Source organism: Dokdonella sp. (assembly GCF_041395345.1).
Lineage (GTDB): Bacteria > Pseudomonadota > Gammaproteobacteria > Xanthomonadales > Rhodanobacteraceae > Dokdonella.
On sequence record NZ_JAWLAR010000010.1, the window covers coordinates 112364 to 170034 of the forward strand.

Annotated in this window: 43 protein-coding genes and 5 pseudogenes (2 of these 48 running past the window's edge); 22 read left to right on the plus strand and 26 right to left on the minus strand. The window is 61.2% G+C overall.

The annotated features are described in order from the left end of the window. The 3 genes and pseudogenes from trxC to R3F00_RS10730 all read right to left on the minus strand — a co-directional run. Positions 1-301, minus strand: a pseudogene (gene trxC, locus R3F00_RS10720) (thioredoxin TrxC); it reaches 139 nt to the left of the window's first position. Positions 302-373: 72 nt separating this feature from the next. Next, the gene (locus R3F00_RS10725; protein WP_371281779.1) at positions 374-1036 is read right to left on the minus strand and encodes a glutathione S-transferase; all 663 of its coding nucleotides are present in this window, start codon (positions 1034-1036) and stop codon (positions 374-376) included. Beyond that, positions 1036-2424 (minus strand): annotated as a pseudogene (locus tag R3F00_RS10730) (FAD-binding oxidoreductase). The gene R3F00_RS10725 and the pseudogene R3F00_RS10730 overlap by 1 nt, the downstream one beginning before the upstream one ends. A gap of 169 nt (positions 2425-2593) precedes the next feature. Here R3F00_RS10730 and serA point away from each other — a divergent pair. Then, on the plus strand, positions 2594-3829 hold the full coding sequence (gene serA, locus R3F00_RS10735) for a phosphoglycerate dehydrogenase (protein ID WP_371281836.1): 1236 nt from the start codon (positions 2594-2596) through the stop codon (positions 3827-3829). Here the strand turns inward: serA and R3F00_RS10740 are convergent. The 3 genes from R3F00_RS10740 to R3F00_RS10750 form a co-directional block, all read right to left on the minus strand. Beyond that, the gene (locus tag R3F00_RS10740; RefSeq protein WP_371281780.1) at positions 3823-4443 is read right to left on the minus strand and encodes a trimeric intracellular cation channel family protein; all 621 of its coding nucleotides are present in this window, start codon (positions 4441-4443) and stop codon (positions 3823-3825) included. The genes serA and R3F00_RS10740 overlap by 7 nt on opposite strands. Before the next feature lie 63 nt (positions 4444-4506). Further along, complete coding sequence (locus R3F00_RS10745) at positions 4507-6003, minus strand: DUF4139 domain-containing protein (RefSeq protein ID WP_371281781.1); 1497 nt, start codon at positions 6001-6003, stop codon at positions 4507-4509. 74 nt (positions 6004-6077) lie between these two features. Further along, positions 6078-6767 (minus strand): nitroreductase family protein, encoded by a 690-nt coding sequence (locus R3F00_RS10750; protein WP_371281782.1) that lies wholly within the window; start codon positions 6765-6767, stop codon positions 6078-6080. A gap of 101 nt (positions 6768-6868) precedes the next feature. Between R3F00_RS10750 and R3F00_RS10755 the strand changes: the two genes are divergently transcribed. The 4 genes from R3F00_RS10755 to R3F00_RS10770 all read left to right on the plus strand — a co-directional run bounded on the left by R3F00_RS10755 (position 6869) and on the right by R3F00_RS10770 (position 10713). Beyond that, the gene (locus R3F00_RS10755) at positions 6869-7438 is read left to right on the plus strand and encodes a gamma-glutamylcyclotransferase (RefSeq protein ID WP_371281783.1); all 570 of its coding nucleotides are present in this window, start codon (positions 6869-6871) and stop codon (positions 7436-7438) included. Between the two features lie 140 nt (positions 7439-7578). After that, positions 7579-8865, plus strand: coding sequence for a DUF2254 domain-containing protein (locus R3F00_RS10760; protein WP_371281784.1), 1287 nt, complete (start codon positions 7579-7581; stop codon positions 8863-8865). A gap of 43 nt (positions 8866-8908) precedes the next feature. After that, positions 8909-9790 (plus strand): alpha/beta fold hydrolase, encoded by an 882-nt coding sequence (locus R3F00_RS10765; RefSeq protein ID WP_371281785.1) that lies wholly within the window; start codon positions 8909-8911, stop codon positions 9788-9790. A gap of 74 nt (positions 9791-9864) precedes the next feature. Beyond that, the gene (locus tag R3F00_RS10770) at positions 9865-10713 is read left to right on the plus strand and encodes a class I SAM-dependent methyltransferase (protein ID WP_371281786.1); all 849 of its coding nucleotides are present in this window, start codon (positions 9865-9867) and stop codon (positions 10711-10713) included. 63 nt (positions 10714-10776) lie between these two features. On the opposite strand, the gene R3F00_RS10775 is transcribed toward R3F00_RS10770, so the two are convergent. From R3F00_RS10775 to R3F00_RS10790, 4 genes are all read right to left on the minus strand, one after another. Beyond that, entirely contained in the window at positions 10777-11538 is a 762-nt protein-coding gene (locus tag R3F00_RS10775; RefSeq protein WP_371281787.1) for a DUF1223 domain-containing protein, read from the minus strand. Positions 11539-11697: 159 nt separating this feature from the next. Beyond that, positions 11698-12549, minus strand: coding sequence for a transglutaminase domain-containing protein (locus R3F00_RS10780; RefSeq protein WP_371281788.1), 852 nt, complete (start codon positions 12547-12549; stop codon positions 11698-11700). Further along, positions 12549-13490: an alpha-E domain-containing protein gene (locus R3F00_RS10785; protein ID WP_371281789.1), complete on the minus strand. Its 942-nt coding sequence runs from the start codon at positions 13488-13490 to the stop codon at positions 12549-12551. The genes R3F00_RS10780 and R3F00_RS10785 overlap by 1 nt, the downstream gene beginning before the upstream one ends. Continuing rightward, entirely contained in the window at positions 13490-14911 is a 1422-nt protein-coding gene (locus tag R3F00_RS10790; RefSeq protein ID WP_371281790.1) for a circularly permuted type 2 ATP-grasp protein, read from the minus strand. The genes R3F00_RS10785 and R3F00_RS10790 overlap by 1 nt, the downstream gene beginning before the upstream one ends. A gap of 216 nt (positions 14912-15127) precedes the next feature. On the opposite strand from R3F00_RS10790, the gene R3F00_RS10795 reads away from it, so the two are divergent. Then, the gene (locus tag R3F00_RS10795; protein ID WP_371281791.1) at positions 15128-16165 is read left to right on the plus strand and encodes a hypothetical protein; all 1038 of its coding nucleotides are present in this window, start codon (positions 15128-15130) and stop codon (positions 16163-16165) included. A 355-nt stretch (positions 16166-16520) separates the two neighbouring features. Here the strand turns inward: R3F00_RS10795 and R3F00_RS10800 are convergent, their stop codons facing one another. The 3 genes from R3F00_RS10800 to R3F00_RS10810 form a co-directional block, all read right to left on the minus strand. After that, positions 16521-17474 (minus strand): glutaminase, encoded by a 954-nt coding sequence (locus R3F00_RS10800; protein WP_371281792.1) that lies wholly within the window; start codon positions 17472-17474, stop codon positions 16521-16523. Positions 17475-17536: 62 nt separating this feature from the next. Next, the gene (locus tag R3F00_RS10805) at positions 17537-18181 is read right to left on the minus strand and encodes a peroxiredoxin-like family protein (RefSeq protein WP_371281793.1); all 645 of its coding nucleotides are present in this window, start codon (positions 18179-18181) and stop codon (positions 17537-17539) included. A 93-nt stretch (positions 18182-18274) separates the two neighbouring features. Further along, positions 18275-19132, minus strand: a complete 858-nt coding sequence (locus R3F00_RS10810) for an alpha/beta hydrolase (protein ID WP_371281794.1) — start codon at positions 19130-19132, stop codon at positions 18275-18277. 135 nt (positions 19133-19267) lie between these two features. On the opposite strand from R3F00_RS10810, the gene R3F00_RS10815 reads away from it, so the two are divergent. The 3 genes from R3F00_RS10815 (at position 19268) to R3F00_RS10825 (ending at position 22647) form a co-directional block, all read left to right on the plus strand. Beyond that, positions 19268-20560, plus strand: a complete 1293-nt coding sequence (locus R3F00_RS10815; protein WP_371281795.1) for a complex I NDUFA9 subunit family protein — start codon at positions 19268-19270, stop codon at positions 20558-20560. After that, positions 20560-21033 carry a DUF2269 family protein gene (locus R3F00_RS10820; RefSeq protein ID WP_371281796.1) on the plus strand — a complete coding sequence of 158 codons (474 nt, stop codon included), beginning with the start codon at positions 20560-20562 and terminating at the stop codon, positions 21031-21033. Before R3F00_RS10815 ends, R3F00_RS10820 begins: the two co-directional genes overlap by 1 nt. A 246-nt stretch (positions 21034-21279) precedes the next feature. Next, a complete protein-coding gene (locus tag R3F00_RS10825; RefSeq protein ID WP_371281837.1) occupies positions 21280-22647 on the plus strand; it encodes a chloride channel protein in 1368 nt (455 codons plus the stop codon). A gap of 9 nt (positions 22648-22656) precedes the next feature. On the opposite strand, the gene R3F00_RS10830 is transcribed toward R3F00_RS10825, so the two are convergent. Together R3F00_RS10830 and R3F00_RS10835 are read right to left on the minus strand one after the other, a co-directional pair. Further along, on the minus strand, positions 22657-23745 hold the full coding sequence (locus tag R3F00_RS10830; protein ID WP_371281797.1) for a GGDEF domain-containing protein: 1089 nt from the start codon (positions 23743-23745) through the stop codon (positions 22657-22659). A 130-nt stretch (positions 23746-23875) separates the two neighbouring features. Beyond that, complete coding sequence (locus R3F00_RS10835) at positions 23876-24133, minus strand: DUF3297 family protein (RefSeq protein WP_371281798.1); 258 nt, start codon at positions 24131-24133, stop codon at positions 23876-23878. Between the two features lie 787 nt (positions 24134-24920). Between R3F00_RS10835 and R3F00_RS10840 the strand changes: the two genes are divergently transcribed. The 3 genes and pseudogenes from R3F00_RS10840 to R3F00_RS10850 all read left to right on the plus strand — a co-directional run. After that, positions 24921-25739, plus strand: coding sequence for a hypothetical protein (locus tag R3F00_RS10840; protein ID WP_371281799.1), 819 nt, complete (start codon positions 24921-24923; stop codon positions 25737-25739). Positions 25740-27456: 1717 nt separating this feature from the next. Beyond that, positions 27457-28281 (plus strand): annotated as a pseudogene (locus R3F00_RS10845) (pre-peptidase C-terminal domain-containing protein); the annotation flags it as partial. Positions 28282-28344: 63 nt separating this feature from the next. After that, positions 28345-29244, plus strand: a pseudogene (locus R3F00_RS10850) (pre-peptidase C-terminal domain-containing protein); the annotation flags it as partial. A gap of 99 nt (positions 29245-29343) precedes the next feature. Here the strand turns inward: R3F00_RS10850 and R3F00_RS10855 are convergent. From R3F00_RS10855 to R3F00_RS10880, 6 genes and pseudogenes are all read right to left on the minus strand, one after another. After that, positions 29344-29682 (minus strand): TraR/DksA family transcriptional regulator, encoded by a 339-nt coding sequence (locus R3F00_RS10855; protein ID WP_371281800.1) that lies wholly within the window; start codon positions 29680-29682, stop codon positions 29344-29346. Between the two features lie 25 nt (positions 29683-29707). Further along, complete coding sequence (locus R3F00_RS10860; RefSeq protein WP_371281801.1) at positions 29708-29974, minus strand: DksA/TraR family C4-type zinc finger protein; 267 nt, start codon at positions 29972-29974, stop codon at positions 29708-29710. Between the two features lie 64 nt (positions 29975-30038). Then, positions 30039-30542, minus strand: a complete 504-nt coding sequence (locus tag R3F00_RS10865; RefSeq protein WP_371281838.1) for a glutaredoxin domain-containing protein — start codon at positions 30540-30542, stop codon at positions 30039-30041. Beyond that, positions 30525-31508 (minus strand): annotated as a pseudogene (locus tag R3F00_RS10870) (PLP-dependent cysteine synthase family protein); the annotation flags it as partial. The pseudogene R3F00_RS10870 and the gene R3F00_RS10865, both read right to left, overlap by 18 nt. 86 nt (positions 31509-31594) lie before the next feature. After that, positions 31595-32539, minus strand: a complete 945-nt coding sequence (locus R3F00_RS10875; RefSeq protein WP_371281802.1) for a hypothetical protein — start codon at positions 32537-32539, stop codon at positions 31595-31597. Between the two features lie 436 nt (positions 32540-32975). After that, positions 32976-35432 (minus strand): tetratricopeptide repeat protein, encoded by a 2457-nt coding sequence (locus R3F00_RS10880; RefSeq protein WP_371281803.1) that lies wholly within the window; start codon positions 35430-35432, stop codon positions 32976-32978. A gap of 145 nt (positions 35433-35577) precedes the next feature. Here R3F00_RS10880 and R3F00_RS10885 point away from each other — a divergent pair, with 145 nt between their 5' ends. The 7 genes from R3F00_RS10885 (at position 35578) to R3F00_RS10915 (ending at position 45483) form a co-directional block, all read left to right on the plus strand. After that, a complete protein-coding gene (locus tag R3F00_RS10885; RefSeq protein WP_371281804.1) occupies positions 35578-36000 on the plus strand; it encodes a VOC family protein in 423 nt (140 codons plus the stop codon). A 116-nt stretch (positions 36001-36116) separates the two neighbouring features. Further along, positions 36117-37133 carry a CPBP family intramembrane glutamic endopeptidase gene (locus R3F00_RS10890; protein ID WP_371281806.1) on the plus strand — a complete coding sequence of 339 codons (1017 nt, stop codon included), beginning with the start codon at positions 36117-36119 and terminating at the stop codon, positions 37131-37133. Between the two features lie 91 nt (positions 37134-37224). Continuing rightward, the gene (locus tag R3F00_RS10895; protein ID WP_371281807.1) at positions 37225-38682 is read left to right on the plus strand and encodes a DNA polymerase Y family protein; all 1458 of its coding nucleotides are present in this window, start codon (positions 37225-37227) and stop codon (positions 38680-38682) included. A gap of 14 nt (positions 38683-38696) precedes the next feature. Next, a complete protein-coding gene (locus R3F00_RS10900; RefSeq protein ID WP_371281808.1) occupies positions 38697-41543 on the plus strand; it encodes an error-prone DNA polymerase in 2847 nt (948 codons plus the stop codon). Beyond that, the gene (locus tag R3F00_RS10905; protein WP_371281809.1) at positions 41506-42279 is read left to right on the plus strand and encodes an OB-fold nucleic acid binding domain-containing protein; all 774 of its coding nucleotides are present in this window, start codon (positions 41506-41508) and stop codon (positions 42277-42279) included. Before R3F00_RS10900 ends, R3F00_RS10905 begins: the two co-directional genes overlap by 38 nt. A 382-nt stretch (positions 42280-42661) precedes the next feature. Next, positions 42662-43135, plus strand: coding sequence for a (2Fe-2S)-binding protein (locus R3F00_RS10910; RefSeq protein ID WP_371281810.1), 474 nt, complete (start codon positions 42662-42664; stop codon positions 43133-43135). Next, the gene (locus tag R3F00_RS10915; protein ID WP_371281811.1) at positions 43132-45483 is read left to right on the plus strand and encodes a molybdopterin cofactor-binding domain-containing protein; all 2352 of its coding nucleotides are present in this window, start codon (positions 43132-43134) and stop codon (positions 45481-45483) included. The genes R3F00_RS10910 and R3F00_RS10915 overlap by 4 nt, the downstream gene beginning before the upstream one ends. Positions 45484-45541: 58 nt before the next feature. Here the strand turns inward: R3F00_RS10915 and R3F00_RS10920 are convergent, their stop codons facing one another. After that, positions 45542-46936 carry an aspartate aminotransferase family protein gene (locus tag R3F00_RS10920; RefSeq protein WP_371281812.1) on the minus strand — a complete coding sequence of 465 codons (1395 nt, stop codon included), beginning with the start codon at positions 46934-46936 and terminating at the stop codon, positions 45542-45544. Between the two features lie 456 nt (positions 46937-47392). Between R3F00_RS10920 and R3F00_RS10925 the strand changes: the two genes are divergently transcribed. From R3F00_RS10925 to R3F00_RS10935, 3 genes are read left to right on the plus strand one after another with little or no spacing between them, the layout of a single operon-like run. Continuing rightward, positions 47393-48559, plus strand: coding sequence for a D-2-hydroxyacid dehydrogenase (locus R3F00_RS10925; protein ID WP_371281813.1), 1167 nt, complete (start codon positions 47393-47395; stop codon positions 48557-48559). Positions 48560-48594: 35 nt separating this feature from the next. Continuing rightward, positions 48595-49923 (plus strand): NTP/NDP exchange transporter, encoded by a 1329-nt coding sequence (locus R3F00_RS10930; RefSeq protein ID WP_371281814.1) that lies wholly within the window; start codon positions 48595-48597, stop codon positions 49921-49923. Between the two features lie 5 nt (positions 49924-49928). Next, complete coding sequence (locus R3F00_RS10935; RefSeq protein WP_371281816.1) at positions 49929-50468, plus strand: hypothetical protein; 540 nt, start codon at positions 49929-49931, stop codon at positions 50466-50468. Between the two features lie 1025 nt (positions 50469-51493). On the opposite strand, the gene R3F00_RS10940 is transcribed toward R3F00_RS10935, so the two are convergent. The 4 genes from R3F00_RS10940 to R3F00_RS10955 all read right to left on the minus strand — a co-directional run. Next, on the minus strand, positions 51494-51799 hold the full coding sequence (locus R3F00_RS10940) for a hypothetical protein (protein WP_371281817.1): 306 nt from the start codon (positions 51797-51799) through the stop codon (positions 51494-51496). A gap of 1587 nt (positions 51800-53386) precedes the next feature. Continuing rightward, a complete protein-coding gene (locus R3F00_RS10945) occupies positions 53387-53824 on the minus strand; it encodes a hypothetical protein (RefSeq protein WP_371281818.1) in 438 nt (145 codons plus the stop codon). Between the two features lie 430 nt (positions 53825-54254). Further along, positions 54255-55853: a CRTAC1 family protein gene (locus tag R3F00_RS10950; protein WP_371281819.1), complete on the minus strand. Its 1599-nt coding sequence runs from the start codon at positions 55851-55853 to the stop codon at positions 54255-54257. A gap of 67 nt (positions 55854-55920) precedes the next feature. Beyond that, positions 55921-57671 carry the 3' portion of an Ig-like domain repeat protein gene (locus R3F00_RS10955; RefSeq protein WP_371281820.1) on the minus strand. It continues 976 nt past the right edge of the window, so the window shows 1751 of its 2727 coding nt (coding positions 977-2727); its start codon lies off the right edge, out of view; its stop codon occupies positions 55921-55923.

Below are 57671 nucleotides of genomic sequence, written 5' to 3' on the forward strand. Positions count from 1 at the left end.
TGCGCCTCGGTATCGACCTTGGCCAGGCGCAGGCGCGGTTCAAGCTGGCCGGCAGCCGCCGAAAAGTGCGGTGCCATGGACAGGCAGGGACCGCACCACGGTGCCCAGAATCGATCAGGACGGGAAGATCCCCGCGCAGGGCCTTGGCGTCGAAATCTGCAGAACCGAGCTCGTTCGGCTGGCCGCTAAACAGGGCCCTCTGGCAGCGGCCACAGACCGGCTTGTCGGCCAGCCTGTTTTCGGGAACCCGATTCATCGCAGCACAATGGAAACAGGGAATCATCAATGTCTTGTCAACCATGAACGCCTCGTCGCGATCGGTGTCTGGAGATCAAGATGGAGCCTGTTGTGTACAGCTCAAGGGAACCTTGGCTCATGCTGAATCGGCGACAAATGGAAACACCACGCCGGGTCGGTCGGCTGTCCACGGCTGTACCTTGTACATGCTTTCGACAAACACCGGTGCTGCGAGCAGGCTTTTCAACCAGTCCCTCAGATCCGGCCAGGGCTGTGCGCTGAACCAGTCGGGCTCGACCATCGAGAATTGCCTGACAAATGGCATGATCGCATGGTCACTGAGGCCGCCGTGTTCGCCGCCAAGCCATCGTTGCTCTTCGAGGATGGCTTGCAGACTGCGCAAATAGCGCGCGCCCTGCTCCCGACTTTCCTGCGCGATCGAATCCGGATATCGATTTGGATACTTGTAGCGATCCAGAGCCGACTTGAACTCTCCGTCGCACGCCGCGATCAGCGCCAGGGCATCGGACAGCGATTCCGTGCTCAGTGGCAACCAGAACGCCGGATCTCGACGCCGCAGTGCCCAAAGCATGATGTCGAGGCTCTGTTCGATGACGTGACCCGTTTCATCGATCAGCACCGGGACCGTGCCTTTCGGAGATACCGCCAGCATCTCGACAGGTTTGTTGCTCAGCACGACCTCGCGCAACTCGCAGGTCTGGGCGCTGATCCACAACGCCATGCGCGCGCGAATCGCATAAGGGCATCGCCTGAACGAATAGAGAACAGGCAGGGCCATCAGTCGCTGTCGAAAATCTTGCCCGGGTTCATGATGCCGCTCGGGTCGAGCACCCTCTTGATCTGACGCATCATTGCGATTTCGGCATCGCTGCGGGTGCCGGCCAGGTACTTCTTCTTGACCAGGCCAATGCCATGCTCCGCTGAAATGCTGCCGCCGAAGCGGGCCAGTGTTTCCGAAAGCAAGCTTGTTACGCGTTCGCAATCGGCGATGAATGCTTCTTCGCTGGTGCTTGCGCTCCTGATCACGTTGATGTGCAGGTTGCCGTCGCCTATATGGCCAAACCAGACGACTTCACATTCGGGGTATTCGCGATCGAAGATCTCGCGCATTGCCTGCATGAATGCGGGTATCGCGCTGGTGCGCACCGAGATGTCATTCTTGTACGGTTTCAGCGGTGCCAGGCTCTCGGTGATGCCTTCGCGCAGACGCCAGAGAGATGCCGCCTGCGACGAGCTCTGACTGATCACGCCATCGTTGACCCAACCATTTTCGAAACACTCCTCGAAGACTTCACCGGCCAGGGCCTGCTGTGTCTCGTCTGCCGCATCGAATTCCGCCACCAGGTAGTACGGCGAAACCTGCTCGAAGGGATCCTGTGCCCCGTGGGCGACAACGTGGGCCAGCGCGCGATCGGTAAAGAATTCGAATGCGCTGAGCCCGAGTTTGCGGCGGCAACTCGAAAACACCTGCATCAGCGCCTGCATGGCAGGTACCGCGAGCAGCATCACGTTTGAAGCCGGGGCCGGATCGGTCAGGCGGACACTGGCCTCGACAATCAGTCCGAGGGTGCCTTCTGCACCGATCATGAGATGGCGAAGATCGTAGCCGCTGGAGTTCTTGACCAGGCCGCGATTGAGGTCGAGCAGTTCCCCGCTGCCGCTAACCACCTTGAGCCCGGCAATCCATTCGCGCGTATTGCCATAGCGGATGACCCGGATGCCACCGGCATTGGTCGCGATGTTGCCGCCAATCGAGCAGGAACCACGCGCGGCGAAATCGACCGGCAGATTGCGTCGCCCATGCAGCAGCGCGTTGCAGGGCCTCGAGCGCGAGACCGGGTTGCACGGCAAGAATGCGGTCGACCGGATCGAATGCGAGCACGCGATTCATGCGCTCGAAACTGACCACCAACTCACCAGCCACGCCACGGCGCCGCCCGACAGCCCGGTACGACCACCGGAAGGGACCAGCGATATCGCTTCCTGCAATGCCCAGCGCACGATCGCCTGCACTTCCCCGATACTTGCGGGCAATGCAATGGCGAGTGGCGCAGGTGCCCAGCGTCGGGTCCAGTCCCGGCCATAGAACTCGAGATCGGCCGGACTCTTCTTCAGCATCAGCCCCGACAGATCTCGGCTCAGTCGCGACAGGGGTGAATCGGTCATGCGCGGGGTTTCCGTATCGCGGGAGGGTAAAGCCATCAGCGTGCCAGTGATGCGGCATCGCGTCTACTGCTGCACTGCCGCAAAAGCACCGGGATCTGGCATAGTCGGCATCGACCGGGCGATTGCCTTCTGGTATCCGCTGAAACCAACTCTGCCCATGCGACCCATCATGAAGAAGACCTCCTACCCGAAGCAGGATATCCGCGTGCTGTTGCTCGAAGGCGTCAGCGCGAGTGCCGTGGACACCTTCAAGGCCGCCGGATATACGCAGATCGAATTGCATGACAAGTCGCTGCCCGAGGATGAACTGGGACGATGCATTGCCGATGCGCATCTGGTCGGCATTCGTTCACGCACCCAGTTGAGCTCCGATGTGCTGGCCCAGGCCAAGCGCCTGATCGCCGTGGGCTGCTTCTGCATCGGCACCAATCAGGTCGATCTCGACGCTGCGCAGGCCCTGGGCGTACCGGTTTTCAACGCGCCCTATTCGAACACGCGCAGCGTGGCCGAACTGGTGCTTGCCGAGGCCATCCTGCTCCTGCGGCGGATTCCACAGAAGAATGCCGAATGCCACCGTGGCGGCTGGTCGAAATCGGCCAGTGGCAGTTTCGAAGTCCGCGACAAGGTGCTCGGCATCGTCGGCTACGGGCATATCGGCACCCAGGTCGGGCTGCTCGCCGAAGGCCTGGGCATGCGCGTGATCTTCCACGACATCGAACCCAAGCTGACGCTCGGCAACGCGCGCGCCGCAGCCGGCCTGAAGGACCTGTTGCAACGCTCGGATATCGTCACCCTGCACGTTCCGCAGACACCGCAGACGGAAATGATGTTCGGCAAGGCGGAGTTCGCGATGATGCGCAAGGGCAGCGCCCTGATCAATGCATCCCGCGGCACCGTGGTCGATATCGACGCCCTCGCCGAAAGCCTGCGTAGCGAGCATCTTTCCGGTGCCGCCGTGGATGTGTTTCCGGTCGAACCCAAGGCCAATGGAGAAAAGTTCGTTTCACCGCTGGTCGGCATGGACAACGTGATCCTGACCCCGCATATCGGCGGCAGCACGCTCGAAGCCCAGGACAATATCGGTATCGAAGTCGCGGCCAAGCTGGTGCGCTACAGCGACAATGGCTCGACGCTGTCGGCGGTCAATTTTCCGGAAGCCACCCTGCCCGAGCACCCGGACAGCCATCGTCTGCTGCATATCCATCGCAACATGCCCGGCATGCTCTCGCGAATCAACGAGATCTTCTCGCGCGAGAACGTCAACATCGACGGACAGTACCTGCAGACCAATGCCAATATTGGCTATGTCGTGGTCGATGTATCGACCAGCGAAACCCAGGCCGCCGCTTTGAAGGAAGCGTTGGCCTCGATCGAAGGCACGTTGCGCACGCGCGTCCTTTATTGATCGTCGCGTCCCGCCGCGATCGGCAGGCGCCAGCCGTAGCGGATGGCCATGAAGCGAAGGCCGAAACACAGGCTGGTGGAGACGACCAGCACCGGCAGCTCGGGCAGGGAAAACTGCTTGCCGATCACGATGACTGATGCGCCGGCCAGGGCGGCCACCGCGTAAAGCTCCGAACGCAGTACAACCGGAGTCTGCGCAACGAGAATATCGCGCACGATGCCGCCGCCGATTCCACTGAGCATGCCAAGCAGGGTCGCCGAGACAGGGCCCAGCCCGAATGCCAGTGCCTTGCTGGCCCCGGTCACGGCAAACAGGGCCAGGCCGACCGCATCGAACAGTTGGACCGGATTGCGTAGCCTTTCGATATCCTCGCAGCGAAAGAAGGTCAGCAGACCGGCAAGGCAAGTAATACCCACGTAGTGCCAACCAACCAGGGCTGACGGTGGCGTCGCACCGATCAGCACGTCGCGAATGATGCCGCCGGACACGGCTGCTGCGAAGGAGAGCACCAGTACGCCGAACAGGTCGAGTCGGTGGCGCACGCCAACGGTGGCGCCACTGATTGCGAATACGAAGGTACCGGCATAGTCCAGTACAGTCAGGAACAGGTTCACGAACGCAGGCTCCGGCGTGGGAAACCGGCATGGTACGCGAACCGTTCCATGCGACGTGCCCCGCTACCAGGTGTAGCGCACGGTGTAGCTCAGCTTGGCCTCCGAATCTGCTGCGATCCGCAGAGGGAAGTCGATCGTCTGCGCATCCTGCTTGACGAAATCATGGTTCTTCGCCGTGATGCGCCACGTGCTCCAGCGATACAGGTATTCGCGCACGACCACGTCCACGGCCGACTTCTTGCGGTTGCGCACACTGATCTCGAAACTTTCGTCAATGATCTGGCCGGCGCTGTCCAGCGTGAAGCCGGTCTGGCGCCGTTCGCCGACGACATCGAACGAATTGCCGAGCTTGATGCGCACGGTCTCGTTACGAGGCGTGTGCTTGATCACGTCCTCGCCGATGAATTCGAGAGTACCGTCCACCGAAGCCTGATTGACGCGCATGCGACCGGCAGGCAGTGGAACGCCAAGCTGGTTGGCTTCGCTGTTCTTGAATTCCAGGTATGCGCCGACGTTCCCTTCGGTGGTTGCTCCATAACCCTGATCGGAGATCGGTTGTGACCAGTGGTTCCAGGGCTGCGGGGATGCGGTAAACACCAGTTGCTTGTTGCAAGCCAGGTTGACCGCCGTTGGAAACAGCTCCAGTTGCTTGGTCGAATTGTCCGGGAGATCGCTGCGGCGCCCCAGCGTGTACAGGTGGTACTCGAACAGGGAAGACTCGGTGAAGCCCTGCTCCGCCGCCTCGGCCATGACACCACCCCGCTTCATCATGACCGTCTGCGGTTGCGCCGCTGCAGGTGCTCGATTGACCTCTCCGGCGATCAGCTTCAGTTGTGCCGACGGGTAGCTCGCACCGGACTGATTGACAATCGTCACCCAGGAGGAAAGATCCATCTGGCAGTCATTGTCCGACTCGCGCAAGCTGATGTTGTAGTCACTCCACCAGGTCATGCCCTGAGTCTGGTAGGAGACCCGTGTCGAATGGGTGCCGCCACGTCTCGCATCCACCAGCCAGACCAGGGTCGGCTTCGTGATCAGGCCACCGGGCAGGCTCGGAAACAGTACGTTGCCAAAGTTCGAGATGCTCAGCACCTCGCCGCTTCCACGCTGAAGGACCAGACTTCCACCCGCCGCGGAAAGCAGCGTTCCACTGATCGTTTCTAGCGCACTGCCATTGAACTGCTCGATCGTGATCTGCTCGCCCACGTAGCGCTCGAGCAGCTTGTCGCGATTGACCAGGTCATACTGGTAGTTCTGCTCGACAACGCGCGTTCCGGCCGGATCGGTGAGCGATTCGAACGATACCGTAGTCGGATCGATGCGCTTCGCCACGTCGGTAAAGCGCAGCATGCCGCTACCTGCTTGCAGGGTCATCTTGCGACCGTCGCGCACCAGTGCGTAGCCGGGCAATGCCGCGCCATAGTTTCCCAGCCGTTCGGTACTGATCTGGCCTGGCTGGGCCGAGCTGTAGATGGTCAGCGAGTAGTCAGGGGCGTCAGCGACAGCAGCCTGAAACGGCAGTATCGTGACAATGGCGGCAGCGAGAAGTCCTGTACGCATGATTTTTCCTGGTTGGAGAATTCCGAAATATGCAACGCAGAAGCCGGCCTTGCGGGGTTTCGCCGTTTCAGGGCTCAATCCGCGTCCTGCCTGGCTTCGACGAATGTCGAGAATTGCTGCAAGGTCTTGCGAGATATGTCGGGCACCCGGCAGCCGTCGGCCGGATGACCGACAACCAGCAGCAGATAGGGAACTTCGTTTTTCGGACGATCAAGTATCTCGTTGAGAAAGGCCATCGGACTCGGCGTATGCGTAAGACTGGCCAGGCCGGACTTGTGCAACGCTGCAATGAGCATGCCCGTGGCAATTCCTGTCGACTCATGCGGGTAATAGCGCTTGGCCTTGCGCCCGTCGACCATGGGGCCGGTGCGTTCGTAGAAGATCGCGATCAGCCATGGCGCGATTTCCAGAAACGGCTTGTGCTCGTCGGTTCCGAGCGCAGCGAGCGCCTGCAGCCACTCCTCGGGCGCTCGTCTTTCATAGAACTCCCGTTCCTCCGCCTCGGCGGCGATCCGGATCCGCCGCTTGATGGCGGGATCGGAAATGGCCACGAAATGCCAGGGCTGCTGGTTGGCGCCACTCGGCGCGGTACCGGCAGCGCGCAGGCACTCCTCGATGATCTCGCGCGGGACCGGCCGCGGAGAATAGTCGCGCACGGTTCGCCGCGTGGACAATTCGGCATGCAGCTGGCGTGCACGATTCAGAATCCTTTCATCGTCGGCGTCCACCCGATCCTGCAGGGGTACGGTTCTGGTCGATTCCATGTCGAGAGCATAGCGCGAGCGGTGCGGATCGTGCGCGGACTGGCCGCTGGTATTGCCCAGAGGATACGATCCTTCTCACGTTCCAGACTGCGGCGGCGTGCATGTCGGTCAATACCATCGCGATCAATCAGCGGCTGAACAGATTCGACGGTCACGAGGAAATCTGGCTGTTCGGCTATGGATCGCTGATCTGGAAAGTGGATTTCCCGTATCTGGAGCGACGTCCTGCGCGCATTCATGGCTGGGTGCGCCGGTTCTGGCAAGGTTCGCACGACCATCGCGGCACAGCCGAGGCTCCCGGCCGCGTTGCCACGCTGATTGCCGAGCCGAACGCGATCTGTGCGGGCATGGCCTACCGGATTGCGCCAGCCGTGTTTGACCACCTCGACATGCGAGAGAAGAACGGCTACCTGCGCGAAGTGGTCGGCATCGAGTTCAAGAGCGGTGAAACCGTCGACGGCCTGATCTACATCGCGGGACCTGAAAACGAAGCGTTTCTTGGCCATGCCTCGGATGCCGAGATCGCGGCCCAGATCGCGCGGTCCAGGGGACCCAGCGGATTGAATCGCGACTACCTGACGCATCTGGCAGATGCCCTGCGCGACATGGGTGAGCAGGACGCTCATGTTTTCGCGATCGAAAGACACCTGAACGCCGGCCTCGCGATCTGACTGGCGCAATCGCCCCGTCACCGGGGTTCAAGCCTCACAGCAGCTGCCAGCCTGAACGAATGCAACTGCTTTTCCGCATCGTCCGGGACGCTGCGCTGCCGTAGTGGCATCATTGTCGAAAGCCTCTGACCGGTACAAGAATGTTTTCTCGACTGCAATGGCTGCTGCTGCAGCTCTCACGCATGCTCTGGGTGCGCGCAACGGCATTCTCAGTTCTCGGCATCCTGACCGCGCTGGTCGCCCTGGTCGTCAAGCAATACATACCGAATCACTTGCCGGCGACGATTGGTGCCGATGCCGTTGATACGCTGCTGCAGATCATCGCCACGAGCATGCTGTCCGTGACGATATTCTCGCTCAGCACGATGGTTGCCGCGTATGCGTCTGCCACGAGCAACACGACGCCGCGTGCGACTCATCTCCTGCTCACCGACAGCACGGCGCAGAATGCGCTGGCAACCTTTCTTGGCTCATTCCTGTTCAGTCTCGTCAGCATCATCGTGCTGCAAACAGGCCTGTATGGCGATACAGGCCGCGTCGTCCTGTATGCGGTAACCCTGGGCGTCATCATCGTCATCGTGATCACGCTGCTGCGCTGGAGCGACTATGTGCTGCGCCTTGGCCGGGTCAGCCCGACCTGCGATCGTGTCGAAGCCGCCGCAACCTCCGCGATCCGGCGGCGGCGCGCTTCCCCCTATCTGGCAGGTCAACCCCGCGAAGCCGGTGAGACGGGTATTCCTGAAGGAACCATGCCGATCAAGACGGATGAATTCGGCTATATCGAGCACATCGACATGCAGGCCTTGCAGGAAACCGCCGAAGCTTGCGAAACGGAAATCTACCTGGTCGCCCTGCCGGGACACTTTGCCGGTGCGGCGCAGCCCCTGGCTCGAATCAAGGGCGCTCTTCCGGAGGAATCGATCAGGAAGATTCGCAAGGCGTTCAGCATTTCTGCTTCGCGCAGTTTCGACCAGGATCCGCGCTTCGGTGTCTGCGTGCTTTCAGAAATTGCTTCGCGCGCGCTCTCACCTGCGATCAATGATCCCGGCACGGCCATCGACGTACTCAGCCGGGGTGCACGCATGCTTTCGCTGTGGTCGGAAAATCACCCTCATGCGATCGAGGTCAAGAAGGAGGACTCCATTCGCTTCCCAAACGTGCATGTCCCTCCGCTCGAACTGGAAGAACTTTTTGACGACTTCTTCATTCCGATCGCACGAGACGGTGCCGGGCTGGTCGAAGTGGGCATTCACCTTCAGAAAATGCTGCTGACTCTGGCCAGCCTTGGCGACAGGAGATACCTGCGCGCGGCCGCGCGCCAGTCGGCACATGCACTGGCGCGTGCAGAAGCGTCCCTGAGCCTGACAGACGATATCGTGCGCATTCAGCAAGCCGCGGCCCGTGTAGCCAAGCTGGCTGACGCATGAATCCCCGTCTACGAAACGGGCATGCATCCCCTGGAGCATTTGCTTGAATGCCAAGGCCGATATCAAGGCATGGCGCGACGCGGGATGCATGCTCCGATTCGGCCATCATGAGATCTTCGTTCGCTCGGGAGGCCGCCCCGATGGACCTGCCCTGCTCCTGATTCACGGGTTTCCCACGTCCTCATGGGACTGGCAGCCCATCTGGCCGGAACTGGAAAACACCCATCACTTGATCAGCTTCGACATGCTCGGTTTCGGATTTTCCGACAAGCCGGCAGGTCATCGCTATTCCATGTTCGAGCAGGCCGACATTGCGCAGGCCGTGCTCAGGCATTGCGGCGCGAGCGAATACCACATCCTTGCGCACGACTACGGCGACACGGTCGCGCAGGAACTGCTGGCCCGCGACCTTGACGGCCCCCAGGCATGCACGCTGCTCAGTGTCTGTCTGCTCAATGGCGGCCTGTTTCCGGAATCACACCGTCTGTTGACCATCCAGAAACTGTTGCTCTCTCCCATTGGCCCGCTGGTTGCGCGCCTCTCGAGCCGCAGGAGTCTGGCCATCAGCATGCGCAACATCTTCGGCCCGGACACTCAGCCCGACGATGACTTGCTGGACGGGTTCTGGTGGCTGCTGACTGTCAATGACGGCAAGAAATGCATTGCGGACTTGATCCGCTATGTGCGCGAGCGCGCTGAATTCCGTGAACGCTGGGTCGGAGCCATGCAGCGGAGCAGCCGGCCGCTGAAGCTCGTCAATGGACCTGTCGACCCGATCTCGGGCGCGCACATGGTCGAGCGCTATCGGCAAATCGTGCCGCGGCCGAACATCACCGAGTTGCCAGGTATCGGCCATTATCCGCAAGTCGAGTCTCCGGCTGGCGTCGCAGCCGCGTACAGGGAATTTCGAGAAAGCATGGCCTGACCACCTGTGACTTTCGGGCCGTGTGCATGAAATTCGAGCGCGCATAGTAGGGATACCTTCCAGGGGACAATCCAATGCGCACCCTCAGCCTTCTGTTCGCTTCACTGAGCTCGATAATCATCGGTTGTTCCCGTTCCGAACCGCCTGCTGCGCCCTCGCCCGCAACCAGTGCCGCGGAATCGATTGGACCTGCACAGGCATCCGGCTCCGGCGACGTGGCGACGAAGGATCCGGGTATCGCCGCAGTTCTGGCCAATCCGGCCCGTAGCGAAGCCGACCGCGGACGCGACGCGCGCGACCAACCCGAAGCCGTGCTGACCCTGGCCGGGTTCGGACCCGGCATGACCATTGCCGACATTTTCGGTGGCGGCGGCTACTACAGCGAGATTCTCTCGGGCGTTGTCGGGGTGGAGGGAAAAGTCGTGCTGATCAACAACGCGGCCTACGACGCCTATGCGAAGAAAGGCCTTGAACCGAGACTCGCCGACGGGCGCCTGCCGAATGTCGAATACAACATCGTTCCAAATGACGCCATGCAACTGGGCGATTCGACCCTCGATGGCGCGATGATCGTCATGTCCTACCACGACCTCTACGTCGTCGACCCGGAAAACGGATGGCCGGCCATCGATGCCGGACAGTTCCTCGACCAGATTGCGACGGCACTGAAGCCCGGAGGTGTTCTGCTGATCGTGGACCATTCCGCCCGCGAGGGCAGCGGCAACTCGGACGCCAACAGTTTGCACCGCATCGAGGAATCCTTCGCCAGGGCTGATATCAGCAGCCACGGACTCGAGCTGATTTCCAGTTCGGATGTGCTGCGCAACCCCGACGATCCGCGAGACAAGGGCGCGCTCGATGAAAGCATCCGGGGCAAGACCGACCGCTTCGTGCATGTCTATCGGAAGAACCCCGATGCCTGAGGTCCGCGGTCCTGCGTCTGCCTGAAACTGCAGACGCAGCACGAATCGTGCCCCCAGTTCCGGCTAGTGCGCAGTCACCGTGCAATCACCCGCCAAGGCCAATGACTGCAAGGTGTGCCCGTCGCCATCCTGCGCAAACGCGACCAGATGCCATGAGGATTGTCCGGCAGTCTGCCTGGCAAGACGAATCATCTGGCGAACCGGCGGCGTCCACGGTCCCCAGAGCTGCGTGACGATGCGGTCATGCCGCAACGTTGCGCCGCGATTCTCGCCGCCCCCGACCTTGGTCGTCTGACCATCCAGAGTCTGCGCCAGCCAGACCCGGGCGCTCGGCGCGGATACCTTCGGTTTGCCAGCCTCCAGAGCGAGCTCCCATTCGCCGTCCTTCTCGGACAGTTCAAGCGCCAGGTCCATTTCGGCCACGGTGTTCCCCTCGAACAGGGCCGATTCAAACGCTTCTTTGGAATTCCACTGCACGCGTGTCTGTCGGCCGACCATGACTTGAGGTGTGTAGACAGTACTCCCGCCAGCGGCATTCACGCGCTTGCGCTGTCGATCGGCACTTTCGCGCAGGGCAAAACGGTCTGGCCATCCGATGGCGTCCCAGTAGTCAACGTGAAATGCGAGCAGGTTGATATCGGCCCGCCCCGTCTGGGCAGACAACCAGCGGTCGGCCGGTGGGCAACTGCTGCACCCTTCGGAGGTATAGAGCTCGACCAGGGGAACCAGACTGTTGCCGCTCGATGTGGCGCAGGTCGCGTCTGCAGAACCGATTGCAGGCAATGAACACAGAATTGCGGCAGTGGTCGCGAGCAGTTTCAGCATGAGCGTCTTCCATTCGACTTGAACCGGCGCGCGGACCATTGGGCCTGCCCGATGCAGGCATCCGCTTGCAGATGACCCGTACGGGCAAGAAGACCGGCAAGAGTGAAGAAACATTGCAGGAGCGACTGCCAACGCCGGATGACCTCGGCCATTCAGTGACTATTGCTGGATCGAACCCTGCTGCTGGAAACCGGATTCGGAAGCGGGTCGCGCCTCTTCGCTGATACTGACGCTCACTTCCATGGATTCCGACCTACCGCCCTGATGGACGCCCCGGATCGGAGCGGCGTCGTGATAATCGCGCCCGCAAGCGATGCGCACGTAGTACTCGTTCGGGCAAATCCGGTTGGCAGCATCAAAGCCCACCCAGCCCACGTCTTCGACGAATATTTCAGCCCAGGCATGGCTGGCCGCCTCGCCAGTCTCGGCTCCGGCGCACAGATAGCCACTCACGTAGCGTGCCGGGAAGCCGAGAACCCGTGCCGCCGCGGACAACAGGTGAGCGTGGTCCTGGCAGACGCCGAGACCCTGCTCGAGCGCTTCGGCAGCGGTCGTTTCGGAGTCGGTCTGGCCAGGGACGTAGTCAACCCGATCGCGCACGTGGTTGCACAGTCGATGCAGGCGATCGATGTCGCCGTCCCCTTTCGGCACCTGACCGGCCATTTCACGAATGGCAGAGTCGATCCGGGTCAGCGGCGTCTCGATCAGAAAGAACTGGACAGGAAGAAGTTCAACCGTGCCACTCAGGACACCGTGATGATCACTGGTCTGTACGCGGCCATTGACCTCCACCAGCACCTCGTTGACGGCGCCATCGGCGGTGTGGGTTGCAACGGGATTGCCAAAACCGTCCTTCGTGATGCAGGGCAGCAGTGTCCCATCCACTTCGACGCGCCAGTCCACGACTGTCTGGCTCGCGGAACTGGCCGGCCACAGGCGCAGCGCCTGGGTGACGCGCAGCGCCGGTTCCGAGTACTGGTAGTGGGTCCTGTGTCGAATCGCAAGTTGCATCAGAAATTGTGGCCGCGTGCGATTTGCTCGCCAAGCAGTGCGCAGCGCTCGATCAGTTCGCTCAGATATTCATGCAGTCCACGCTCGATGATGTCTTCGATACGCCCGTAGCGAAGTTCGGCGAACTGCTTGTGGGCGATCCGCTTGCACTCGGCACTGAGTTCGGAATCCTGACTGCTGATGGGATCGAGGTTGAGGCAGATCTGCTCGAAACAGAATGCCAGCGAGCGCGGGAACTCCAGCCGAAGAAGAAGCAGCTCCGCAACATGGACGGGCTCTACCTGCCCCTTGAACAGAACCCGATAGGCGCGGCGTGCGCCCAGAACACGCAGGATCGCCAACCATTGGTAATAATCGACGACGCCACCGACATCCTGAACAGTCGGCAGGCGCACGTGATACTTCACGTCGAGAAGGCGCGCCGTGTTGTCGGCGCGTTCGAGAAACTGGCCCAGCCGGGTGAAGTGGAAACCGTCACGTCGCAACATGGTATTCGCATAGACGCCATGGACCAGACTGGTTCTCGCCTTGACCCAGTCGAGGAATTCGGTAATCCGATCCTCAGTCATCTCCCCTGCTTCGAAATCGCGCAACTCCATCCAGCTCGTGTTGACGGCCTCCCACATGTCGGTCGTCAGCGCCGTGCGCACCGCGCGTGCATTTCGGCGAGATGTCTCGATGCAATTGCAGATGGATGACGGATTGTCGCGATCGAAAGCCAGGAACGAAACGACGGTCTCCGGATTCGCGCTGGCATGCTTTTCGAAGAAAGCCTGCTGAGAACCGGACGCAACAATCGCCGATTCCCACTCGCTGTTGTTGTCGGCGTCGAATCGCACGGCGCTCATGTGGCCCGCCACCTGCAACAGGCGGGCGAGATAGTCGGCACGCTCCATATAGCGGGCCAGCCAGAACAGGCTGGAAGCAGTCCTCGCAAGCATCAGCGTTCCAGCACCCAGGTATCTTTGGTGCCGCCTCCCTGTGATGAATTGACTACCAGCGAACCGTCGCGCAAGGCGACACGCGTGAGCCCTCCCGGTACGATGCGGATCTTGTCGCCGCTGAGCACGAAGGGACGCAAGTCGACGTGGCGTGGCGCTATGCCAGAGTCGACGAAGGTGGGCACAGTGGAAAGTGCCAGGGTCGGCTGCGCCACGTAATCGTGTGGCCGTGTCTTGAGCTGCTCGACGAAGGTCCTGATCTCCTCCTTGCTCGCATGCGGTCCAACCAGCATTCCATAGCCACCGGAGCCGTGCACGGCCTTGACCACGAGCTCTTCGATATGCGCTAGGGTATAAGCGAGATCATCGGGCTTGCTGCAATCGTGCGTCGGAACGTTCTGCAACAGGGGTTCCTCGCCGAGGTAGAAGCGGATCATTTCCGGCACATGGATGTAGACCGCCTTGTCGTCGGCGATGCCGGCACCGATCGCATTGGCCAGGGTCAGATTTCCGGCCCGCGACGCGAAATGAAGTCCGGGTGCACCGAGCATCGACTCCGGACGGAATACGAGCGGGTCGATGTAGTCGTCGTCGATGCGACGATAGATCACGTCGACCCGCGTCAGTCCGCTGGTACTGCGCATGTAGCAGATTTCATTCCTGACCAGCAGATCCGCGCCTTCGACAAGGTCAACACCCATTTCGTCGGCGAGGAATGCGTGTTCGTAGTAGGCGCTGTTGTAAATGCCGGGCGTAAGCACGACCACGGTGGGTTCGCCAGGGCAATTGGGGGGCGCCACGGAGCGCAGGGTTTCGAGCAGTTCATCGCCATAGTGGGCAACCGGTGCGACACCAGCGCGCCTGAACAGGTCGGGAAACAGGCGCATCATCACTTCGCGGTTTTCGACCATGTAGGAAACACCGGAGGGCGTCCTGCAGTTGTCCTCGAGCACGTAATATTCATCCGGCCCGGTTCGAACCATGTCGACGCCGGCGATATGCGTATAGACGTTGTGCGGCAGATCCTGGCCGACCATTTCCGGACGGAATTGCGGATTGTTGAGAACCAGGCGCTCGGGCATCTTCCCCGCGCGGATGATTTCGCGATCGTGATAGACATCGTGGATGAACGCGTTGAGGGCCCGCACGCGTTGCTCGAGTCCCTTGCGCAGACTCTGCCACTCGGCCTGCGCCAGTACGCGAGGTATCAGATCGAACGGAATCAGACGCTCGGGGTCACCGCCTTCGGTATAGACCGCGAAGGTGATGCCGATCCTGCGGAACAGCACTTCCGCTTCGCGCCGCTTGAGGGCGAGCTGTTCGGCGGGTACGGAATTCAGCCAGGCATCCACAAGCGTGTAGGGCGGTCGGATGTCCTCGGGCCATCCCATTTCATCGAAAACCTTTGCTGCGGTCGTCATTGAATATCCAGTTGGGCTTGCAGTCAGACTGACCGGGAACGCCGTCGGGGTCAAGGCAAGCCCGGCGCCAAACCTCGAATGGCATGCCCCTGCGGGTGACTGGATGCAAGCCTGATTGCCAGTCTGGGGGCATACTGTGCAAATGGCACAGTCGGTCGCCCCTGCATGAATGACGATTCCCGCGCACGCCCAGCAGATCCAGCTGAAAGAGCGGAAGTGGTCCTGCCCTGCTCCGATCTCGATGCGGCCATCGCCTTCTTCACCGGGGTCGCCGGATTCCGTCTCGACATGATCATGCCGGCCGATGCACCCGCAGTGGCGGTGGTGTCTCGCGAAAGCCTGGTGTTGCGACTCGAGGCAGGCATGGCGATCGACCCGGAACGCGCGTCGCTCAGGATCCGCCTGCCACTGGATACGGAGGTCGATTCGATCAAGGGGCCGGATGGCGTGGTTCTCGAAAGCGCTGCCGCACCTGATAGTCGCACGGACATTCCGGAATCACCCGAGTGGATCATTTCACGTGCCGAAGACGGCACGGCATGGATGCAGGGACGTGCCGGCATGGAATACCGTGATCTGATCCCCGGCCGTCGCCAGCAAAGCGTGATCGCCTCGCATATCCGCATCAGGCAGGCGGGGCCCGTTGCCGACTACGTGCACTTCCACCATATCGGTTTCCAGATGATCTACTGCCGGCGCGGCTGGGCACGACTTGTCTACGAGGATCAGGGCCCTCCCTTCATCATGAATGCCGGGGACTGCGTGCTGCAGCCGCCCACGATCCGGCATCAGGTTCTGGAAGCCTCGGACGGCTTCGAAGTGATTGAGCTGGGCAGTCCTGCGCAGCACGAAACATGGCGCGATCACGCGCTGATCCTGCCCACCACGAAAGCGGATTCAACAAAAACGTATGGCGGACAGCGCTTCGTTCACCACGTTGCAGCGAATGCACAATGGCTGCCACTGACCAGAGGTGAAGCCAGCATCCGCTATACCGGCATTTCGGCCGCCACGATCGGGATGGCCAGCGCAAGAGTGCTGCGCATCGATCACTCGCTGGCGGCGACGAGCGGTCGATTCCTGTTTCTGTTCGTGCTTGACGGATCCTGCGATTTGCACGTGGCCGGAATCGGCAGCGCGCGCCTGCAAGTGGATGATGCGAGCCTGCTGCCGTCCTTCGTCGACTACGAGCTGGCCGTCACGGGGTCCTGCGAGTTGCTTGAGGTTTCGTTGCCTGCCAATCCACACCCCTGAACACGGGCACCTGTCGCGGCTAGGGCAACGCAGATCAAGTGACGCAACCGTCACGACGTCTGTCAGCGTGCAGATCGCGGCGCGCTGACGCAGATGGACCGGCCGTCTCGGCAACTGCTCCTGCGTTGCTCTACCTCCTGCATCCATGCAGCCGCTTCAAGGCAGCGCAACAAGAAGCTGCGCGCTGACAGACGTCGCCTGACCGATTGACTCTCTGTTGAAACAGGTGGCTTTCAGGAGGCCCGCCAGTCGCACCGCGAGTCTTGTCAAGGCCACCAGCCTTCACTTCGCCTCGCAGCGCGACTGGCAGACCTCCTGAATGCCATGACGATTGTGCCACTTGATCAGCGTTGCCCTAGAACACCGACAAGCCGGTCAGAGTCGTGAACAGGTCCAGGGCAGTTGCGCCGGCCAGCGAATTGCCTTTTTCATCCAGCCCCGGCGACCACACTGCAACAGTGAGCACCTTTGGCACCACGGCGATGATGCCTCCGCCCACGCCACTCTTGGCCGGCAGGCCGACACGAAAGGCGAATTCGCCGGCGGCATCGTAGGTTCCGCATGTCAGCATCAATGCGTTGATGCGCTTGGCACGCTCTGGATTGATGACGGATTCACCGGAACGCTGGCAACGCCCCTCATTGGCCAGATAGAGAAAGGCACGCGCAAGATCGGTGCAGCTCATCTGCAAGGCGCACTGATGGAAGTAGAAGTCCAGTACGTCTTCGACCGGGTTGTCGAGATTGCCGAAACTGCGAATGAAATTCGCCAGTGCGGCATTGCGGAAGCCGGCTTCGCGTTCGGAGCTGGCTACTTCTTCGTCGATGCAGACCTCTGCGTTGCCCGATCTGTCCCGGACAAACTCAAGCAGGGTTTCCAGAGGTTTCGGCGTCTGCGAAAGGATCACGTCGGCAATGACATGCGCGCCGGCATTGATGAACGGGTTGCGCGGAATGCCGTTCTCGCGTTCGAGCTGGACCAGCGAATTGAATGCGTTGCCGGAAGGCTCGCGACCGACACGCTTCCAGAGTTCACCCCCCAGTGCCTCCAGAGCCAGGGTCAGGCTGAAGGCCTTGGAAATGCTCTGGATGGAGAATCGCTCTTCGGCATCGCCGACGCTGAACAAGCGACCATCCAGCGTGGCGACCGCCATGCCGAACCGGTTGGCAGGAACACGGGCAAGGCGCGGAATGTAACTCGCAACCTCGCCCTGTCCTACCAGCGGGGCAACCTCGCCGGCGATCTCTTCAAGAACACTGGCAATGTCGAGCTTGGCGCTCGTTTCGAGGATGATCTCATCGGACTTCATGGGTACATGTTCGCACGCATGCCGGCATTGGCGAAGCGGTTTGCAACGCGGCCCGCAGTCGCCTATTTCGAGGGCTTGACCTCGTGCTTGTGTCCGGCAATGGCCTTGGCCGCGGCCAGGACCACGCCAGCCGGAACACGTACCTTGTAGTCGGGGTGCACATAGGAAAACTGCAGGACACCTGCAGCATCGACGATGAACACGGAGGGCACGGGCAAGGCATGGTGGTTCTCGCCCGAGGATGCTTCCAGATCGATGCCATAGCCCTTGTACTTCTCGATGGTCGCGTCATCAACGCGGAACCCGATGCCAAAGGCGCGCAATGCATCGGCCTTGCTGTCGGACAGCAGGGTGTAGTCGAGCTTGTCCCTGGTCATTGTCCTGGCAAGCTCCTCGGGTCGGTCCGGGCTGATCGCGATGACCTGGTAGCCGAGTTTCTCGGCCTCGGCGGTGATCAGGCGAAGTTCGCTGAGCTGGGTATTGCAATACGGGCACCAGCCGCCGCGATAGAACACAAGGATGGCCGGCCGTCCATCGACCTGCTGTTTCAGCGTGACGGGTTTTCCATCCACGCCCTGCAGGGCTACATCCGGCATGGCAGAGCCGAGCAGGATCGGACAGACATCCGTGGCCGAGTTTGCAAGGGTGCCGGCGGCCATGGTCGCGGAACTGAGAAGCATGAGGGAAGCGAACAGCAATCGAATCATCACGGAATCCTCGTTGGTCGAACAATGGATAGAAGAGCTGGCCACTGCGGATTTACTTTCACGATCGACCTGGGTGATGGTTCCGGCATGCGATCAACGCGGCGTATCGGCGTTGCAAGCCTGCTTTGCGTCAAAGTCCTCGGAAAAGGCCTGCTCCAGCATTTGTCGTTCCAGACTTCGGTAAATGGTGTCATGGCGAAGTTCGGGATGCGCCGCATGTGTCCAATGCAATCCTGCAGCCGGATGCGCACACAAGGCACGGACCAGGTTCATGGTCACCATGCGATTGCCATTGTCGTCAGCAGACGCAAGCAGAAGCCGCACATCGATTGCTCCGACAGCTTCGAGCCTGGCTCCGGCTTCGCGTGTCCATTGCTCGTTGTTCCACCAGAGGCTGGGATCCAGTGCAATGTAGATGTCGAACAGGTCCGGCTGCAGAAACAGCGTTTCGACGATGAACAGAGCGGCAACCGATTCACCCATGATGGCCGACTTGTCATTGACCGCGTAGCGCTTGCCAATCAGCGGCTTCAATTCGTCCGCGATGAAGGCACGAAATGCCGCCGAACCGCCCACGACCGGCGCAATCCCACGATCCTGGTCGACTTCGGTAGGGCCGGTCAGGTCACGTCGGCGCTGGGTGTTTTCGATACCGACCACCAGCATCGGCGGAATGTTGCCTTGACGAACCAGAGCATCCACCGTCTTGGCCACATGCGGAAAGTCCTCGGCAATACCGCCATCGGGCATGTAGAGAACAGGATAACCATGGCCTTTCCCGGTCTCATACCCCGGCGGAAGCCAGACATTGACCACACGGGTCTCGCCAAGCTCCCGCGATTCGATCTGCAGGGTTTCGTGTGCCGGTACCGTTTCGGTGGCTGGCGCCTGGGGCGTGACGAAAATGGCGCAGAGCAGGACGATCGACTGAATTGAAGCTCGCAGGAACATTGCCTTCCTCGTTGAATGGATGGAGCAGATTGAAAGCCGTGGCGGTTCAAGAACGGCCATGCCCTTGCAACTGCCGGGCGTGTTCAATGATAGTGGCTTGATCCGCATCGTCGGTAATGCAACGAGGTTCGGCGCTTGAAAATTCTGGTCACCGGGGCCAACGGATTCATTGGCAGCGTGATTGTCGAATCCCTGTTGCGCAATGGGCATGACGTGCTTGCCTGTTGCAGGAGCCGAAGAAATCTTCCGGCTTCGAATCGGGTTCAGTTCGTGCCGATTGACTTCTCCATGAAAGCCGGCAGCACCGACTGGCCGGCTCTGCTCGAAGACGTGGATGCGGTTGTCAATTGCGCCGGTATCCTGCGTGAAGCGCGGCGCGGTGATTTCGAACGCATCCATGTCGAGGTGCCCGCCGCACTGGTCGGGGCCTGCATCGATGCAGGTACGGCCAGGTTCGTGCAGATATCCGCGCTCGGCGACCCCGCTGATGGCACGTTCATTGCGAGCAAACACCGTTTCGATCGTCAGCTTCTCGAATCCGGACTCGCAGCGACCGTCCTGCGTCCCTCCGTTGTCCTTTCTACGCGCGGTTCCTATGGAGGCACTTCCCTGCTGCGCGCCCTTGCTGCATCGCCGCTTGTGGTTTTCCTGCCCGGCAACGGCGAGCAGAAGCTGCAGCCGGTACTCGCCGAAGACCTCGCGGAGATCGTGCTGCGCTGTCTCACCACAGACGCGGCAAAAGGAAAAGTCCTGCAGGTCGTCGGCGAGGACGTGCTGTCCTTGAAGCAGACGCTCGGCCTGCTTCGCAAGTGGATGGACTTCTCGCCACCGCACTGGATTCGTGTGCCCCGATTGCTGGTCAGACTCGTAGCCTGGATCGGCGACCGGATCAATGTCGGGCCAATCGGACAGACCATGGGCAGCATGCTCGAGCGGGGCAATTTCGGTGTGCAGGGCGCGCATGCCGCCACCACCGAGGCAAGCGGATACGCAGCACGCTCGTTGCGCTCCGAACTCGAGATCGCGCCCAGCTTCGTCGAGGACCGCTGGCACGCGCGTCTGCATGCGCTGCGTCCGCTGCTCTGGCTGATTCTCGTGATGATCTGGCTCGGCTCCGGCATTGCGGGCTTGCTCGCCAACAGCAATGACTACGCCGCCACACTCGACGCACTGCGCATTCCCGCCACGCTGCAAGGAAGCCTCGTGCTTTTTTCCAGCCTGCTCGATCTCGCCCTGGGATGTCTCCTGCTGCTGCGTTGGCGAACCCGGCTCGTGCTCGGCCTCATGCTGGTCTCGGTCCTCGCCTACACGCTGCTGCTGGGCACGATGGCGGGCGCGCTCTGGCTCGACCCACTCGGCGGTCTGATCAAGAACTTCGCCATTGCCGGATTGCTGATGGTGATGCTTGCCATCGATGATGCGCGCTGATGAATACCTATCTACTGCTCAAGCTCGTGCATGTCCTTTCCTCCACGCTGCTGTTCGGCACCGGCCTCGGCACGGCTTTCTATCTCTGGCGCGCCGACCGCGGCGGCCAACCGATCGTGATTGCCAGCGTTGCGCGTCAGGTTGTCATCGCCGACTGGTGTTTCACGACGCCCGCAGTGATCCTGCAGCCGCTGACTGGCCTGGCCCTGCTTCATCAACTCGGGATTCCCTTGCACGCCTCCTGGGTAGTGGCGAGCCTGATCTTGTATGTCCTGATCGGACTTTGCTGGTTGCCGGTTGTCTGGATCCAGATCCGGATTGCACGGCTGGCCTCGCTGGCAGCCAGCGACCAGACAGAATTGCCCGCCCGCTACCACCGCCTCATGCACATCTGGTACATGCTGGGATGGCCCGCCTTCCTGGGCGTACTCGTCGTGTTCTGGTTGATGGTGTTCAAGCCGCAACTCTGGTGAGTCGATGGCCGCGCGCAGTGCGATTCAGCGCTCGCCCGGCAGGAATTGTCGAGTCCGGCCAGTCTGCAAATGGCATGCGTCGGACATGAATTCACTGGCGAAATTGCACCGCTGCGATCTTTGGTCGCGAAGTGACCGGCAAGCCTGCCGAGGCGTCCATGTATCATGAGCCCGGGATGAGCGATCTGATGAAATCCGATGAACGAGCCTGACAAGGGGGATTCGGCCTCGACATCATGGCGCTCGATGGCGGAGTCGGCGTTTTCACCAGCCCAATGGCAACGCCGTGTGCTGTTCTGGTCGGGGGCCATCCTGGTCGGCCTCGCTGCGGTCGGATTTGCCAAGGCTGCCGATCATGCCTATGCCCTGTTCCAGTCCATCGTCAGGCACAACGGCTACTGGCCGTTTCTGCTCACGCCGCTGACTTTCGCCTTGCTGGCCTGGTTGACTCAGGGCGCCCTCAGGCCCACGCGCGGTTCAGGCATCCCGCAAGCCATTGCGGCCCTGAAACTGGAAGACACATCGTTTCGCGACACCCTGCTCTCCTTGCGCATGGCCATCGGCAAGATGGGGCTGACGCTTGCAGCACTGGCCGGCGGAGCTTCGATCGGACGCGAAGGCCCGACCGTGCACGTAGGCGCAGGCCTGCTCTACTCGCTTGGACGGCGCTTCGGCGCACATGACGCGGCAGCAAGTTCACGATTCATCCTGGCTGGTTCGGCCGCGGGCCTGGCTGCGGCTTTCAATACGCCGCTGGCAGGTGTCGTCTTCGCGATCGAGGAAATGACCGGTGCATTCGAACACCGCATGAGTGGCATTCTGTTGACTGCAGTGATCATCGCAGGCGTGGTCTCGCTCGGCATTCTCGGCAACTACGCCTATTTCGGCCGATTCGACATCGGCCTCCCGCTCGGCAAGGCATGGCTGGCCGTGCTTGCGACGGGAACTGTCTGCGGACTGGCGGGCGGACTGTTCGCGCGACTGATCATTCCCTCCGAAGGCGGACTGCGCGGCCTGGTCGGAAGGATTCGCAAGCGTCAGCCGGTGGTGTTTGCAGCCGTCTGCGGACTCGTCCTGGTTGCGCTCAGCCAGCTCACCAACGAAGGCCTGTACGGAACCGGATACGATCAGGCCAAGGCTATTCTCGAAGGGCACACCAGCACGGTCGAGGCATTCGGCCTGCTCAAGTTCTGCGCCAACATTGCGTCCTACTGGGCCGGAATTCCCGGCGGCATCTTCTCGCCGGCGCTCGCCGTTGGTGCAGGACTCGGTGCCAACCTCAGTGCCTTCCTGCCTGACGCCGGACTTTCCGCGGTCGTGCTGCTCGGAATGGCAGCCTACCTGGCCGGCGTCACCCAGGCGCCCTTGACTGCGGCGGTCATCTCGATGGAACTGACTGCGAATCAGCAGATGATCCTGCCGATCATGGCCGCCTGTCTGTTGGCCCGCGCCACATCGTCTCTGGTCTGTCGCAAGCCAGTCTATCGCGCACTGGCTGACACGCTGATTGAAAACCATGTTCGGATAGATGCCGAAGCAAGGGCAAAGGAAGTCGCGATCCTGCCTGTCGTCGATGCAACCAGACCGGACAAGAAGTCCGGCATTGCAGAATAGACCCGACTGCTACCGGGATACCCCCTGCATTGGAACCGAGCGCGCGACGACACGATTCCGCCCGCGGCTTTTTGCCTGATACAGGGCACGATCGGCCGTCTCGATCAGGACTTCGCAGCGCTGCGACGCGCGCGGCTTGATCGCGCTGATGCCTACACTCACGGTAACGTGATCAGAAACGGTTGAGGTCGGATGCGGCAATTCCATCTCGTCGATGTATTGGCGCAGACCTTCACCGACCCGGCGTGCCGTGCGCAGGTCGCAACCGGGCAGGAGTACGGCAAACTCCTCGCCGCCGAAGCGCGCCACGAGCGATTCTTTCGTTCCGATGGCCTCGGTGCATATGTCAGCGAGATCACGCAGGCATTCGTCACCATGCAGGTGTCCGCGTGCATCGTTCAGCAGCTTGAAGCAGTCGACGTCGACCAGCAGCAGGGCAAGGGGGCGCTTTGCGCGGAGATGGGTCGACCATTCTGCCGCCAGACGCTCGTCGAAACAGCGCCGGTTGGCAATGCCGGTCAAGCCATCACTCATCGACAATTGCTGCAGTTTCCGGTTGGCCACTTCCAGTTCGCGAACCACGCAGGCCAGATGAACGGCGCCAGCGATTTGCACGGCTATCGCATCGAAGGCGGCGCGCACTTCACGAGTGAAGAAGCGCGCCTCGGTGCTTTCGAGATTGAGCACACCATGAAGGCAACCGCGGTGAATGATGGGAACCAGATATTCGGAGCTGACCCGGCTGTTGCCTGGCACGTAGTCGGGGTCGCTGCGGACATCCGCAATGAGTTGCGCCTCGCCGCTGCGCACGCATCGTCCCGCTGCTCCGAGTTCGACCGGCCACGGCAGTTCGGCCGGCAATTCGAGATCAAGCTCTCCGGACCAGACCTCCTGAACAAAATGCGTTTGACTCTCATTGAGCAGGATGATGCTGGCGATCGTCACCGGCAGTCGCGCAACCAGGCAGTCCACAATCCTCTTGAGCACGGCTTCAAGCGAATCGCCCTGCAGCGCTTCACTGGAAACCTGGGCGAGAATCTCGGTGAGCATGGCGCGCCGCTCGGCAACGGACTGCCTGTGCCAGCCGGCCGTGGACATTCGCGAACGATCGAACCGGACTACCGAATGCGGCACCGCTTCCCTCCACAGTCATGCCCGCTGGCAAACCGATGCCAACGAGGGGAAAGCGGACGCAACAAGGCTGAATGCGAAAGCAGAAACCGCTAGTTCAGCCCGGCTCGGGTGCCGCCTTCTCGAGAAGATAAGGAACCACCTCTCCCTTGATCTTGAGCGTTATCGGCTGCCCGCGCCGATCCAGCGACTTGCCGGCAGCTACACGAATCCAGCCTTCGCTCACGCAGTACTCCTCGACCGTCGTCCGTTCTTCGCCGTTGAACCGGATGCCCACACCTCGGGCCAGCAAGTCGGCGTCGTGGTAGGGGCTCTTCGGATCTACCGAGAGGCGATCTGGCAACGCATCAGTCATGCTGGGGCTCCGTTTGCAGTCATTTCTTGCAAGAATAGCGGAACCAATGCTACGCGATTTGCCCCCGCGCGTGGATGAACGAGTGAACGACTGCGCATGAAGTGGAGGTCGTTGCGAAGCAGGCCAATGCGTCCCTGCCCCGCCCAGAGACATCCTGTGTCGCGCACGGGAAGTCCTGCAGCCGCCGTGGGAAGCGGATCGCCTGCCGGCCCGAAAGCGCGTGCAACCCGCCAGGACTTATCCGCTTCTGCGCGTCGTTCGCTTCCGGATCGGGTCCGCAGCAGACTTCGGTGGCGTCGAAGCCGGATTCCAAAGGTGTGACCCCGTTGGCAACTCCGAAGCCGGGCTTGCTTCGACTTGAGTCAAGGCAGGATCGAATTGCACGCAATCGAGTTTGAGGTCTCTATCCTTGAGTCCTGCCTCAGGTTCTCACGCGAAGCTGCTGATCGACAAGGAATACCGGTCAGGGTCTTGCCGGTTTCACGCGATCGACAGTCGGCGGCAGTGCGAATGCCGCACTGCGGCATGACTTTCCGACGAATCCGTGAAGCACTAAAAACGCAATTCCTTGATACTTGTAACAACTCGACAATCTATGCATGATCCGCCGGCGGTTTGATTCGAAGTCAGTCGCAGGGCGGTGCATCCGCCCATCTCGGGACGCGTGAGGGAACCGGTCAGCGACGGTCGTCGCCACCTGGCACGCATTTCGGATTGTTGAATGTCTGGGGAGACAGTTTTGCGAATTCGGAACTTTGGCAGGATCACTGCCATCATGGTCTTGTGCATGCCCGTGCTGGCAATTGCACAGTCGACGACATCAAGCGCGAACACAAGAACCACGACCGAAACAACGTCCGAGGCGCAGATAACGCGCATCGATACGTCGGTCGTCCTGGTCGCCGGCGTGCCGGTGGTGGTAGACAATCCCTACGGTGATGTTCGCCTTCGCTTCGGTGGCTACGAGCACGGGATCGATGCCCATGCCGTCGTCCAGCAGCCGCCTGGCGCATCCGTCATTGCAATGCAGCCGGCCATGGTCGACGGTCAGTACCGGATCGCTCCACGACTGCCCGAAGGCAGCCGGCTTGCCGATGGCCAGCGTCTTGATCTCGTCATCTTTGTCGCCGAGGGACACCCGGTCATTGCGCGCACCGAGCAAGGCCTGATCGAAAGCCGAGGCATTCGCGCCGACATCAGCCTGAACAGCATTTCCGGAGACATGGCGATTCGCGGCACCCAGGGAAGCATCCAGGCCCGAACCGGATCCGGCTCGATCGAAGCATCGCTGGGCCCTGCCCCTGCCGGCTCGACGCAGACCCTGGCCACCGGCACCGGGACCATCATCCTCGCTGTCGACGACACGCTCGATGCCCATCTGGAAATGTCGACATCGGCGGCCTTTGCAACCGAATTTTCGTTGCAGGTCGAGCGGATTCCTGGGCAGGAACCGAACAAGAAGGCCATAGCCGTGATTGGCGAGGATCAAGCCACCATCATTGTGGAAAGCCGGCGTGGCGAGATTCGCCTGTTGCGCTGGAGCGAGTTCACGTCGACAGACGGGAAACCCGTCGACGACAGAAAAGTGGAAAGTGACAGTGACTGAAAACGGCCGTTCCGGTTTGCCGCCCCTGGAAGGCAGCGCGGAACGCATGAGTTCCAGATGATTCCCGAATGAGGAAAACTAGATGAACCTGCGAAAAACCTGCGTGGTCAGCATCGCGCTCGTGGCGTTGCTGACACTCCACGGCATCGCCATTGGTGCCCCGGGCTCCGAATCGCCCGGCGGTGTCCAGATTGGCGAACCCGTTTCAGCAATCGGTCTCGATGTCGATCTTCGCGATGTACCGGTTGCAGCCGCCTGGCGGCCGGGCATGCCGATCAAGGAAGCACACAAGCGCCAGTTCTTTCCACCGGATCAGCTCAACACATCGGCACCGAAGTGGATCCTGACCGAACCGGACAACCTGCCTGAACTGCAGAAAATGTGGGACGAGAACGCACCGCTGCGCTCGCTTGATTCGCAGCCGCAGACCCGGGTCAGCATCAACAATGGCTCGACCGGAGTTTCGCCCGGCGACCCGGTTGTCGATGTCAGCGCCGATCACATCGTCTATGGCGTGAATGGCAGCAGCGGTACCACGTTCACGATCTACAACAAGTCCGGAACCAAGCTTTCCGGACCGACCACGTTTTCGTCGCTGGCGCCCAGCGGCGATGGTTGCCGCACTTCGGTCAGCGATCCGATTGTCCTGTTTGACCGTCTCGCCAACCGCTGGTTCCTGCTTGAAATGGGCGGCACCTCGTCGGCACCAAAGATGTGCATCTACGTCTCCAAGACATCGAACCCGGTTTCCGGCGGCTGGTGGTTCTACGGTTTCTCGACGCCCGCACTCAACGATTACCCGCATTGCGGCGTCTGGGGCGACGCCTATGTGTGCACCGACAATGAGGGCGGCAGCTCGGTCACGGCCTACGCCTATGACCGCGCCAACATGCTCAACGGTGCAACCGCACGCCCGCAACAGCGCTTCGCCAGCGTACCCAAGCTTGGTGGCTACGGATTCCAGGCTTTGACGCCGGTTACCTTCATGGGCACCGCCGCCAGCGCACCGCCGGCTTCGACCCGACAGATCCTTGCACGCCACAACGATGACGAAGCCCATGCAGGCGGATCCGCCGACGCGACTCGCGACTTCATCGACCTGTACTCGATCAACATCAACTGGAACTCGCCGGGCAGCAGCAGCATCAGTACCTTGCCGCGCATCGCGATCACCGAGTTCAACAGCTGGTTCCGCAACTACTCGTCGTTTGCAACCGTGCCGCAGCCTGGCTCCAGTTCCCTGCTCGATCCGATCCGCGAAGTGATCCTGAATTCGCTGGTCTATCGCAACATGGGTACCCACGAGTCGATCGTCGGCCAGTTCGCTACCAATGTGAACCCTGCGCGTACCGGCACGACCGTCAACGCCGGTATCCGCTGGTTCGAGCTGCGCAAGGTCGGTTCTGGCAACTGGACACTGCATCAGGAAGGCACCTACGCCCCGGGCGACAGCAACACCCATCATCTGGTCGGCACCATTGCCACCGACAACAAGGGCAATATCGGTCTGGGCTACAACACGACCAAGACGTCCTCGCCGACCACCTATGCCAGTCTCGGATACACCGGGCGCAAGGCCAGCGATGCCGGGGGCGTGATGACCCAGGGCGCCAACCTGGTTGCTGCCGGCTCGGCGGCGGAAACTTCCGGTCGCTGGGGCGACTACTTCCAGATGGCTGTCGATCCTTCTGACGACTGCACGTTCTGGATGGTCGGCATGTACCGCCCGTCGGGCAGCTGGAACACCCGTATCCAGGATTTCAAGTTCGACGATTGCGGTGCGGCTCCGACTACATATTCGATCTCGGGAAGTGTCACGACCGGAACCGGCGTGGGCATTTCCGGGGTGAGTATCAGTACGGGCTCTGTCAGCACGACGACCAATTCGAGCGGTGCATACACCCTCGGCAATCTCGCCAATGGCAGTTACACATTGACCCCGAGCAAGAGCGGATACAGTTTTGCGCCCGCCAGCCGCAGCGTGAGCGTCAGCAATGCCAACGTCTCAGGCCAGAACTTCAGCGGAACCGCGAGCAACACCCCGCCGGTGGCAAATTTCACTTTCACCACCAGTAATCTGGTTGCGAACTTCACCGACACATCGAGCGACAGTGACGGCACGATCGCCTCGCGTTCCTGGAACTTCGGCAATGGCAACACCTCGACGGCGACCAATCCCAGTCAGACGTATGCAGCCGCCGGCACCTACAACGTCAGCCTGACCGTCACCGACAATGGCGGAGCCACAAACACCGTGACCAAGGCCGTCACCGTTTCGGCTCCTCCGGTCAGCAACGTGCTTCAGAATGGCGTGACCGTGAGCGGACTGAGTGCCGCCACCGGCAATGACATCAACTACACGATGGTTGTCCCGGCTGGCGCCAGCAACCTCAACTTCGTCATGAGCGGTGGCAGCGGCGATGCCGATCTGTACGTGCGCTTCGGCAGTGCACCGACGGATTCGACCTACGATTGCCGACCCTATGTCGGTGGCAATTCCGAGTCCTGCCCGTTTGCCAGCCCGCAGGCCGGCACCTGGTACGTGCGTGTGAAGGCCTACACCAGCTTCTCCGGTGTATCGCTGACCGGCAGCTACACCGTCGTCACCAACAATCCGCCGGTAGCCAGTTTCAGCTTCACGACGAGCAACCTGGTCGCCAGCTTCAGCGACAGCTCGACCGACAGCGATGGCACCATCGCCTCGCGTTCGTGGAACTTCGGTGATGGCCAGACTTCGACTGCCACCAATCCGTCGCACACCTATGCAGCTGCCGGAACCTACAGCGTCAGCCTCTCGGTAACCGACAACAGCGGCGCAAGCAACTCGACGACCAAGTCGGTCACGGTCACCAGCGGAACGGGAGGAACGGTTCTGCAGAATGGAGTCGCCGTGACCGGGCTGGCCGCAACGACGGGCAACACGCTGACCTACACGATGGTGGTACCCGCAGGCGCGACCGGCCTCGGCTTCGTCACCTCCGGTGGCAGTGGCGATGGCGATCTCTACGTCAAGTTCGGCTCCGCACCGACGACGTCGAGCTACGACTGCCGCTCATGGGCCAGCGGCAACAACGAGACCTGCAACATCAGCAGTGCTCAGGCAGGCACCTACTACGTGATGATCAATGCCTACTCCACCTTCAGCGGCATGAGCCTGACCGGCAGTTACACGCCGGCATCCGGCGGCGGAAACGTGCTGCAGAATGGCGTTCCGGTCAGCGGACTGGCGGCAACCAAGAACAACTGGACGTCGGTCTACACCCTGGTCGTACCGGCAGGAGCCAGCAATCTGTCAATCGCCATTGCCGGCGGAAGCGGAGATGCCGATCTCTATGTCCGACTCGGCTCGGCGCCAACCACGACAAGCTACACCTGCCGCCCGTATTTGAGCGGCAACAATGAAACCTGCACGTTTGCCGCTCCAGCAGCCGGTACGTACTACGTTTCCATTCGTGCCTACGCGACCTTCTCCGGAGTCACGCTGACACCGGCGTTTACCCCTTAGTCGGTCATCCAATCCCGGCTTGTGCCGGATTTGAAGCAACGGCGACCGGAGGATTCCGGTCGCCGTTTTTCATGGGCCGACCATAACGGCGAATCCGGCTCAGATATCCGAGCAATCTACGCAACGAGTGAGGGTCGGATCCATGCCGAGCCGACGCGGGTCGAGTTCGTTTGCGCAGATGTGGCAGTAACCAAATTCGCCCTTTTCCAGCCGAAGCAATGCGCCAGCCAACCGAGTCCGCTGGATCTGCCGCCGACGTCTTGCCTCTCGTGCCAGTTCACGCGCCTGCATGGCATCCATGCGCGTCAATCTGCCAAAACGCGACTGATCCAGTTCGACCGGCAGATCCGAATCCTCCGAGAGGATTTCGAGTTGCTTCAGTTCGCCCTGCAGGGCAAGCAGCCGCTCGCGAATCCTGGCCAGGTCCAGGCGGGACATCAGAAGGCAGCAGGATTCGAAGGGCTCAACGAAGTTGACTGTCCTTGCTGCCGCGTCGATTGAAACCGGCGGCCTTGCGGGCCGCCTGATCGCTGGCTTCCTGGCAGGCCACGCACAGGCGAACCCCGGGGACGGCCTTGCGCCGGGCCTCCGGTATTCGTGCCCCGCATTCCTCGCAGTGCTTCAGGCCCGGGCCGGCCCGCAGCTGCGTTCGCGCACGCTTGATGCCATCCTTTATCGTGGCATCGATCTGGTCCTGGACAGCGCCATCGCCTGCCCAACCGGTCGCCATGTTCGCCTCCTCGGTTTGATCCGGTGTATCGGTCTTGGCACCAAGAATAGCGCGCTCGCCGGATTCATGCCCGCCTGTTCGGCTGGCGCCATCGCGGAAGAATCTCGGACGGATCGATCGCCTTCAGCACCATTCCGCTCAACCCCGCCCTGTCGAGCAAGCTGACCAGGCTGCCGTCCTGGTAGGCGGATATCGTCTCGCTGCAGCCACCGACAAACTCGCCACCGACAAAAACCTGGGGAATGCTGGGCATCCCTGTTCTCGCTTGCAGCGCTCTGCGCAAGCGCCCGCCGTGGTCTTCTTCCTGCATGGCAGGCGTATCAAGATCAACGCTGCGAAACGGAATGCCAGCCTGATTCAGAAGCTTGCGCAACGCGCCGCAGTATTCGCACCAGGTCAGCGCGAAAACGGTGACAGGATTGCCGTCGTCCGCGAGCAGGCCTTCAAGCTCTTGCCTGGCTTCTGCGTCGACAGCCTGCGGCGGCGCAGCAGGCGCGGAAACTGGCGGCGGCTGGTCGAATCTTGCATGCGGTGTCGCCCGCGAGAGTGCCCACTCGGCGTCATTCATGTCGTCGATGATGCCATCGAACAATGCCGTGCTCAGATAGCGCTCTGCCGAATCCGGCAACATCACCAGCACCGAACTGCCGGGCCTGGCGTCGGCGCAGATCCTGAGTGCGCCGGCCAGGGTTGCGCCAGCCGTGATGCCGGCCAGGATGCCTTCCTTGCGCGCGAGTTCGTGCGCCGCCTGCAGCGCGTCCTCGCCGGCCACCGGAACAATGCGATCGACCGAACCCTCCGCCACCGCATCGGCCGTCAGTGATGGAATGAAGTCCGGAGACCAGCCCTGCATCAGGTGCGGGCGGAAATCGGGATGACTGGATCCATCCTTTGGTTGTGCGCGCCCGCTGGCCAGTACCGGGGAATTGTCAGGCTCGCAGACGATGATGCGCGTCGACGGGCTGTCCTTGCGCATACGCATTGAAACGCCACGCAGGGTTCCACCCGTTCCGGCACCGGTTACAAAGTAGTCAAGGGGTTTTTCCTTGAACGCCTCGAGTATCTCTTGCGCTGTGGTGCGCTCGTGCGCCCTCGCATTGGCCTGGTTGTCAAACTGGCTGACAAGATAGCCATCCAGATGCTCGGCCAGCTCGCGCGCCTTGACCAGCATGCCGCTGCCCTTGTAGACGGCGGGGGTCAGAACGATGCGCGCACCGAGCAGGCGCATCAGTCGACGCCGCTCCAGACTGAAGTTCTCCGACATCACGACCACCAGCGGGTATCCCCTGGCAGCGCAGACCATGGCCAGCGAAATTCCGGTATTGCCGCTGGTCGCTTCCACCACGGTCTGGCCAGGGCGCAATGCACCGCTGCGCTCGGCTTCGTCGATCGCTTCACGGGCGAGCCGATCCTTGACCGAACCCCCCGGATTGCGCGACTCGAGCTTGACGAAGAGGTTGATGCCTTCAGGCGCCATCCGCCCGAGACGGATGATCGGCGTATTACCGATCGTATCGACTACGGATTCAAACATGATCCACTCCTGTTGCCGGCGTCGCCGCAGGCATTGCGGCAAGCGGCGATGCGTGACGATGCAAGCGATTCTTGGCGAGACCTCGATCAGTGAACTGACGAGAACAGCGGAGCCAATGCCTGTCCGATGCGATCCTTTTGTTCGGACGAGGTCAATTCCGCCAGCAGCGACTGGAAGCGCGGCTCCTGCACGCCGGAAAGGATGTATTGCCAACGATACGCTGCCAGCGTGGCGGCTTCTATCTTCTGCTGATCCTCAACACCGATCGAACGCGGAATGATCGCGCAGAAATAGTCGGCATCCGCAAACGCCTGTGCCTGCAGGATGCCATCGATGGCACCGACGAGGGCAATCAGGTCGTCGACCGCGCTGTCGCGTTGATCATCCGAAATCGCTGCGTCCTCGCGTCGCCATTCCAGCTCATCGAGAATGGCGTGCTGCGACTCCTCGCGCCAGTGATACAGGAAGATGTCCTTGAACAAGGGGGATATTCCTGCATCCGGATCAATACTCTGCCGATAGTGGGCCTGGGTGAACAACTCGATATGGCAGGTCAATGCCAATACCGCCCAGGTCGATTTGCCGAGCACCACCGACGCCACGGCCTGCGCATCTGCGGTGTGCTCATAGCCCGGTGGCATGTCCGCGGCGATCATGTCCTCGATGCGACCGAACAGCACCATGTGCTTGACCTCTTCCTCGCTGAATCGAATCAGCGCTTCATGGGCAACGGCATCTCCCTGCTCATGCTGGCGCGAGCGCTCGAGGACCATGGTATTGATGAAGCGCTCCACGAGCCCGAAAAGGTAGGCGTAGGTTCGGCCCTGGATCTGGCTCATGAGCTTCTTTTCCTCGTCACTGAGCAGATCAAGGCGATTCAGCCGAGTCAGTCCTTCGGGCAGGAACTTTTGCCGGAAGTCGAACCGACGGCCCCGGATGACATCCCTGTCGATATCCCAGCAGATGCGTTTCGATACCTCGATGCACCTTGCGTAACGATTGTCCCTGGCGGGTATTGCGACAGCATTCATCGCGAGTCTCCTCTTGTTGAATTTTCTTGAAGCAGCAGGATGAGCCAGCCACGCGAACACGTGGCCGATACGGGGTCATTGGCTGCGGGGAAATGGCCGGCGCCCAATGCGTCGCTGGAAAAGCGCAACGCGAATTCAGACTGCGGGCGCGGATCGGCCCCGGCGCTCAGAAGGTGCCAAACGCGCGGGCTCTCGGAGCTTGAGCCGCGCCGGTGGCTGTTCAACGGGTCGGATGCCGCGTGGAATTCACGGAGCGGACCGGAGTGCAGGTAGGACATGGGAACCTTCGGAATAGCGCGGATCATTCCGCGGTCCGAAGTTTTGCGACGCTGCGAGGTTCAGGTCATGATCAATGCCCGACCGATCCTTGACCAATCACTGACCAAGTCTGATCCTGCCGTTTTCGTCAATGCAATCAGTATGTTGTATTGCGGCCTCAGGACGCGGCCCGGCGCCGCTCGGAGAGGCGTTTCTCGTCTTCCAGGGTCCAGGTTTCAGCGGCCGCGGCCTTGGCCGCGAGCTCGGCATCCAGCGCTGCGTCGGCATTGCCCTGAGCGGCCGCCAGCACCGCCCTCAGCTGCAGGTATTCCCGCGATGTTCCGAGCACCGGCTCCGCGAGTCTGAGCTGCGCGGTTGCTGCCGCGATATCCCCTGCGCCCAGATCGATCTCCGCAAATGCTAGTTGTGCGGCGGCCTTCCTGCGCGGATCGTTCACCGAATCGAGCAGGGCCATGGCCGCCTTCAGCGATGCCCTGGCCGGTTCCCAATTCGACGCATCGCCCTGCATGCGGGCCATCAGGATCAAGGCATCAATCTCGCGCAGGACATATCCTCCAGCCTGCGCCTCATCGCGAACGGCGAGGGCTTCCTGCTCGGCATCCGTCATCTTTCCCGTTCGCCAATCGATCCCTGCAAGCAGCAAGCGCAGGCGCAGGACGCTGTCCGTTTCATTGATCTCGCGTGCATTGTCCAGCGCCTTGAGCTGCCACCTTCTGGCCGCCTCGTGATCCTGCCGGGCTTCCTCTATTTCTCCGAGCAAGGAAGTCGCATCGATGCTCTTCGGTATTTCCTTGAGCTCATCGACAATCAGCAGCGCGTTCTGTGCAAACTCGAGAGCCGTGGACAAGTGTCCCTGATCCAGCTCGACCTGGCCCAATCCGATCAGGGAGGTCGCTTCGGCACTTCGATTGCCCAATTCGCGATGTTGCTCCAGAGTTTTTTCGAACAGTGCGCGTGTTTCGGATGTACGCGCCTCGCGCCAGCGCAGATTTGCCAGCGAGTTGCCGGCAATCGCCGCATTGCGACGCTCTCCCACCAGTTCGAAGCGATCGATCGCGGATTGAAAATGCTTGCCCGCACTTTCCAGATCGCCAAGTTTCAGTTCGACCTGACCGAGCGTGTGCATGACGTTTCCCGATGGCATCTCCTTGCCCGCGGCCAATTCGAGTTCGGCCGCCTGATTGAGATAGTCGCGCGCCACGTCGAGCTGATCCCGGTTCTTGGCCAGGATGGCGAGATTGATCAGCAGGCCCGAGGATCGATCGGGATCGTCAAGCGTAAGGGACATCTGGTAGGCCTCGTCGAGCAAGGTCGCGGCTGTGTCCAGATCTCCATTGCGCCAGCTCATGATTGCGAGGGCATTGCGGACCGAACTGCCCTGCCGTGCCGAGCCATGGGTGTCGGCTTCCTTCATCAACTCGCGCAAGCGTGCTTCGGCGGCCTCCCGGTCGCCAAGATCGCGCAGACCGAGGGCGTGCTCGTAACGAGGCCAGAATGATTCGGGCGCCTGCTCCATGGCCAGGGCATAGTATTTTTGCGACCCCGCGACATCGCCCTGCAGTCTCAGTGCACGACCACGCAGGTAGGCCTCGTTGGCAAAGCTGTCCGTTGTCACCTCGGCCCTGTCCCCGGTCAGGCCCAGGACAATTCTGAGATCCGCACCTGCTGCATGTGCGAGGCTGCCGATATCAGCGGCAACAACGCTGCGCCGACGATTGCTGCCTTCGGCGTTCGTCACCCGATAATCGAGTCTCAATTGCCCGGCGTTCTGCTGAACCTTGCCGCGAACGATGTGGGTGACCTTGTAGACCTCTCGCAATCGCTCGTCGAGGCTATCCGGATCCTTTTCTTCGCTGTCGAGGTCTACCACTTCGCGGGCCCCCATCACCTGGACCGGACCTTCCACGCGAAGAATCTCATCAATCGCCGTCATCAACCCGAGTCGCGCCCAGTCCTGGCGCGCATCACCGGTCATGTTCTCGATGGGCAATACGGCCACACGTATCTGGCCGCTGCCTTCAAACTTGTCGGCGCCTGGCCTTTGCACGAACCAGACCAGGCCCATGGCCACGATCAAGCCCAGCAGGATCCATGCGCTGCGAACAAGAACCCGCATCCGTGCACCCTTCACGATCCCGACGTTTGCAACGCTGCCCGATTCGGCTTGCATCGGCTCGGGAACATCGACCTGACCCGTTGGCGGGGGCGAAGAGCCCAGCCCATTCTCGCCCGAGCCACTCTCCGAGTGCGCCTCGGCATCATCCCTGACGACGACATACACCTCCGCCACAAAGCGAAAGCCCCGCCCATGCACCGTATGGATCGCCCTGGGATTCTCGGCATCCTCGTCGAGTGCGCGCCGCGCCTTCATCACGCAACGGCTCAACGCAGCCTCGGTCACGATCTGGCGTGGCCAGACCGCTTCCAGCAACTCGTTCTTGTCGACCAGACGGGAACGATTGACCACCAGATAGGCGATGAAGTCGAACACCTTGGGCTGCACGACGACGGCCTGCCCATTGCGCAGGAGTTCGTGGCTTGCCGGGCGCATCTCGAACTCGCCAAAGCGGAAAGCACGTATCCGATCGACGCTGTCTTGCTCGCTCTCTGTCATCAAGGCTGGCTGGTGGCACGCAACGAAGTACAGCCTAGCGCAAAGCGCGGGAGATTCCAGCGCACTCCCGATCTGGAACATACTTGCGCTCGTCACCGACGGTGTTTGCGCCGTGACCGTACGATTCTTCCCGGGGAATACCAGCATGCAAGAGCGCCCGCCATTTCATCTCGCGTTTCCGGTCAACTCGCTCGCGGATGCGCGCGATTTCTATGGCGATCTCCTCGGCTGTCCGGAGGGGCGCTCCAGCGAGGATTGGGTCGACTTCGATTTCCATGGCCACCAGATCGTGGCGCATCTTGCACCCGATGAATGTCGGGCTGCAGTCAGCAACGATGTCGACGGCGATGCCGTACCAGTCAGGCATTTCGGGCTCGTCCTTTCGATGCCGGACTGGCACGCGCTGGCCGAACGCCTGCGCGCCGCCGGCACGCGCTTCATCATCGAGCCGCACTTGCGCTTTGCCGGAAAACCCGGAGAACAGGCAACCATGTTCCTGCTCGACCCCAGCGGCAACGCCCTGGAATTCAAGGCGTTCGCGGACCCATCGGGACTGTTTGCGAGATAAGGTCTCGTTGTCGGCCATGGTTGCCTGCTTGCTTCTCGAGTCGACGCATGACTTCTGGCGCTATCGCTATTATCAAGTAAATAACAGTATGGACTGAATCTTATCGGACAGATCCCATGCACGCATTGAAGCGATTCGCCGAAACACGCCCCGTATTGAGTTTTGTACTTCTTTGCTACCTCATCACCTGGCCCATCTGGTTCTGCGTACCCCTGCTGGCCGGCACCGACTGGACCCTGGGCAAGATCCTTACCGGCATTGGCTTCGGGCCGGCACTCGCAGTCATCGTACTGGACCGGATGCGCGGCACGGGCGCGGCCATCGGTACCCGCCATTGGTGGTTCGCCTTCCTGCCGGTATTTCTGATTGTCGCGACCCTGGATATCTCGAGCCTGCTGACCGGCGACGCCATCTCGGCGGCAGAGTTCGCAAGGGTCCAGGCACAGGGAATTACCGCGATCGGCCTGGCCGGCTCACTCGTCGCCGCCCTGGTTGCGGGATTCATTTTTGCAACCATTGCCGGCAGCCGGAGCCCGCATCTGGCTTCCCTTCTGAACTGGCGATTGCCCTTGCGCTGGTGGCTGGTCGCGCTGTTGCTTCCGGCTGGCTGGATGCTGCTCGGACTTGCCATCACAGAGGCCAATGGCGACCCGATTGAATCAGTCAACGGCGGCCTGCCCACCGCGATATGGCTGCTGTTCGTCGTGCGCTCGTTGCTGTTTACCCTGCTCGTGGTCGCAGTCGGCGAGGAAGCCGGCTGGCGCGGCTGGATGCTGCCGGAATTGCAGAAGCGTTTCAGTCCCTTGCTGAGTTCCGCCCTCCTCGGCGTCGTGTGGGGTCTTTGGCATTTCCCGCTTTTTCTCAACGGGCAGTACGCCGACGAACCCGTTCTGGTTTTCGCCAAGGCCGGTGCCTGCGTGATCCTCGCAACCCTGTTCACCTGGTTGTTCAACCGTACCCAGGGAAGCCTGCTGCTTGCAGTGGTCCTGCATACGGCGTTGAACAATACGCCGCGCCTGATTCCGGCCACCGATGCCATGGGCCTGGGCCTGCTGGGTGCCTTCGTGCTCATGATCGTGGTCGACAGGATGTGGCGCCGACCCAGGCCGGCCAGCGCAGGCCTGGCCGACTGAACGAGGCTTTTCAGCGCCCGGGCAGGATGCTGCAAGACGAGACCCGGAATACGTACTAAGATACGTACATTGATTCCGTCGGACCCGCTCGATGCTCTGGGCATGCCTGTATTTTCCCGAACTGCCGCTCGATGCCGTGCGTCCGCAGGACTGCGCGCGCGAGTTGCCGGCCGTGCTGGTCGACGGCCCCGTGCGTAATCCTCGGGTGGTCATGGCGAATGCCGCTGCCCGCCTGTCCGGCATAGGTGCGGGTCAGTCCCTGGCCGCAGCACGCGCATTGCAGGCCGATCTTGCGGCATGGCGGCGGGAACCCGATGCAGAACAGCAGATGCTCGGCATCCTGGCCGACAGCGCCTATCGCTTCAGTGGCGAGGTCAGCCTGCTGCCACCGCGCGCCCTGCTGCTTGAAGTGGGTGCCAGTCTCGGCCTGTTTGGCGGCTGGGCTGCACTGGAACGACGCTTGCGCGGGGATCTTGATGGCTGGGGCGTGAAGTATCGACTTGTCGCGGCTCCGGTCGCTTCCGGTGCCCGTGTGCTGGCCGGCTCGCAGGATGGCGTCGCCCTCCTTACCCACGCCCAGCTACTCAGTGCGCTGAGCAATATTCCTGTTGAAAATTGCGGACTTGAGTTGAAAACCTCAAGTAGTTTGTCTTCCATGGGCCTCAACCGTCTTGGCCAGTTGTTCGCCTTGCCGCGCCCCGAGCTGACGCGCCGTATCGGGCCAGCCGCCCTGCTCCATCTGGATCGCATGCGCGGACTCGCCAGCGAGGCCCTGCCCGGCTATCAGCCACCAACCCGTTATGCACGCCGCCTCGAATTCGAGCATCGCATCGACAGCGTGCAGGCCCTGCTGTTCCCGCTGCAGCGCATGCTGCGTGAGCTCGCCCGTTTCCTGATCGTGCGCGATGCCGGCGTGCAGGATTTCGAGCTGATCCTCGAGCACGAGCACCAGGCAACCACGCAGATCAGGATCGGTCTGCTCGAAGCCCAGCGCGATGCCGGCAAGCTGCTCGAACTGACCCAGGCGCGTCTTGAACGCATCAGCCTGGTCGCTCCGGTGCAGGCTCTGCAGGTCAACGCCGACGACCTGCCCCTGCTGCGTCCGCTGCACGAAGACCTGTTCGACACGAATCCGGACGAAACCATGGAGTGGCCTACCCTGGTCGAGCGCCTGCGCGCACGCCTCGGTGACGAAGCGATCCGCTGCCTTCTCGAAGTGGCCGATCATCGACCCGATCGCGCCTGGCGGCTGCGTCTGCCCGACACGCGCGGGAGTGGACGCAAGCCTGCCTCGACGGCGCCCACTGAAGCGGGTCGCTTGCATGGAATGGCCTCGCGCCCGTTGTGGCTGCTGCGCAAGGCGATCCCGTTGCGACCTTCGCCGTTGCGCATTATTGCCGGCCCCGAACGCATCGAAAGCGGCTGGTGGGATGGCGACGATCAGCGCCACGACTACTACATCGTGCAGACACGCGACGGCCAGCGTGCCTGGGCCTATGTCGCGAGCGGTGAGATCGACAACTGGATGCTGCAAGGCTGGTTTGCCTGAGCATCCGTGCCCTCATGAACTGTCCCGACTACGCCGAACTGCACGCGCTGAGCAACTTCAGTTTCCAGCGCGGCGCATCGAGCGCGGATGAATTGTTCGAGCGCGCGGCACGACTCGGCTACAGCGCGCTCGCGATCACCGACGAATGCTCGCTGGCCGGCATCGTGCGTGCGCTGGAAGCATCCGAAGCGACCGGCGTGGCCCTGATCGTCGGCACCGAGGTGCAGCTTGATGAAGGTCTCAAACTGGTCCTGCTGGCCTCTACCCAGGCGGCCTATTCGGCGATCTGCCAGCTCATCACGACCGGTCGCCGGCGCAGCGTCAAGGGCGAGTACCTGCTGAATCGCAGCGATGTCGAGACCCTGCATGAAGATGTGTTGGTCTTGTGGGTGCCGCAACGTTTGCCGTGCTCGTCGACACGGCTAACCCCCGAGCCGCCCGAAGCCCCTCTCCCCCCGGGAGAGGGGTTGGGGAGAGGGTCCGACACTTGCGGGATGTCGGAGCTTGCAGCTTCGCCGTACCCTCATCCGCCCTGCCGGACACCTTCTCCCGAGGGGAGAAGGAACGTGTCAGAGCAACCTTCCAGCACTCGAGCTTCGCTCTCCGCAGCCGAAGCCCCTCTCCCCCCGGGAGAGGGGTTGGGGAGAGGGTCCGACACTTGCGGGATGTCGGAGTTTGCAGCTTCGCCGTACCCTCATCCGCCCTGCCGGACACCTTCTCCCGAGGGGAGAGGGAACGTGTCAGAGCAACCTTCCAGCACTCGAGCTTCGCTCGCCGCAAACGAAGCAGCCGCCACATGGATCTCCGAACACTTCGACGGCCGCGCCTGGATAGCCGTCGAACTGCATCGCGGTGCCGATGATGACGCCCACCTTGCCCGCCTGCAGGAACTCGGGCATCGGCATGCCCTGCCCCTGGTCGCCAGCGGCGACGTGCACATGCATGCGCGTGGGCGACGTGCACTGCAGGATGCGTTGACCGCAATCCGCCTCGGCTGCACGGTGGCCGAGGCCGGGCATGCGCTGTTCCCGAATGGCGAGCGTCATCTGCGCCGACGCGAGGACCTGGCCACGCTGTATCCGCATGAACTGCTGGCGGAAACCGGTCGCATCGCCGCGCGTTGCCGGTTCAGGCTGCGTGGCATCAACTATGTCTACCCGCATGAACTCGTCCCGGCTGGCGCACGCGCAATCGATCATCTGCGCGCACTCACGCTGGCAGGCGCCAGGCGGCGTTGGCCCCATGGAATCCCCCGGCAAGTCAGCCGGCAACTCGAGCACGAGTTCACGCTGATCGAGCAGCTCGGTTACGAACATTTCTTCCTGACCGTCGAGGACATCGTGCGCTGGGCACGCGCACAACAGCCACCGATCCTGTGTCAGGGGCGCGGCTCGTCGGCCAACTCGGCCGTCTGCTACTGCCTCGGCATCACCGCAGTCGATCCCGAGCACGGCAACCTGCTGTTCGAGCGTTTCCTCTCTATCGAACGCAAGGAGCCGCCCGACATCGATGTCGATTTCGAACACGAGCGACGCGAGGAAGTCATCCAGTACGTGTTCAACAAGTACGGCCGCACGCGTGCGGCACTCGCAGCCACGGTGATCCGCTACCGCGGCAAGAGTGCGGCGCGCGATATCGGCCGCGTGCTTGGCCTGGCCGAGGACCAGCTCGACCAGTTGAGTCAGGCTTATGCGCACACCAATGCCGACCTGCCGATTGCCGACGCCCTGCGCGAACGCGGCTTCGATGCGCAGGCCGCGATCATGCAGCGGGTCGTGGCGCTGGTCGCACAGGTTCGCGGCTTCCCGCGCCACCTTTCCCAGCATGTCGGCGGCTTTGTCATCTCCGAGCATCCGTTGCATACCCTGGTGCCGGTCGAGAACGCGGCGATGCCCGATCGCACGATCATCCAGTGGGACAAGGACGACCTTGAATCGATGCAGCTGCTCAAGGTCGACTGCCTCGCACTCGGCATGCTGACCTGCCTGCGCAAGTGCTTCGATCTCGTGCACGTCCATTACGGCCATCGCTTCGAACTGGCCACGGTGCCGCAGGATGACGAGTCGACCTACGCGATGATCCGCGCGGCCGATACGGTCGGCGTGTTCCAGATCGAATCACGTGCGCAGATGTCGATGTTGCCGCGGCTGCGCCCGGTCATGTTCTACGACCTGGTCGTGCAGGTCGCGATCGTGCGCCCCGGCCCGATCCAGGGTGGCATGGTTCATCCCTATCTGCGACGCCGGCAGAAACTCGAACCGATCGACTATCCGCAATCGGCCAGCGAACGCGCCGCCGGCAAGGGAGAGTCGAAAGTACGGGCCGTGCTCGAACGCACGCTCGGCGTGCCGATCTTCCAGGAGCAGGTCATGAAACTGGTCGAGGTCGTGGCCGGTTTCACGCCGGGCCAGGCCGACGAACTGCGTCGCGCAATGGCGGCGTGGAAACGCAAGGGCGGACTCGAGCCCTTCCACGACCGTATCCGCGACGGCATGCTCGGCCTCGGCTACGAGGAAAGCTATTTCGAACGCATCTTCGAGCAGATCAAGGGCTTCGGCGAATACGGATTCCCCGAATCGCACTCGGCCAGTTTCGCCCTGCTCGCCTATGCCTCGTCCTGGCTCAAGTGCCACTACCCGGCCGCCTTCACCTGCGCTCTGCTCAACTCGCTGCCGATGGGTTTTTACGGCCCCGCCCAGCTGATCCGCGATGCGCAACGCCACGGCGTACGCATATTGCCCGTCGACGTGGCGATCAGCGCATGGGAGTGCACGCTTGAATCGCTTGAAGCCACGGCAATCGATTTCGTTTTCGAAGGCCGCGATGCCCTTTTCTCCACTCGCGAAAAGCATCGCGGCTGACGCCCCTCCTACGAAAAAGAGAAAGGCGCTCTTCGCCCTGCGCCTCGGTTTCTCGCGTATCTCGGGTTTCTCCGAATCCACCGCGCGACGCATCATCGAGGCGCGCGGCGAACATCCGTTCCGCGATGTCGCCGATCTGGTCCACCGAGCCGGCCTCGATGCCGGCGAGCGTGCGCGACTCGCGGATGCCGATGCGCTGCGTCGCCTGAGCGGTCACAGGCATCAGGCTCGCTGGGACAGTGCGGGCATCGACAAGCCGCTGGCCGTACTCGCCGATGCTGCGGTGCGTGAGGAATCAATCCGTCTGGACGCGCCCTCGCTGCGCAAGGACGTGATGAGCGACTACGCGACCCAGGGCTTCACCCTGCGCCGGCATCCGCTCAGTCTTGTTCGCGAGGCACTGGATCAGCGCCGCATGCTGCGAGCCCGCGACGTGCTCGGCAGCCACAACGGTCAGCGCGTGCGTTGTGCCGGACTGGTCACCGTGCGCCAGAGACCCGGCACGGCCAAGGGTGTCACCTTCGTCACCCTTGAGGACGAAACCGGCATCCTCAACATCGTCGTCTGGGCAGCCCTCGCCAGCAGCCAGCGTCGCGTCCTGATCGAAAGCAACGTGCTCGGCGTCGAAGGCGAACTGCAATCCAGTGAAGGCGTGCAGCACGTCATCGCCCATCGTCTGCTCAATCTCGATGCCCTGCTGCCCGAACTGGGCACGCAAGCGCGAAACTTCCATTGATCCGGCGAAGCATGGCTGAGCTCGACACAGACCGTGAATGCATCATCGGAGAGATGCCAGGCGCGCGAATCACCGGAGCTGTCGAAAAGGACTGCACCGCCACCTTGCGCAGATCGGAAACCGGATCACACCGGCAAACATCCGACACCCCACCTGCCCATCCGCAAATTACCGAAGAACAATCCGGTTCACCGCAACCGTTCGTCCCGAGCCCGTCGAAGGACAATTCAGTCGAACGCAGCCACGCCGGTTGATCCAACCCCCCCGAGCGCCAAACCGCCAGTTCAGTGCCTGACACTGGCCGCTACCCAACTATCGACACTGTCCGTGCGCAGCATGAATGCGTAGAACCTCAAGGATCATCGCTGCGGGAGATTCGAGCATGGCCATCGAGTTCACGGTCAACGGCAAAACCGTCACGTTTTCCGGCGATCCGGAAATGCCCCTTCTCTGGTACCTGCGCGATCACGCACGCACGACGGGCGTCAAGTACGGTTGCGGCGTCGGCGCCTGCGGCGCATGCACCGTGCACCTGGATGGCAGCGCAGTGCGCTCGTGTTCCATTCCCGTGTCGAGTGCGGCCGGACATGCGATCACGACGATCGAAGGTCTAGCGGATGGCGGGTCCCTGCACACACTGCAGAAGGCCTGGATCGAGGCAGACGTTCCGCAATGCGGCTACTGCCAGGCCGGTCAGATCATGGCCGCAGCCGATCTGCTGGCCCGCAATCCCGAACCCAGTGACAGCGAAATCGCTGCCCTGACCAATCTCTGCCGCTGCGGCACCTATCCCCGCATACGCAAGGCCATCCGTCTTGCGGTGAGCATGAACCAGACCGCAAAGGTGACGTCATGAGCACTCCTGTCGATCATCCATCAGCAGCGCTGGACTGGGACGCTTCCGCCGGACCCGATCCGGTCATCCAGCCGCGACCGGGAATCAAGCTGGGTCGACGCAGTTTCCTGAAAGCCTGCCTCAGTGCAGGCGGCGGACTCATGTTGAGTGTCTGGCTGCCGGGATCTGTCCTCGCATCAGGTGCTGCCCAATCAGAACAAGGTGGCGCCGAACTGGGGCTTTTCGTCCGCATCGAGCCCGATGGTCGTGTCGTCATTGGCGCGCGCAGTCCGGAAATCGGACAGGGCGTGAAGACATCGCTGCCGATGCTGATAGCCGAAGAGTTCGATGCCGACTGGGACAAGGTTGAAGTCGAGCAGTTGCCTCTCGGTCTCGTATTTACCGACAAGGAACCGGGTGTTGCCTGGAAATACGGCCCCCAGGGTGCCGGCGGCAGCACCAATATTCCGGATTCCTGGAGTGACCTCAGACAGGCAGGCGCGCGTGTACGCGTGATGCTGCTGGAAGCAGCTGCGAAACAGTGGGACTTGCCGGTCAGTTCGCTGCGCACCGACAACGGCCGCGTGCTCGGGCCCGGTGGCAAGTCGATTGGCTACGGCGATCTGGCCGCAATCGCGGCAACCCTCAGCGTGCCGGACACCGATGTCCCGCTGAAGAAGCCCGAAGAATTCCGGATTATTGGAACGCCTCGCCGCGTGGTCGATGCCGAGTCCATCGTGACCGGACAGGCCCGATACGGAATCGACGTCCATGCAGAAGGCGCCTTGACCGCCGTGGTCGCGCGTTGTCCGCATTTCGAGGGCGGCGTGAAGTCATTCGATGCGAAAGACGCCCTGAAAATTCCCGGTGTGCGCCAAGTACTGCTTCTGCCGGGTCCCAAGGGGAGCGAGCCTATTACCCAAAATCTCGTTGCCGGTGTCGCCGTGCTTGCGGATGACACCTGGTCGGCCATGAAGGGCCGCAAGGCCTTGAAGATCGAATGGACCCCTGGCGATTTCTCCGATGAGAGCAATGCTTCGCTGTTTGCGCAATGCGATCGATTGCTCAAAGGCAAGGGTCAGGTCGTGCGCGAAGATGGTGACGTCGCTGCTGCCGCGAAAAGCGCCGCGCATCGCGTCGAGGCAACCTATCGCGTTCCCTATGTCGCGCATGCCCCTCTCGAACCACCGGGCGCGTATGTCGAACTCGGACAGGATTCGGCTCGTGTGATTGCCTCGATGCAGATTCCATCCGGGGCTTCGCGCATGGTCAACGCCATTACCGGAATCGACCGACGCAACATCGAAGTGATCATGACCCGCGTCGGCGGCGGTTTCGGTCGGCGCCTGAGCAGCGATTTCATCGCCGAGGCCACCTTGCTGGCCAAGGCGTCGGGCAAACCGGTCAAGCTGATATGGACGCGTGAGGACGATCTCGCCCACGACTTTTTCCGCCCGTTCGGACAACATCAGTTGATCGCGACGCTGGACGACAAGGGCATGCCGACCAGCTGGACGCAGAAACTGGCCAGTGCCAGCAAATACCACCGACGCCCGGATGTCGAGGCGGACAAGATGTGGGAAGCCGAGCTGTATACCGACGATTTTCCGGCCAACATCGTTCCCAACCTGAAGGTGGAATGGTTTGCCGTGAAGTCGGGCATGACCCGCGGCTCATGGCGTGCGCCGGCGCACACCGTCAACGCATTTGTCGTCGAAAGCTTCATCGACGAAATCGCGCTCAAGGGGGGCCAGGATCCTCTGGCACTCCGCCTGCGCCTGTATGACCACGAAACGCTCGACTATGCCAATCACGGCGGTCCGAAGTTCTCTCCACGCCGTCTGCATGAAGTAACCCGCATCGCCGGCGAGAAGATCGGATGGGGGCGCAAGTTGCCGGCCGGACATGGCCTCGGCATTGCCGCCCATTTCACTTTCGGCGGCTATACCGCACACGCCATGGAGGTCAGTGTGGATGCGCAGGGCAACTTCATCATTCATCGCTGTGTCTGTGCGGTCGATGTCGGTCAGCCGGTCAATCCGCTCGGTATCGAAGCACAGATGATGGGCGGCACGATCGACGGACTGTCGACAGCCCTGAACCTCGAGATCGGTATCGAGAAGGGTCAGGTGACGACGAGAAACTTCCCTGACTATCCGCTGCTGCAATCCGCCAAAGCCCCGGACGTCGAGGTCCACATCGTGCCCAGTCGCGAGTCGCCCTGCGGTGCCGGTGAAATGGGCATACCGACTGCAGCCCCGGCCTTGACCAATGCGATCTTTGCGGCCTGCGGCGTACGCATTCGCGATCTGCCATTGCGCAATCAGCTGGCCGATGCCATGCGCGCGAAAACTGCTGCGAAAGCGTGATGCCCTGCTGCTTGTGTCGGCGCGCGATCAGCCCGGGGATTGATCCTGCGCACCTGCATCAGGCGCGCTGGAGTCCGCGGTAGACCTTGATGATCGCAGCTACACTCATTTCGGCATCCTGTTCCGAGGTAGCCCAGTTCGAAACGGATATCCGCATCGCTGCCCTGCCGTGCCAGGTCGTGCCACTCAGCCAGCAAGTGCCCTCCTTCTGCACGCCGGCAACGACGGCGTGCGTCATTGCATCGTCATCGCCAAAGCGGACCAGGGCCTGATTGAGCACGACGTCGTTGAGGATCTGCACGCCCTTCTCGGCTGCCAGAAGGTCCGCCATCTGACGCGCCCGTGCGCAGCAGCGATCAATCAGATCCTCGACACCCAGGCGACCCAGCGCTCGCAGCGTTGCGTAGACCGGAATCGCCCTGGCCCGGCGCGAAAACTCCGGCACCCAGTCAACTGAATCGCGATCCACACCCTGGGTCTGGATCAGATAGGCGGCCGATGAGGTCATCGCCGCACGGTGGTCGGCCGAATGACGGACAATAGCCAGGCCACTGTCGTAGGGAACATTAAGCCACTTGTGCGCGTCAGTGGCCCAGGAATCGGCCAGCTCGATGCCATCCGCCAGCGCCGCAAGCGACTTGCTTGCCCGTGCCCAGAGGCCGAACGCGCAATCGACATGCAGCCACGCACCTGCTTCGCGGGCAATCGCCGCGATCTCGCGCAACGGATCGCAGGCGCCGGTGTTCACGTTGCCGGTCTGTGCGCAGATGATCGTCGGTCCCTCCAGCGTCGAGACCAGCTCGCGCAACTTGTCCGCGCGCATTCGACCCTGATCATCGGACTCCACGCGCAGCAGTGCACGCGTGCCGAAGCCGAGATAGCGCATGGCAACATCGATGGTGACATGGGCCTCGGCAGCAACCACCAGATTCACCCGTGGTGACCCGGCCAGGCCTTCGACTTCGACGTCACAGCCGACCCGGCGCAATACGCCGTGTCGGGCTGCAGCCAGACAGGTGAAGTGAGCCATCTGGCATCCGGTGACGAACCCGACCGAGGCTTCGCGCGGCAAGTCGAACAACTCGAGTATCCATTCGGCAGCGACTTCCTCGACAATCGCGGACAAGGGCGAGATCGCGTGGATACCGGCATTCTGATCCCAGCTCGATACGAGCCAGTCGGCTGCCAGTGCGACCGGATAGGTGCCGCCGATCACGAAGCCGAAATAGCGCGGGGAACTGCAGGCGGTAATGCCGCCCTCGGCCTGGCTCGCAAGCAGATCGATGACCGATCCTGCGTCTTCGCCCTGCGCTGGCAGGGGCGTACGAAGTTGGGCCAGAAGTGCGTCGCGACCCAGCGTGACTCCGACATGACGTCGAGCCAGTCCATCCAGATAAGCCAGGGCGTGTGAGCGCGCCTTCTCAAGCACAGGATCACGGGTTTCACGAGACATGATGCCCTACCTCTCGAAGAATCTGCGGACCGCAAACGGTCCACCTTGAATCAGGCTGGAATTCTACATTCAATGCCGGCACATTCGGACAGCCGACGCCAGGCAACCAGATGCCCTGGAACGAATCCGCGGCGGGCTCGGCTTGCTGTATGCTCATCTACATTCGTTCCTGACAACATCCATGGGTAACTGCCTCGATAAGACATTCGCGCCATTTCGGCCTGCTGAATTTCGTTCTCGTCCTGCCGGTCCACGACAGTCCGGCGCAATCTTCTGCCGAAGCTGCAACAACACAGAAGGCTGTCCTCGTGACCGGCGCCAGTCCAGGCATTGCCAGAATCGTTCTGATCTGGAGCAAGCGGGATTGGGCGCGAAGCGCATGAGCGGATTCAAACTTGCAGGCTGGATTCGAAACTGTCCCCCACAGCATGGAAATTTCTGGTGCAGGAGATCCAAATGGCTCAATACACAGCGTACCCTTCACTAGCACTAATAAAGGCGCCCTGCCGTACTCCGGCCATCTTGGGACTGCTCCTGCTGGCAATGCTTGCTCCCGGGCTGGCCCTGGCCAAGGGACCGCCGCCGGATCCGCGCGCGACAGCATTGATCGAACAACTCGGGCTCAAGGAATCGCCGGTCGCCTCGCGCGACTTGCCTGGCTGGAAGAAGCCTTCTCGGGTCGTCGTGACTCGCAGCAATCCCGAACTGCTCAAGCAACTGCAAGCCGCGGCCCCCGGCGTGGAAATACTGCCGGCAGCCGAAGGGGAAGCGCTGGCAAAGCAATTGGCAACGACGCAGGCCGTCATTGGCCTGTGCAATGCGGAGACATTGGCCGCAGCACCCTCACTGCGCTGGATCCAGACCTGGTGGGTCGGAGTGGAGCGCTGCATATCCGTGCCGGGACTCGACGAACGCGGCATCGTGATCTCCAATGCGCAACGCACCAGCGCCGTGCCTATCGCCGAACATGCCATGGCCATGACCATGTCACTGGCACGCGGATTGCCCCAATACGAACGTCTGCAAATGAAGGCGGACTGGGCCGACGACATCGACACTATCGAAATGCGCGAGCTGACCGGCCAGACGATGCTCGTGGTTGGCCTCGGCGGCATTGGCACTGAAGTGGCACGGCGTGCGCATGGCATCGGCATGCGCGTCATTGCTACACGCAACAGCAGTCGCGAGGGCCCGGAGTTCGTGGCGAAAGTCGGACTGGCTGACGAATTGCTGGCACTTGCTGCAGAAGCCGATGTCGTCGTGAATGCCACGCCGTTGACGCCTGCCACGACCGGCATCTTCAATCGCGCCTTCTTTGCGGCCATGAAGCCCGGCGGCTATTTCGTCAACATCGGCCGTGGTCGCAGCGTGGTTACCGATGATCTGGTCGAGGCATTGCGCGGCAAGCGCCTGGCCGGTGCCGGTCTTGATGTCACCGACCCGGAACCATTGCCGAAAGACAGTCCGCTCTGGCAGATGGGCAATGTCATCATCACCCCGCACGTCGCCTCCGTGTCCGCCGTGCAAGGTGATCGCTACGTCATACTTGTCACCGAAAACCTGCGCCGTTATGTGGCCGGCGAACCCCTGCTCAACGTGGTAGATATTGAGCGCGGATACTGACCCGTCGATTCTCTTTTCCGTAGAGCCCATCAAAGATGACCCAAGAAACAAGCGGTCGCGCCGAGCGCCCCAGTGTCATGCAAGTTCTTGCCGGCGTGCATCGGGACGAACGCCTCGTCCTGGCCCTATCGGCACTCTACTTTTTTCTGGTCATGGCCAGCTACTTCATCCTGCGGCCGATACGCGACCAGATGGGTGTTGCGGGTGGGGTGAAGAATCTGCCGTGGCTGTTCACCGGAACCCTGATCGCGATGCTCGTGGTCAGCCCGCTGTTTTCGGCCATGGTTTCACGCTGGCCACGCAAGCGCTTCGTGACCTGGAGCTACCGGGCCCTGATGGCGTGCCTGGTTTTCTTCTACCTGGCCCTGGTCAGCCTGCCTGAAGCAAACCAGGTCTGGGTGGGTCGCGCATTCTTCATCTGGGTCAGCGTCTTCAACCTGTTCGCCGTTTCACTCTTCTGGGCGGTGATGGCGGATGTGTTCAAGTCGGAATCCTCTCGTCGCCTTTATGGCGTGATTGCTGCCGGGGGCACGCTCGGCGCGTTGATGGGTGGCGTGGCGACGAGCTTTCTGGTTGAAGTTCTGGGCGCGCCGTCGCTCCTGCTGATTTCGCTGGTCATGCTCGAGGTAGCGCTCTGGTGCATGTTCGCGATCACCCGCAAACGCGTTTCCGAGGCCGAGTCAGCCTCTGCAACCGGCCCTTCCGGCGAAGCAATCATCGGCGGCAGCGCGGTGGACGGCTTCAAGCTGGCCCTGCGGTCGCCCTACCTGCTCGGTGTAAGCGGCTACATGCTGCTGTACACGATTGGCTCAACCTTCCTCTATTTCCTGCAGGCGCAAATAGTCGACAACACCATCGATGGTCGGGTCGCTCAAACCGCCTACTTCGCCAATGTCGACATCTGGGTCAACAGTCTCACCCTGATTCTCCAGGTATTTCTGACCGGACGCCTGATGGCACGCATCGGCGTCGGCCTGACGCTCGCCGCGTTGCCACTGATTTCAATCATCGGCTTCATCGGCCTGGGCCTGGCGCCCATCCTTGCCGCGGTCGTCATCTTCACGGTTGCACGGCGAGTGACCAACTTCGCTTTCTCTCGACCCGCGCGTGAAGCACTCTATGTACCGCTTTCGCGTGGTGAAAAATACAAGGCCAAGAATTTCATCGACACGGTGGTGTATCGACTTGGCGACCAGATCGGTGCCTGGACCAACGGAGTATTGATCTGGCTCGGCATGGGCATCGCGGGCATCGCCTTCGCGGCAGTACCGCTTGCCGCTGCCTGGCTGGGCCTGTCGCTCTGGCTTGGCCATCGATATCGGCAGAAACAGGCGGACGAACCGCTGCTGCCCGCAGAGTCGTGACGCACATGGCGGCCGCGAAACGCAGGGTTCTTGAACCTGCCCGCCCCGTCGATCAGCCAGCCGATGCGCTACTGGGGCGCTACCTTGTTGATGGCAGCTACACGGACTGCTTTGCTGCCGCTGTCAGTGGCGACGTCGAGCATGCAGAATTCGTGGCAGCCTTCTATACGACCTGGTTGTTCAAGCTGGAACGCCTGATTCTGAAACTCGCCGCCGCGAAACCTTCCAGCGATGAGGAGGCGATCGAACTCGGTCGCGGCACACGAGACCATTTTGCAGCATGGAGAGTCGAAGACAGAAGCAGCAATCAACTGATGCTCTGCGATTTCACGGGACGCACCCGATCCTGGCTAATGAGCGTCAGGGACCTCGAGCAGAAAGAGCCGTCGACCCGACTCTATTTCGGGTCTGCGGTAGTACCGCGAATAGACCCCGTTACAGGCAAGGCATCCATGGGAACGGGCTTCCGCCTGCTGCTCGGATTCCACAAGCTGTATTCCCGTCTGTTGCTGCGAGCCGCGTGCGCGAGACTCAAGAACTACTGATTGCCACCAACAGCGACCCGCCGAAAGCCAGCAAGCAAGCAGATCTAGTTCATGAGCCCCGACGTCATGGCATCCACTAAACCGAGGGAACCGTCGAAGGCTCTTACGGAATAGTTAGGCCGCAGGCAATTTGGGGAAAACCGCGGACGTACCCACTACCAGAACCGCCGCACAAGCAAACATTACGATCCATCCCGAAACAGCGTAGAACATTCTCTCGCGGTTGCTGGCAATTCTATACCGGCGAGAGATCGCCCACCAACTTACTGCAGTAATCGGCATGGCGAGAAGTGCGGACAGCGTGAATTGCGGCCCAAGACTATTGGCTCCCATCAATGCGTTCGACACCCATATACCGAAGAGCAAGCCCAGGCAGGCGCCTGCTGCAGTGTATGAATTGACGGCAGAACGTTCCATTAGGCCTAACACCGTGTTAGGCCGCCGCCGCGCGACGGGCTGTGGATGGAACACGTAACCTCCTAGACGGTCGGCTTGAATACATAGTTAGCTCCCACACGCCGGAGGGTCCAGGCCTTCCCAATGCGACACTCCAAGCCGCAAGCGTGGAACCTCAACCATGTATGCGGAGCCGACGCAGGCATTCACGACTAGCGAATCTGCTGGTGCAGCGACCCCAACCGAAACACGCTCGAGACGGCCATTACAAACATCTCCTCTTAGCCGCGAGCGTTTGGTGTAGGTATTGAATCTGAATCGTACGGTGTATCGACCGGCTGCATCCGTTTGAGCGAGTGCAGGGCCACGGGCATAACCTCGCTCCACCCAGGCCACGCCTACGTTGATGCCCGCCGCCGGCTCCCCCGTCTCCGTTGCTACCAGCCCAGTTACCTCATAGACCGGCATTAAGCACTTGGCGGTTGCTATAGTGCTCGTCAGACCGAGGGCGATGCAGATCAGGAGAGCTTTCATGTGGGAGCTAACACCGAAGTTAACGCGCCGCGCGAGGCGGCTGGATTTTTGCGGCACCACACAACGGTCGCGTTGAACGCCCAGTTAGGCGCCTTTTACAGCCCGCCCGACAATTGTGCGGCACCGGTGCGGTCATTTACTACCACTAGAAAATGATTGCCAATGGCTGGCTCTACGCCTCTGTAGAACACTGCCCAAGTGAAGTCTTTGGCAACATACTCGAAATGTGCCTCTGGCGTCAGGAACTGCGAGAGATCCGCTCCCGAATCCTGGGCCGCTTGGTTGGCAATTGCTACAACCTCCTTCTCGGATAGCTGCGGGCTGTGAGCGTTGCGGTGGGATGCAGCGCACCCATTCAAGAGAAGAGAAAAGAGTATGGAATGGAAGATGCGATGCAGCATTGTTGGATAGGCACCTAACACCGGAAATAAGCCGCCGCGTTAGCGGTCGGATCGATTGTGTAGTTGTGTTGCCTCGAAAGTAGGCTGAGGAGCAAATGCATCCGATGCACCTGTAGCTGCATAGAACCTTTCTATCTCTGACTTTCGATACTTAGAGAACCGAGCAGACTGAAGAACCATTGACTTCACGCGCTGAGGAAGCGTGCGATCAGAAGTGCGCACACCAAGAAGCTCAAGGTGCTTAAGACTTGGAAGTTGCGCTATGGGTTCTAGCGAATTTACCAAGAGCGTCTTGCCGGAAGCATCCCAGCTCGGTAACGACGATAAGCACAAGGTCTCCAAGCGTTTGAGGCCTGCTATGGGTAACAACTCTGCCACCTTCGGAAAATGCTGTACCGATAGATACTTGAGGCTCTTCAGTGGCGCCAGGGGCATGAAGGACATGTCTGGCCATGTAGCCACGACGAGCGTGTGCAAGTTTTGAAGCGCTGAAATTTGCTCCAAAGATTTGAAGTTGTAGTGCCAGATTCGAGCAGACCGGACCTCCAGTGGAAATGCCACTTGGGGAAGCGATTTGCTCGTCACACGCATTTGTTCAAGATGCATAAGGCCTCTGCAGCACAACACCGGAGATAAGCCGCCGCGTCAGCGGTCGGTTTGATTGACAAGCTAGATTTTGCGATAGCAGGACACCCACGCCACAACAACAAGAACCATTTGAATAACGCCACAGACGAACAGAATAGTGAAAGCATTGTGCCCGGAACCTATGGCAGCCAACGCTCCTATTGCACCGACAAATGCGGCCGAGATTAACCACTCACCGTTGCGGAGCGGAGGAACCTTACCGTTATAGGTCATTGCCAAAAGCAACAAACCTAGAATGACTGGTGAAAGTAGGATAAGCAAGGAAACCGCAAGAATCTCGGCGTTAGATTCGCCCGCCACCCAACCGTACTGAATTCCTTAGCGAGCAATGAGTATTGCCTGGAGTACTCCAGCACCTGCCAGAAGTGACATTTGGACTACGCCTAGACGCATGATGAGCAAAATCTAACGCCACATAGAGCGGCCGATGGCTGACATCATCTCAGGAAACTCGAAGGCCTGTCCCATCGGTCCGCTCTAATGCGTAGTTAGGTCTCAGCTGGATCTGTGGTGCACTTTACGACAGACTCGCTGAAGCGCTTGAGCTCAAGGCGCTTGCACTGCCAGAGCCAGTACATTGCATCGCCGCCGCTACCTCCAGTGACGTCGGAATCATGCAGAATCATCCAATAGCCTCCGCGACCATCGCCAGCGGCACCCTCCCACAGGTGCGAGTCTGTTCCTTGGACTTGGAAGGCTACCCAGAAGGCCTTGCCAGTTTTCATCGCATGGCGTGCACAAGCCGCCGCCTCAGATCGCTTGACCCGGAGCGGCACCTCGCCACAGGCAGTGGACTCTGGACCAGCAACGGCTTGAAGCTCTGCACGAACGCGACCAGGTGCATCACTCGTCGCACCGGAAAGTATTCCGGGAAGAGCAAGCAGTGGAAGCAAACCGTAACGCATCTCTGAGACCTAACACCAGAGTTAAGCCGCCGCGTCAGCGGTCGGCTTGGACGATCAGTTCGAGGGCAGAACCCTCACCGCTTGCGCAGCGAAGCTTGAGACGCTTGATGGTGTCGGAAACGTTGCTTTTCATGTACTCGACTAGAAGAATGTTCTGAACGTCACTGTCAGGTTTGTTTGCGTTCTTATCCGATTCATACCGCATCGAGAGCATGATTTCGCGCTGTGCTTCTCGGTTTACCCACATGTGTAGCTGTTGGTGCACGGCAAAGGGCGGGTCACCTTGAGCATCTACAAAATTCTCCCACTCAGGGCCGCTCCATTCACAATACGACCAAGGTTTGCCGATATGGGCTTTGTAGTAATCAAGCGCCGGAGTCAAAGGATAAGCGGCATGTAGTGTGAACTGCGTTTGAAATGCACGGCCACCAAATATTGGAAAGCGCTCGACTGATTGGGCGCTGACAGGCACGGACAGCTTCGTAGGTTCTTGCGTGCATGCGCAAAGCAATATCCACAGCACTATAAGTATTACGATTCTCATACGCGCCCTCTAATACCAATTCGGTCCAAAAATGGGGTCTATTTCCACAGCCTAACATGGAAAACTAAGCAAAAGCTGTAGGCTATTTTCTATAAGAATCATCGCCTTCCGTCCATCGCGCGGTCTAATCCAACGGTCTAATCTGGGGATATTTTCTGCCCTGCATGATGTCGCAGAATTGTTGGGCGCTGACCCAACACGCTGAGTAGCCGTACATCGAAATCCGATTCACATTCTGCGGGGTTCCGGTGCAAACGAGCCCACCATCAGAACTGGCTACTGGCGAGCGAGGATTACGAAACGGGCATACTTTCCTCGAATGCGCTGCCAGTTTTTGCCCTCAGGCGATTGCAACGACTCAGGGTGCAGGACCATCCATCGACTGACCGAATATCATGTCTGGATCGCCGATGACCAGCAAACCCTGCGCCGCAGGGTAGCTGATTCGTGTCGTGCGTCCGTCCGGCCAACGGATATCCAGCGTATCGGCATGGCTCGACGTGCCTAAACCGAAGTGCGCTTCGGTCGGACTGGATGCCTGGAATCCGCGCCCTGCGAGCATGACCTGGTACAGCACGGCATTGCCAAGGCGAAGCCGAAGTTCTGCACCGACTGCCTGTGAATTCGGACCTGGCTGCCGCAGCGCAACGCCGAGTCCCTTTTGCGAAACGTCGATGTCGTTCCTGAAGAGGTGTGCCACGCCTTCGTTGTTGACCAGATAGATGTCGATGTCACCGTCGCGGTCATGATCGAAACAGGCCACGGCACGGCCCTGTCCCGTATCGGCAACGCCCAGTGCGACAGACTGTTCCGTGAAGGTGCCATTGCCCTGGTTGACGAACAGGCGCGCAGGATCCGATCCGAACACGGGATGCGACTGGAACGGCATCCCGTTCACGTGAAAGATATCGAGCCAGCCGTCTAGATTGAAATCAGCCATGCAGCTGCCCCAGCCCCAGAAGCCCTGGCGGACTCCTGCCGACTCGCTGACATCGGTGAACACGCCTGCCCCATCGTTGCGATAGAGCCGGTTGCCGGTGATGCCCTGACCGGCGATCGGAATCCCGGCCGGGTCGTAGATCGAACTCACGAACCAGTCGAGATCGCCGTCGTTGTCGAAGTCTCCAACGTCGGCGCCCATGCCATTCTCGTCATCAAACTGGCTGTCATCCCAGGCCGTGAATTGACCATTCCCAAGATTGCGGAAAGCGCGGGTGGTGAGAAAGTCCGAAGCCATCATCAGATCCGGCAGATGATCGCCGTCCATGTCGGCAAGGATGGGCGTGAAGCTCAGGTCCAGCGAAGACTGCAATACGCCCAGACCCGCGCTCGTACTGATGTCCGAAAAGGATGTGCCGTTGTTCTTCCAGAGATGGCCCGCGTGTCCCGGCCAGGAGTTGGTGTTGTCCCAGTGACTGACGGCGAGATCAAGCCTTCCGTCGCCATCGACATCCGCTGCGGCGGCGGAATAGGAATCCATGACGGCCGTGCTGAGTCCCCACGAGAGGGTCGCCTCGGAAAATTGTCCTGCGTTGTTGAGGTAGAGGCGGATACCAAAGCCGCGGATGCCGGTCAGGACCAGGTCCAGGAAGCCGTTGCCGTCGAGATCGGCAAGCATCGCGCCTGCCGCAACATCGCCGAACAGATTCAGACCGTGCTGGGCGGCTGCACTCTCGAAACTTCCATCGCCACGATTGCGCAGGAGGCGCAATGGCAGATAGTCGCCCTGTGGAACGACAAGATCGATATCCCCGTCGTTGTCGATATCACCGGCAGCAACACCGGCGGGCATCATGTCGCGCGTTTGCGTGTAGCCGAATTCGAATCGAAATTGCGCACTGGCACCGGCGGCCGCAGTCACATCGGTGAAGTGCCAGGCAGGCGAACCGGCATTCGCCCACGCGAAAGGCGCAAACGCACTCGCCAGAGTGAGCAGTAGAACACTCCGCCGCGCCATTTGGCGCGGCGGATTCGAGTGGCCATAAGAGGAGCGACCTGCAAACATTCCCGTCGCAACCTGAAGCCTAGCGCCGTCTCGTCGCGCGCGTGCCAATCAGCAGCAGACCGGCCGCGAGCAACAGGATCATCCACCGACCACCCACCGGCAACTCGACGAAACCAACCGACAACCCGGCCGTGCCGCTGGAGGCGCCATCATCGACATCGCCGGAATACGTTGCCACCAGAGTGAACTGACCCGAGAGTTGCGGTCTGAACATGCAGCTGGTGCTGTCGACTGCAAGAGCAAGCGACTGGCATTCCGCTATCGGTGCGCCGTTGATGGTTACGCTGACTGTGCCGGAAAGCGGTGCGACACCGCCGGTAACGGTGATATCGAGACGCACATCCGCATTGCGCAACACCTGGGCTGGCGTGACCAGCAATGTCGTCGTGGTCGGAACCAGATCGACCAGCAAATCCAGCGCTGCGCTTGAAGCCAGATTGTTGGCATCACCCAGGTAGTTCGCACTGAGATTGCGCGTTCCGGCCGGGGTGAAACTTGTCGAGCATTGCGCAACCCCTGCCACGAGCGGGACCGCCGTGCAGCCGGCAATCGGGTTGCCTGCGTCGAGAAAATCGACACTTCCTCCCAGGGTCACGCCCACGGCAACGGGCTGACTGACCGTTGCGCTGAGCTGCACGGGCATGCCGACGATGGCCGGGTCCGGATTCGCCGTGAGCGCCGTACTCGTGGCCGCCTGCGAAACCGTAATGATCAACGCGGCGGAGGATGGCTCGTTGTTCACGTCACCTGAATAGTTCGCCGTCAGGGTCAGCGTTCCGGCAATTGTCGAATTGAGATTGCAGCTTGCCGCTGGCAACGTGACCACACAAGTATCGCCATTGCCATCGTCGATCGTCACTGTGCCAGTCGGCGTGCCGAACCCGGTGACTTGCACAGTCACGGCGTAGGCGCTGCCGGCAACGGGTGTATTGGGCACGACAGAAACATAAGCCGTCGTGCTCGGTGCCGGATCGATCAGATAGGGCGCGTTGCCACTACTGGGCGAGTTTTGTGCATCGCCCGAGTAGCTGGCCGTGAGGGTCTTCGCACCCCCGATCGTCGAGGTCAGCACGCAGCTGGTCGCCGGAAGGGCAAAATTGCAAGTGGCCCCTGCCCCGTCATCCAGCGAGACCGTCCCGGTCGGAGTACCGAAGCCGGTGACCGACACATTGACCGTATAAGGCTGACCGACGGTTGAAGACGTTGGCGGCACGATCGAAGTGATCGTCGTGGTCGAGGCCGCTGGCGTGATCAGATACGCGGCCGTCGTGCTGCTCGGCGTGTTGTTGACATCACCGAGGTAGCCGGCAGAAATCGTCTTTGGCCCGATCGTCGTCGAAGTCAGCACGCAACTTCCGGCCGGCAGCACGACGGTGCACATGGCACCCGCGCCATCGTCGACGTTGACCGATCCAGTCGGCGGGCCAAAACCAAGCACGCTGACGTTGACGGTGTACGGCTGACCGATCGCGGCAGACCCGGCCGGCACGATACTGGTGATGCTGGTGGTCGAAGTCGCCTGGATCACGGAGTGCGGAGCCGTATCGCTGCTGCCGATAAAGCTGCCCTGGCCGACGTAGGTGGCCGTGATGGTCAGCGGGCCAAGCGCCGTACCGGCAAGCATGCAACCTGCGGCCGGCAGCGCAAACATGCAGGTACCACCCAGCCCGTCGTCGACCATGACATTGCCGGTGACGGGACCGCTGACCGAAGTAACGCTGACGTTGACCATGTAGTTCTGGCCAATCTGCGAGGGAGACGGAACGATCG

Coding starts and splice junctions, on each gene's coding strand:
- R3F00_RS10865 (WP_371281838.1), bottom strand. CDS start 30,542: ATGAATGACGCCGAGTGGGCACTCTCGCGGGCGACACCGCATGCAAGA.
- R3F00_RS10790 (WP_371281790.1), bottom strand. CDS start 14,911: ATGACGACCGCAGCAAAGGTTTTCGATGAAATGGGATGGCCCGAGGAC.
- R3F00_RS10745 (WP_371281781.1), bottom strand. CDS start 6,003: ATGCGTACAGGACTTCTCGCTGCCGCCATTGTCACGATACTGCCGTTT.
- R3F00_RS10855 (WP_371281800.1), bottom strand. CDS start 29,682: ATGTCCCGCCTGGACCTGGCCAGGATTCGCGAGCGGCTGCTTGCCCTG.
- R3F00_RS10915 (WP_371281811.1), top strand. CDS start 43,132: ATGAGCACTCCTGTCGATCATCCATCAGCAGCGCTGGACTGGGACGCT.
- R3F00_RS10900 (WP_371281808.1), top strand. CDS start 38,697: ATGAACTGTCCCGACTACGCCGAACTGCACGCGCTGAGCAACTTCAGT.
- R3F00_RS10925 (WP_371281813.1), top strand. CDS start 47,393: ATGGCTCAATACACAGCGTACCCTTCACTAGCACTAATAAAGGCGCCC.
- R3F00_RS10895 (WP_371281807.1), top strand. CDS start 37,225: ATGCTCTGGGCATGCCTGTATTTTCCCGAACTGCCGCTCGATGCCGTG.
- R3F00_RS10750 (WP_371281782.1), bottom strand. CDS start 6,767: ATGGAATCGACCAGAACCGTACCCCTGCAGGATCGGGTGGACGCCGAC.
- R3F00_RS10820 (WP_371281796.1), top strand. CDS start 20,560: ATGAATACCTATCTACTGCTCAAGCTCGTGCATGTCCTTTCCTCCACG.
- R3F00_RS10920 (WP_371281812.1), bottom strand. CDS start 46,936: ATGTCTCGTGAAACCCGTGATCCTGTGCTTGAGAAGGCGCGCTCACAC.
- R3F00_RS10785 (WP_371281789.1), bottom strand. CDS start 13,490: ATGCTTGCGAGGACTGCTTCCAGCCTGTTCTGGCTGGCCCGCTATATG.
- R3F00_RS10935 (WP_371281816.1), top strand. CDS start 49,929: ATGGCGGCCGCGAAACGCAGGGTTCTTGAACCTGCCCGCCCCGTCGAT.
- R3F00_RS10760 (WP_371281784.1), top strand. CDS start 7,579: ATGTTTTCTCGACTGCAATGGCTGCTGCTGCAGCTCTCACGCATGCTC.
- R3F00_RS10835 (WP_371281798.1), bottom strand. CDS start 24,133: ATGACTGATGCGTTGCCAGATCGCCTCTCGGTAGATCCGAAGAGCCCC.
- R3F00_RS10810 (WP_371281794.1), bottom strand. CDS start 19,132: ATGTTCCTGCGAGCTTCAATTCAGTCGATCGTCCTGCTCTGCGCCATT.
- R3F00_RS10885 (WP_371281804.1), top strand. CDS start 35,578: ATGCAAGAGCGCCCGCCATTTCATCTCGCGTTTCCGGTCAACTCGCTC.
- R3F00_RS10775 (WP_371281787.1), bottom strand. CDS start 11,538: ATGCTGAAACTGCTCGCGACCACTGCCGCAATTCTGTGTTCATTGCCT.
- R3F00_RS10930 (WP_371281814.1), top strand. CDS start 48,595: ATGACCCAAGAAACAAGCGGTCGCGCCGAGCGCCCCAGTGTCATGCAA.
- R3F00_RS10800 (WP_371281792.1), bottom strand. CDS start 17,474: ATGAAGTCCGATGAGATCATCCTCGAAACGAGCGCCAAGCTCGACATT.
- R3F00_RS10890 (WP_371281806.1), top strand. CDS start 36,117: ATGCACGCATTGAAGCGATTCGCCGAAACACGCCCCGTATTGAGTTTT.
- R3F00_RS10910 (WP_371281810.1), top strand. CDS start 42,662: ATGGCCATCGAGTTCACGGTCAACGGCAAAACCGTCACGTTTTCCGGC.
- R3F00_RS10840 (WP_371281799.1), top strand. CDS start 24,921: ATGCCCGTGCTGGCAATTGCACAGTCGACGACATCAAGCGCGAACACA.
- R3F00_RS10830 (WP_371281797.1), bottom strand. CDS start 23,745: ATGTCCACGGCCGGCTGGCACAGGCAGTCCGTTGCCGAGCGGCGCGCC.
- R3F00_RS10950 (WP_371281819.1), bottom strand. CDS start 55,853: ATGGCGCGGCGGAGTGTTCTACTGCTCACTCTGGCGAGTGCGTTTGCG.
- R3F00_RS10940 (WP_371281817.1), bottom strand. CDS start 51,799: ATGCTGCATCGCATCTTCCATTCCATACTCTTTTCTCTTCTCTTGAAT.
- R3F00_RS10880 (WP_371281803.1), bottom strand. CDS start 35,432: ATGACAGAGAGCGAGCAAGACAGCGTCGATCGGATACGTGCTTTCCGC.
- R3F00_RS10770 (WP_371281786.1), top strand. CDS start 9,865: ATGCGCACCCTCAGCCTTCTGTTCGCTTCACTGAGCTCGATAATCATC.
- serA (WP_371281836.1), top strand. CDS start 2,594: ATGAAGAAGACCTCCTACCCGAAGCAGGATATCCGCGTGCTGTTGCTC.
- R3F00_RS10825 (WP_371281837.1), top strand. CDS start 21,280: ATGGCGGAGTCGGCGTTTTCACCAGCCCAATGGCAACGCCGTGTGCTG.
- R3F00_RS10860 (WP_371281801.1), bottom strand. CDS start 29,974: ATGGCGACCGGTTGGGCAGGCGATGGCGCTGTCCAGGACCAGATCGAT.
- R3F00_RS10875 (WP_371281802.1), bottom strand. CDS start 32,539: ATGAATGCTGTCGCAATACCCGCCAGGGACAATCGTTACGCAAGGTGC.
- R3F00_RS10805 (WP_371281793.1), bottom strand. CDS start 18,181: ATGATTCGATTGCTGTTCGCTTCCCTCATGCTTCTCAGTTCCGCGACC.
- R3F00_RS10755 (WP_371281783.1), top strand. CDS start 6,869: ATGTCGGTCAATACCATCGCGATCAATCAGCGGCTGAACAGATTCGAC.
- R3F00_RS10905 (WP_371281809.1), top strand. CDS start 41,506: ATGCCCTTTTCTCCACTCGCGAAAAGCATCGCGGCTGACGCCCCTCCT.
- R3F00_RS10780 (WP_371281788.1), bottom strand. CDS start 12,549: ATGCAACTTGCGATTCGACACAGGACCCACTACCAGTACTCGGAACCG.
- R3F00_RS10725 (WP_371281779.1), bottom strand. CDS start 1,036: ATGGCCCTGCCTGTTCTCTATTCGTTCAGGCGATGCCCTTATGCGATT.